Origin of the sequence: Plantibacter sp. MPB07 (assembly GCF_046619465.1) — a bacterium.
Taxonomy (GTDB): Bacteria; Actinomycetota; Actinomycetes; order Actinomycetales; family Microbacteriaceae; genus Plantibacter; species Plantibacter auratus.
The window spans coordinates 397,790-454,619 of sequence record NZ_CP177043.1; the positions used below are offsets into that span (position 1 = coordinate 397,790).

The window sequence follows — 56,830 nt, forward strand, 5'->3', positions numbered from 1 at the left end:
GCGGATCACGCCGTCCTCCTGGCGGATGTCGATGAAGCGGGGGAGGTCGTCGAAGTCCCACCTGGTGAACCCGGAGCGCTCGATGGCGTTGGGCACTCTGGCGGCCGCGACCTTGGCGACGCTCGCCCGCGTGCGCTGCTTGAGGCGCTGCTGCAGCTCGACGAGGTCCTTGCCGCTGGCGAGCGTCCGGCCGCGCTCGTCGATGACCCGGAAGGTCACGAGCAGGTGCTCGGGGACGCGTTCCATCTCGAAGTCCGAGGCGGTGATGTCCATGTAGGAGAGCCGCTTGATCGCGTTCGCGAGACGGGTGGCGAACGAGTCCTCGGCGGCCGGACTGCCGGGGGCCACCGCCGGGACGTCGGCGGGGAGCTCGGCGAGCAGCTTCGCCGCCCAGTCGGCCGCAGGCACGATGTTCCGACGCAGGGCTTTCGGGAGCGCTTTGATCATCGCCGTGATGAGGTCCCGACGGAGACCGGGGACCTGCCAGTCGAAGCCCGCGGGCGAGAGCCGGTCGAGCAGGGCGAGCGGGACGATGACCGTCACGCCGTCGTCGTCGCTTCCGGGCTCGAAACGGTAGCTGAGCTTCAACCGCTGGTCGGCCTGCACCCACTCGGCGGGGAAGCGGTCCTCATCCACCGCCGGAGCGTCCTCGGGGAGGAGGTCCTCCTGGCGCATCGTGAGCAGCTCGGGCTGGTCGACGCGCGTCTTGCGCCACCAGGACTCGAAGCCCCGCGTCGTCGAGATCTCGGCAGGGACGCGGGCGTCGTAGAAGTCGAAGACGGCTTCGTCGTCGAAGAGGATGTCGCGGCGTCGCGTCCGCTCTTCGAGCTCACTCAGCTCCTTGCGCAGTCGTCGGTTCGCGCGGTGGAAGTCGAACAGCTTGTCGCGACCGATGTCGTGGGTCCACTCGCCGTCGACGAGCGCGTGCCGCAGGAACAGTTCACGGGCCTGCTCCTGGTCGATGCGACCGAACTGCACCCGGCGGCGCGGCACGATCGGTACGCCGAAGAGGGTCACCTTCTCGAAGGCGACGGCGGAGCCCTGGTTCTTCTCCCAGTGCGGCTCGCTGTACGAGCGTTTGCAGAGGTCGCCGGCGATCTGCTCCGCCCACGCCGGGTCGATCGAGGCGTTGGTCCGGGCGAACAGCCGACTCGTCTCCACGAGCTCCGCGCTCATGACGGCGTTCGGCTGCTTCTTCGCGAGCGCGGACCCTGGGAAGAGGACGAAGCGCGTCTGGCGGGCACCGATGTAGTCGCCCTTCTTCGCGGTCTTCGTCACCGGTGGAGCGTTCCGGCCCTTCAGGACCGGAGCGACGGTCTGGTCCTTCAGCCCGATGTGCGAGAGGAGCCCCGCGAGGAGCGACTTGTGGATGCCGTCGGGGTTCACCGCCGGCTCGTTGATCGTCAGGCCGAGGGGCTTCGCGAGCTGGCGCAGCTGGCGGTAGACGTCGTGCCACTCGCGGACGCGGAGGTAGTTGAGGAACTCGTTCTTGCAGAGCCGACGGAACGCGCTCGACGACAGCTCGTCCTGTTTCTCCTCGAGGTAGTTCCAGAGGTTCAGGAGGGCGAGGAAGTCGCTCGTCGGGTCGACGAACCGGCGGTGCAGTTCGTCGGCCTTCTGCCGGTGCTCGAGCGGTCGTTCGCGTGGGTCCTGGATGGTAAGCGCCGCGACGATCGCGAGCACCTCCCGCGACACCCCGTGCTGCTTCGACTCCACGACCATGCGCGCGAACCGCGGATCGATCGGCAGGCGGCTGAGGTCGCGCCCAACCCGCGTGAGACGTGGACCGCCGCCGCGAGGTGAGCCGTCGGCGAAGGTGCGCGTCTCGATCGCGCCGAGTTCGGACAGCAGATCGACGCCGTCCTTGATGCCGCGGGCGTCCGGCGGTTGGAGGAAGGGGAAGGCGGCGATGTCGCCGAGGCCGAGGGAGATCATCTGGAGGATCACCGCGGCGAGGTTCGTGCGGAGGATCTCCGGTTCGGTGAACTCCGGGCGCTTCGCGAAGTCGTCCTCCGAGTAGAGGCGGATGGCGATGCCGTCGCTCGTGCGGCCGGACCGACCCGAACGCTGGTTCGCCGACGCCTGCGAGATCGCCTCGATGGGGAGTCGCTGCACCTTGGAGCGCACGCTGTAGCGCGAGATGCGGGCGGTTCCGGCGTCGATCACGTACTTGATGCCGGGCACCGTCAGGCTCGTCTCGGCCACGTTCGTCGCGAGGATGATGCGCCGGCGGAGGCCTGCCACGGTCGATGGCTGGAACACGCGGTGCTGGTCGGCGGAGGAGAGCCGGCCGTAGAGCGGCAGCACCTCGGTGCCGGGCAGGTTGCGGCCGCGGATGGCGTCGGCTGCGTCGCGGATCTCCGTCTCACCGGACAGGAAGACGAGGACGTCGCCCATCGACTCGTGCGCCAGCTCGTCGAGGGCGGTGTTGATGCCTTCGAGGTAGTCGCGGTCGGCGGCCTCGGACTCGGGGGCGTCCTCATCGTCGTCCGTGGGCTCGTCGGCCACGAGCGGCCGGTAGCGGATCTCGACCGGGTACGTGCGGCCGGAGACCTCGACGATGGGCGCTCCGTCGAAGTGCTTCGAGAAGCTCTCCGGGTCGATCGTCGCGGACGTGATGATGACCTTGAGGTCAGGGCGCTGGGGGAGGAGCTGCTTGAGGTAGCCGAGCAGGAAGTCGATGTTGAGGCTGCGCTCGTGTGCCTCGTCGATGATGATCGTGTCGTACTTGCGCAGCATCCGGTCGCGGTGGATCTCGTTCAGCAGGATGCCGTCGGTCATCAGCTTGATCTTCGTCGCCTTCGACGCCTGATCGGTGAACCGGACCTGGTAGCCGACGACGCCACCGAGCTCCTGGCCGAGTTCCTCCGAGATGCGTTCGGCGATCGTGCGCGCGGCCAGTCGTCGGGGCTGCGTGTGCCCGATGGATTCGCGACCGAGCTCGAGGCAGATCTTCGGCAGCTGAGTGGTCTTGCCGGAACCCGTCGCTCCCGCGACGATGACGACCTGGTGCTCGCTGATGGCACGCGCGATGTCCGCGCGAGCGGCACTGACCGGCAGCTCGGGCGGGTAGGAGATTCGGAGGTCGGACATCAGCCCTCCATCGTATCGGGCTGGACGCGGTGTGCTGCCGCTCCGGGCCTCCCGATCCGGCGAACCCTTCCTCCGGTCCCTGAGCAACCTCCTTCGGTCCCTGAGCTTGTCGGAGGGCCCACGAGGAACTTCCCCAACCAGCCCAACTCAGCATCTGGAATGTCAGTGGTCCATGGTGGACTTGTTCCATGACCGAGACCACCCGCACCGCGACCCGCGTCGGCGACGAATACGCCGCGCAACTCGCGCAATTCTCGGACGAGTGGACTGAGATCCACCGGCAACAAGCCGTCCTGGACGCACGCAAGGCGCGCCTCCTCGCCCGCTCCGCCGCCTACGCCGACGCCTTCGCGGACGCCACAGTCCCGGCCATCTTCCCGCCGGCCGAGCGTCAGGCCCTCTCCCGACGATCCACCTGCGCGGCCCTCGCGATGGCGACCCGGACGCCCGAGCGGACAGTCCAGCGTGCGACGAACGACGCCGAACGTCTCGTGAACGAGGCACCGGCGGTGCTGGCGTCACTCGAGGCCGGCCGCATCTCGGCCTGGCATGCAAAGGTGATCACCGACCAACTCAGCGACGTCCCGATCGCAGGCCGCGCAGCGTTCCTCGACCAGGTCCTGCCAGAGGCGGAGCGCATGACCGCCGCAGGCCTCAAGAGCCGCGCCCGCGTCCTACGGGAGCGGCTCCACCCGGAATCCATCACCACCCGCGCTGTCCGCTCCGAGGCAGACCGCCGCGTCGAGTTCGAACCTGCGGCTGACGGCATGGCGTGGGTGCACCTGTTCACCACGGCGCCGATCGCCCAGGGGCTCGTCGAGCGCGTCGAAGCAGCCGCGGCGGAGTCGCGCGCTACAGGCGACACCCGCACGTGCGCGCAGCTGCAAGCGGACGCCCTGGCAACCCTCGCCCTCACCGGCGTGACACCGGAAGACGTGATGTCGAGCCCGGTGCTCCCGCATCCGATCGAGGTGCAGGAGCACATCAAGCCCACGGTGCAGATCACGGTGCCGGCGCTCAGCATGGCGGGCGTGAGCGATGCCCCGGCGATGCTCGACGGGTACGGCCCGATCGACCCCGAGACCGCGGCTCGCATCGCGGTGAACGCACCAAGCTTCACCCGGATCCTCGTCCAGCCGGAAACCGGCGCCGTCCTCTCCGTCGGGCGGAATCAATACCGGGTCCCGGCCGACCTGCAACGCGCGGTCCGCTTGCGGGACGGCACCTGTCGCGCACCAGGCTGCGGCAGGCGAGCCCGGGCCTGCGACCTCGATCACTCGGTCGCGTGGGACGACGGCGGGACGACAGATGTCGGCAATCTCGCCTGTCTCTGCCGACATCACCATCGGATGAAGCATCTTCCCGGATCGAACCTCGACCACCAGCCCGGTGGGGTACTCGAGTGGACGACACCCGACGGGAAGCAGTATCGGACTGAACCGGACCCCGCCCCGTTCTGACCACCCGCCCGTCCCTGAGCCTGTCGAAGGGGTTCCTCGTGGGCACTTCGACAAGCTCAGTGACCGGGAGAGGTGTGCTCGGAACGATGAGGTGCCCTCGTGGGCACTTCGACAGGCTCAGTGACCGGGACCGGCGTGCCCGGGACGATGAGGCGTCCTCGTGGGCACTTCGACAAGCTCAGTGACCGGGAGGGGTGTGCCCGGGATGATGAGGCGTCCTCGTGGGCACTTCGACAAGCTCAGTGACCGGGAGAAGTCTGTCCGCACCGCTTCGGTCCCCGAGCTGTGCCGCACTTCGACAGGCTCAGTGACCGGGAGAGGTTCACTGAAGGTGATTCGGTCCCTGAGCTTGTCGAAGGGCGGGTGGGAGAGGGGCGGCCGGATGAACCCGGTCCCTGAGCCAGTCGAAGGGCAGTCGGGCTGTGGCACCTCGGCGTGAAGCGGGCAGGTCTGAACGCTGTATGGCAAACAGGGTTGCTTCGCAGAGTGGTTTGCGTTACAAAGTAGATATGACTTCACCGATGGAACCCACCGACGGCTCGGATGCGCTCGACCCGGCCGCCATGCTCGCTCTGCAGGAGCGACAGGCGAGCCGTGTCGACGACATCTTCACGAGGCCCACCATCGCGATCGTGTACATCTGGGGTGTCGCGTGGACCGTCGGGTTCCTCGCGCTCTGGTCCGCGAGCGACGAGAACCCCTGGTTCACCACCCCGCCGGCGGTCGCCGGGTGGCTCTTCGGGATCCTGATGGTTGGCGGCATCGTCTCGTCGTCGATCATCGGCTCCCGCGTGTCTCGCGGGATCCAGGGAGCACAGCAGGTGCAGGGGACCATGTACGGCATCGCCTGGGCGATCGGGTGCACGGCAGCGGCGGTGTTCGGCGGCGCTCTGTTCGCTGCCGGGATGGCGCCCGCACTCGCCGCCATCTTCTACCCGGCCATCTACAGCCTCGTGGTCGGTCTGCTGTACCTCGCAGGTGGAGCAGTCTGGCGCGACCGCCTCATGTACGGCATGGGCATCTGGATCATCGTGGTCGGCATGGCCGCGCCGTTCTTCGGCTCGCCGGGCAACGCGCTCATCATGGCCATCGCCGGCGGAGGCGGGTTCCTCGTGTACGCGACGTTCCTCGAGGCGACCCGCCGTCGGCGTGCCCACCGATCGGCGGCGTGACCGATGGACGAACTCGACCCCCTCATCCACGCTCAAGCCCGCCTGCGCATCATGTCGACGCTCGCGGCGATCGATGCGGACAGCAGCATGTCGTTCCCCCGCCTGCAGGAGATGCTCGACATGACCGCCGGGAACCTGTCCACACACCTGCGGAAACTCGAGGACGGCGCCTACGTCCTCGTCACGAAGACCCACCGGGGACGCACTCCGGTCACCTACCTGGAACTCACCACGCTCGGGCGCCGCGCGTTCGAGGACTACATGACCGGTCTCCGAGCGATGCTCGGCGGCGCGTCGGGAACGGGGACATCATGACGATCACACCACTGGCCACCCTCGAGGGCGTGACACGACGCTACGGCGAGGTGACCGCGCTGGACGACGTCGACCTCCGGATCGAGCCGGGTTCGCTCGTCGGGCTCCTCGGCCCCAACGGCGCCGGCAAGTCCACCGTGCTGTCCCTGCTGCAGGGCACCCGACGTCCGACGACCGGCACGGTGACGCTCTTCGGCGGCGATCCCGCCCAAGCGGTCAACCGCACGCGGCTTGGATCGACACCGCAGGAGACGGCACTGCCGCCCACGCTCCGGGTGGGAGAGGTCGTCGACTTCGTCGGACGGCACTTCGCGGACCGCGTGCCGACGGCCGCCCTGGCGGAGCAGTTCGGTTTCGGCGATCTCCTCCGACGCCAGACGGGCTCGCTCTCGGGCGGCCAGCAGCGCCGCCTCGCGGTCGCACTCGCGTTCGTCGGCAGACCGCGTCTCGTGCTCCTCGACGAGCCGACGACGGGCCTCGACGTCGACGCCCGCCGGACCCTCTGGGACGCGATCCGCCGGCAACACGAGCTCGGGGCGACGATCGTCCTCACCAGTCACTACCTCGAGGAGATCGAAGCGCTCGCCGAGCGCGTCGTGGTGCTGGGTGGTGGACGGGTCATCACCGATGCCTCACTGCGCGACGTGCTCGGGCTCGTCGGCATCCACCGGGTGCGGCTGCGGAGCACCGACCCCGGAGCGGTGGAGCGGCTCGCCGGGGTCGTCCAGGCGAGTCGGGACGGTGACGCCGTCGAACTGGACGTCCGCGACGCCGACGCGTTCGTGCGCGATCTCATCCGGTCCGAGGTCCCGTTCACCGATCTCGCCGTGCGCGGAGCGACCCTCGAGGAGGCGTTCCTGACCCTCACCGCGGGTGCCCGGGCGGACGTCGAACGGAGCGCCGCCTGATGGCCACCACACTCCAGCTCACCGCCCTGCATGCGCGTTACTCCCTGCTCGAGACAGTACGCGTCCCGATCGCGCTGATCGGCTCGCTCGTCTTCCCCGCGCTCTCGCTGCTGTTCTTCGTCGTCCCGCAGGCGCAGGTCGCCGGCGATCCGGTCATCGCGACCCAGGCGGTCATCTCCCTCATCGTCTTCGCGGTGCTCGCCAACTCCCTGTTCGGCTTCGGGCTGACCATCGCCCAGGCGAGGGAGCAGGCGTGGGATCCGTACCTCCGCACCCTTCCGGTGACGGGTGTCGCCCGTGTCCTCTCGCACCTGTGCTCGGTCGGTCTCCTCGGGTTCGCGGCCGTCATACCGGTCGTCGTGCTCGGTGCGCTCCTGACCGCCGCCACGACGACTCCGACAGGACTGCTCGGTGGCATCGTGGCGCTCCTGGTGGGTGCCCTGCCGTTCATGCTCCTGGGCACCGCGATCGGGTACGCCCTCCCCAGCAAGGCCGCGATCGCTGTGGTGCAGGTGGTCATGTTCTCGCTGGCCTTCGCCGGCGGACTGTTCATCCCACCGTTCCTCTTCGCCCCGTGGCTCGACCGGCTGTCGATGTTCCTCCCGAGCCGCCAGACCCGGGAGCTCGTCGTCTGGGCGGTCCAGGGTGGCGAGTTGCCGTGGTGGTCGTGGGTCGGCGTCCTGGTCTGGACGCTCGTCCTGACCGTCGTGGTCCTCGCTCTTTACCGCCGCGACGAGGGCCGCCGCTACCGCTGAGGTCGACGGACGACTCGCCGAGCACCGGCCGTTCCCGTGTTCTGTCACACGTCGACACACACCGTGCACCGGCCGCCAGGCGCTCGTACGCTGACGTCCATCCCGGCCGGACCACGGCCCATGACGAGCGGATGGAGCGACCCGTGTCCAACAGCGCAGACCAGACGAACGCCGCCGACCGATCGACGGGCGCGCACTGATGGGAGCCCCGGTCGTGTTCGGCATCGGCCCGATCTCGGTCGACGACCTCGTGGCCGTGTCCCGCGACGACGCCATCGTCGTCCTCGACACCCCGGCGCTCGACCGCATCGGCGCCGGCCGGGCCGTCGTCGACCGGCAGACGACGCCGATCGGAGTCGGTGCGCCGGGCCCTCGGTCCCAGGGTCCACGGATCCCTGGTCCCGCCGGGGGACGAGCGGCTCCGCGCACCGCGACGCTCGATGCCTCGGCGGTGGAGGAGCGTGTCGTCCATGACCGCCGTGGCGGCATCGGACTGCCGCTCTCGGTGGACCGTGCTCGGGCGGTGGTCGCCGCCCGGCTCGCCGGATGGACCCGTGGCGCATCCGGGATCCGCCTCGAGACGGCCGTGTTCGTCGCGGAGCTCCTCAACCGTGGGGTGACCCCGGTGATCCCGTCCGTCGGCTCCCTCGGCGACGGCGACGAGACCCACCTGGCGTCCGTCGCGACGCTCGTGATCGGGCAGGGGGAAGCGGTCCTCGCGGGTGAGCGGCTCTCCGCCCAGGTCGCTCTGTCGCGGGTCGGGCTCGCACCGCTCGACCTCGCTGTGCACGAGGGCTTGGCGTTCGTCCACCACAACGCCTACTCCCTCGGCGTCGGTGCGCTCGCACTCCACCGGCTCGGCGCGCTCAGCCGACTGGCGGACACCACGAGCGCGCTCTCGTCGCGGGCCGCTGCGCGGTCCGGGCTCGGCGGGCGAGGACCGGCGTTCGACGCGAGGGTCCTCGCCGGTAGCCCGTCGGCGGGTACCCGGGCCAGCGGCGAGCGGATCTCCGAGTTGTTGGCGACGCCGGTCGGCCCGCGGGGTGCGCGCGGCGGACGGGACCTGGACGGACTGCGGCTCCGCGCGACCCCGCAGATCAACGGTGCCCTCGCGGACGAGGTCACGGCGGCCGTCCAGCTCGTGGAAGCGACGCTCGGAACGGCCTCGGAGGATCCACTCGTCGATCAGGCATCGGGTGTCCTGAGGACCGGCGGGTTGCTGCATGGCGCCCGGCTCGCCCGCGCCTTCGACGGGCTGCGCGCGGCCATCGCGCACACCGCTGCTGCCGCCGAGCGACGGCTCGGACGCATCGCCGGAGGCGGGGTCGACCCGAGGGGGACCGGGCACGGGCTCGTACCGGGTCGGCTCGGTCAGTCGGCGGCGGACCTCGTCGCTGAACTGCGTGTGCTCGCGACCCCGGTCGTCACCGCCGGCGTGCCGGACGAGGACTCGGACGACCCGGCCTCCTTCGCCGGGACCTCGCTGCGACTGCTGGAACGCTCGACCGCCCTCCTCGCGGACGTGCTGGCGGTCGAGGCGGTCGTCGCGGCGGACGCGCTCGGCCCGGCGGAGCACGACGGATGGTCGGTCGGGTTCTCCGTCGCCCACGCCGGCCTCCGGTCGGCGATCGAGCAGGAGCTGCACGGTCAGCAGCTCGTCACGGCGGCGCTCGCCGCGTTGGGCGTCGACCGATCCTGAGCGACGGCGGCCGGCCGGCGAACGTGCGAGGGCGCACCCACGTCGTCGCATGCCATGTATTTCGACACGTGTCGAGGGGGTGGGCGATGTCAGTGCCCTCCGGTAGGTTCGGACCACCGACCGAGAGACGTTCAGCGAGCCACCGACCGCGGCGGCGACGACCCTTGGAAGACGACCTGTCACGAACAGCCGTGCAGAGAAGAGGCATCGGTCCAGCATGATCTCCTTCGAACACGTCTCCAAGCGCTTCGACGACGGCACCCTCGCGGTCGACGACTTCTCCCTCACGATCCCGTCGCGGTCCACCACGGTCTTCGTCGGGTCCTCAGGCTGCGGCAAGACCACGCTCCTGCGGATGATCAACCGCATGGTCGATCCGAGCGAGGGACGCATCGTCATCGACGACGAGGTCGTCTCCGCCGTCGACCCGGTCCGTCTCCGTCGCCGCATCGGCTATGTCATGCAGAACTCCGGTCTCCTCCCGCACCGCACCGTGATCGACAACGTGGCCACGGTGCCCATGCTCACCGGCGTCAACAAGAAGCAGGCCCGGGCGGACGCCCTCACCCTCCTCGACACCGTCGGACTCGACCGCGCGCTCGCCGACCGGTACCCGAGTCAGTTGTCCGGCGGCCAGCAGCAGCGCGTCGGCGTGGCACGAGGCCTCGCGATCGACCCGAACATCCTGCTGATGGACGAGCCGTTCGGCGCCGTCGACCCGCTCGTGCGTGCCGAGCTGCAGCGGGAGCTGCTCCGACTGCAGCGCGACATCGCGAAGACGATCGTGTTCGTCACCCACGACATCGACGAGGCCTTCCTCCTCGGCGACCAGGTCGTCATCCTGCAGAAGGGTGGCCACATCGCCCAGGTCGGCACGCCGGCCGAGATCGTCGCCAACCCTGCCGACGACTTCGTCGCCCAGTTCATCGGCGCCGATCGTGGCCAGCGGACGCTCCACGTCGAGCGCGTCGACGGACGCGACGTGGTCGTCGACGAGTCGGGCCGCCCCGCCGGCGTCCTCGGAGCCGGGCCCGGCGCAGGCGACCGCCCTGGCCTGGACGTCCGGAAGGACGGCGCATCCACATGAGCTGGGTCATCGCGAACTGGGACATGATCTGGGACCTCACCCTCACCCATGTCCAGCTGAGCCTGCCCCCGATCATCCTGGGGTTCCTCATCTCCCTCCCCCTCGGCTGGCTCGCACACCGGTACCGGTGGTCGCGTGGCGTGCTGCTCACACTGAGCGGCATCCTCTACGCGATCCCGTCCTTGCCGCTGTTCGTCCTCATGCCGTCCCTCATCGGCACGAAGATCCTCGATCCGGCGAACGTCGTGATCGCGCTCACCATCTACGCCGTGGCCCTGCTCGTCCGCACGGTCGCCGACGCGCTCGACGCCGTCGACGCCGGGGTGCGGCAGTCGGCACAGGCCGTGGGGTTCTCCACCGGCCAGCGGTTCTGGCGGGTCGAGTTCCCGCTTGCGGGTCCGCTCATGCTCGCCGGCATCCGGGTGGTCTCCGCGAGCACGATCAGCCTGCTGAGCGTCGGCGCCCTCATCGGCGTCACGAACCTCGGCTACCTCTTCACCGACGGCTACAACCGGCAGTTCCCGATCGAGATCCTGACCGGCATCGTCGGGACGGTCGTGATCGCGATCGTGTTCGACGTCCTGCTGGTGCTCCTCGGCCGACTCCTCATGCCGTGGACGCGGATCAGCTCGAAAGGCGCGATCCGTCGTCGTCGCGCGGCCACCGAAGCCCGTGAGCTGGCGACCGCCGGGGGAGGAGCAGCATGATCAACTTCCTCGCCGCCTTCGCCTGGATCTTCGACCCCGCGCACTGGGAGGGCCCAGGCGGCATCCCCGTGCGGGTGCTCCAGCACCTGGCCGTGACCGGCCTGACCGTCCTCATCGCCTGCGTCATCGCGATCCCGCTCGGGCTCCTCATCGGGCACACCGGGAAGGGACGGGAGATCGCGGTCGCGATCACCGGCGCGCTCCGGGCGCTGCCGACCCTCGGTCTGCTCTCACTCCTCGCGCTCATCACGCTCGGGTGGGGCTTCTCAAGCACGAGTCTCGTCCCCGCGATCACCGCACTCGTCGTGCTCGCCGTCCCGCCCGTCCTGGCCGGTGCGTACGGCGGGGTCGAGTCGATCGACCGCCAGACCATCGACGCCGCGCGCGCCGTCGGGATGAACGAGTGGCAGATCCTCGGCAAGGTGGAGATCCCGCTCGCCCTCCCGCTCATGATCGGTGGCGTCCGCTCGGCGGTCCTGCAGACGATCGCGACCGCCACCGTCGTCGCGTTCCTCACCAACGGCCCCGGTCTCGGTCGCTACATCCTCGACGGCCTCCCGGTACGCGACTACGCGCAGATGCTCGCCGGCTCGATCATCATCATCGTGCTCGCCCTCATCCTCGAGGGCGTCTTCTCGCTGCTGCAGCGCGCGGTCGTGCCGCGCGGTGTCCAGGCGACCCACACGCGGGTCGACGAGACCCGGGGTCACGCCACCACCGGCGACGACCGGTCCACCGCACCAGACCCCGTCGTCGCAGAAGCGGAGGCGAACATGCAGACCGCGGCATACCGCAACAACTGACGCGTCCCATCATCCCGGGTGACAGCACCGCCCGGCTCCCAGACCCACAACGGCACCACCGTTCTCGCCCATCACAGATAGGAAACACCATGTTCACAGTTCGACAGGGTCGACGCCTCGCCGTCGGCATCGCCGCGACCGCCGTCGCGGCCCTCGCGCTCAGCGCCTGCTCCGCCGGCGACCCGACCGCCGGGGAGACCGCGGCATCCGACACGATCACGGTCGGCTCCGCCGGATTCCCCGAGTCGGAGATCATCGCCCAGATCTACATCCAGGCGCTCGAGGCCAACGACATCAAGACGGCCGAGTCCCTCAACATCGGCGCGCGCGACGTCTACATCGCAGCGCTCGAAGACGGCTCGATCGACCTCGTCCCCGACTACAGCGGCAACCTGCTGCAGTTCTTCGACGACTCCGCCACGGCCACGTCGAGCGACGAGGTCTACTCCGCCCTCCAGGAGGCCACGCCGAAGGGCTACGAGGTCCTCGACCAGTCCAAGGCGGAGGACAAGGACTCCTACAACGTCACGAAGGAGTTCAGCGAGGCGAACAACGTCACGAGCCTCGCCGACCTCGCGGCCCTCACGATCCCGCTGGCCATCGGCGGCGCACCCGAGTTGGCTGAGCGCCCGTACGGCCCGAAGGGCCTGACCGAGGTGTACGGCGTCCCCGCCGACAAGCTCACCTTCGTCCCGATCAGCGACGGCGGCGGCGCACAGACCACCGCGGCCCTGCTCGACGGCACGGTCCAGCTCGCCGACATCTACACCACGACCCCGTCGATCACCGAGAACGACTTCGTCACGCTCGAGGACCCGGAGAACCTGATCCTCCCGCAGAACGTCCTGCCGCTGATCAACTCGGCCAAGGCCAGCGACAAGGTCAAGGAGGTCTTGAACGCCGTGTCCGCGGAGCTGACCACCGAGGACCTCATCGAGCTCAACGCCCGCAACCAGGGCGACGAGAAGGCCGCTCCGAAGACCCTCGCGGCCGACTGGCTGAAGGACAAGAAACTCTTCAGCTGAGCAGCAGCCACACGTCGATGGCGTCGTCCGGTTCTCCGGGCGGCGCCATCGCGCTGTTCGCGGGGAGCGCATCCGGCTGCAGCCGGATGTCCAGGGGGGTCTCCGACACCTGAGGAGTTGATAGCGTCAGGGTATGAGTTCCGAGACCCCCGCAGAGTTCATCGCGTCCTGGACCGCCTGGCACACCGCTCGCGAGCGTTCCGTCCGAGCACCCCACGGTATTGCCGCCCTCCGGTTCACCCACTGGCTGACCGAGGAGGCGACCGCTCTCGAGGGCGCGCCAGGCACCTGGCGTGCGGACGCGACCGGCATCGTCGGTGAGCGGCTCACGGGCACCGGACTGACCACGCCGAGTGGCGCGCAGATCATGACCGACCGCGTCGAGCTGGTCCACGGTGACGAACTGCACTTCGGCGACGCGCTCCTCCGAGGTATGGAGCGAGACGGCGTCTACGCCCTCCGCGTGCTCGACCCGGAGGCGCCGACGCGGACCTCGCTCGCGGGCATCAGCGCGTTCGCCCCCGACGTCGCCTGGATCCGGCCGGCGCGGTTCGTGCCGTCCCCGGACGTCACGGTCGAGACCGAGTCGATCGACGGCCACGTCACGACCGAGACCCCTGTCGGCCGGGTCGAGTTCGAGCTCGGTGATGAAGCGGTCTCGCTGACGGTCACGGGCGGCCCGAACGGACTCTGGGCGGTCTTCTCCGACGGCACGAGTGGCGACGAGAGCTACCGGTTCCGGTTCATCAGCATGCCGGCCCCGACCGCGGACGGCCACGTCCTCGTCGACTTCAACCGCGCGTACCTGCCGCCGTGCGCGTTCAGCGACCACTACGTGTGCCCGCTGCCTGCGCCGAACAACCGGCTCCGCACGCGGATCACGGCGGGCGAGCGACTGCCGCTCGGCCAGTAGGTCCCGGGCCACGGATCCCGCATGACGAACCGGCTCGCCGAGGCGATGAGCCCGTACCTCCGCTCGCACGCCGAGCAGCCGGTCGACTGGTACCCCTGGGGGCCGGAGGCCTTCGCCGAAGCGGCCCGTCGTGACGTCCCCCTGCTCGTCTCGATCGGCTACTCGACGTGTCACTGGTGTCACGTCATGGCACGCGAGTCGTTCTCGGACGAGCACATCGCCGAGCTCCTCCGCCGCGATTTCGTGGCGGTGAAGGTGGACCGCGAGGAGCATCCCGACGTCGACGCCAGGTACCTCGCCGCCGCCGGCGCGTTCACCCGTGACCTGGGCTGGCCGCTGAACGTGTTCGTGACGCCGCGCGGACACGTCTTCCACGCGGGGACCTACTCGCCTCCCGTCCCGCTCCGCGGGCATCCCTCGTTCCCGCAGGTGCTCGAGGCCGTCCGCGTCGCGTGGACCGAGCGACGGGAGCAGGTCGTCGCGAGCGCCGACGGACTCGCGCGCGCGATCGCCGAGACGATGTCGTCCACGGATGACGCCCCACTGCCGGAACCCGGAGACCTCGACGCGTCGATCGTGGCGGTCGAGGCGCTGGAGGACCAGGAGCTCGGCGGCTTCGGCACGGCTCCGAAGTTCCCGATGGCCCCGCTGTTCGACTTCCTGCTGACGCCGCGCGAGGGGGAGGTCGCCCGCCGCGGTGTCGACCTCGCGCAACGCACCCTCAGGACGATGGGGGCCTCGGCGCTCCGGGATCCGGTCGAAGGCGGGTTCTTCCGATACGCCGTCAATCGGGACTGGACCGAGCCGCACTACGAACGCATGCTGACCGACAATGCGCTCCTGCTCACCGCGTACACGCGGGCCTGGGCCGAGCGCCCGAGCTCGTGGGCGGCCAGTGTCGCCGCCGGGATCGCCGAGTTCCTCATCGGCACGCTGCAGCAGCCGAGCGGCGGCTTCGGGTCGGCGCAGGACTCCGAGAGCGTCGTCGACGGCATCGGATCCGAAGGTGGCTACTATCGACGCGATGCCGACGGCCGGGCGATGCTGACCCCGCCGGCCGTTGACCGCAAGGTGCTCACCGGTTGGAACGGGCTCGCGATCGGTGCGCTGGCGGAGGCCTCGACGGTCTTCGACCGCCCCGAATGGATCGAATCAGCGAGGTGGGCGGCGGACGCGGTGGTCGAGAACCACCTCGCCTCAGACGGCACGCTCGCCCGGGCTTCGCTCGACGAACGGCGGTCGGGTGCGGCTGCGGCCCTCGAGGACTACGGGATGCTCGCGGAGGGGCTCCTGCGCCTCGGCCTCGCGACGGGCGAGGTCCGCTACGCGGAGGTCGCCCGCGACCTCGTCGACCGGTGCTTGCCGGACGAGACCGTGACTGACGAGACCGTGACCGACGCCTCCGCCACGGTGGCCGGCTTCATCCTGCCCGGTGGTGGCGACCCGGTGCTGTCGGCCCAGGGCATGCGGATCGACGGCGACCCGTCGGAGGGCGCGTATCCCTCGGGGATCTCCTCGCTCGGACGCGCGTCGCTGCTGCTGTTCCAGCTGACAGCAGACGGCCGGTTCCGGGACGCCGCCGAGAGCGCGGTCCGGTTCGCCGCGTCGGCTGCGCTGTCGGCACCGACCGCGTTCGGCGCGAGTCTGGCCCTCGCGGCATCGCTCACCGGGCCGGCGTCGCAACTGATCGTCGTCGGGCCGGATCGGGCGGATCCGGATGAGGACGAGGCTCGCGCAACGGCGGACCGGGCGATGCGCGACGCGGTCAGGACGCGCCGGGACGACGTCGTGGCGGTGGTCTCCGAGCGGCAGGCGGTGGCCTGGGCGAGGAGCGGGTTCGACGTCTTCGCCGAGCGGACGAGTCGGGACGGCCGGTTGACCGCCTACCACTGCCGGGACTTCGTCTGCCGCCTCCCCGTGACGGATGTGGCGCAGCTCGACGCCCGCTGAACCAGCGCACCCGTCGACCCGACACCTGGGTGGGTCAGGCCCCGAAGGTGCCGTCCGGTCGGCCGAAGCGCAGCTCGCGGGCTTCGGAGCGCCAGCGCCCGAGGCCGCCGTCGAGGAGCGCGACGCGCTTGTATCCAGCTCCGGTCAGCGCCGCACGAAGGCGCTCGGCGGAGCGCCCGTCCAGCTGGTCGTACAGGACGACCGTGTGCTGCTCCGTGACGCCGATGGCCGCCGCCCCGCGTCGGACCTCGTCCGGTGAGGATGCTCCGAGCCCCTGACGCGCGTCTAACAGCTCGACGAACACGGCGCCGGGTACATGGCCGTCGAAGAGGTACAGGTCGTAGCCGCTCACCAGTCGCACCGGGCCGCCGTCCGGCGCAGGCAGCTCGACGACACTCGCGTCGAGGACGATGAGGCTCTCGCTGCCGAGATGGTCCGCGAGCCACTGGGTGGAGACGAGCGGGTCCACCAGGAACAGCGCGTGCGTGGAGGTCATGCGCCCACCGTAGGAGGCCGCGGCCCGGATGACCACGGTGGTCGGCAACACGCGGTCACACGACGCCGCGGTTCAGCACTCGATGACGTTGACCGCGAGACCGCCCTCGCTCGTCTCCTTGTACTTCGTCGACATGTCGACGCCGGTCTGGCGCATGGTCTCGATCACGGTGTCGAGCGACACCAGGTGCGTCCCGTCGCCGTGCAACGACAGGCGTGCGGCGCTGACGGCCGTCGAGGAGGCGATCGCGTTGCGTTCGATGCACGGGACCTGGACGAGCCCGCCCACCGGGTCGCATGTGAGGCCGAGGTGGTGCTCCATCGCGATCTCCGCGGCGTTCTCGACCTGACGCGGTGTGCCGCCGAGGACGGCGCACAGGGCACCGGCGGCCATGGCGCAGGCCGATCCGACCTCGGCCTGGCAGCCGCCCTCGGCGCCCGAGATGGACGCGTTGGCCTTGAAGAGCGAGCCGATGGCGGTCGCCGTGAGCAGGTACCGGCGGATGCCGTCGAGCGAGGCGCCCGGCACGAACCGCAGGTAGTAGCTCCCGACGGCCGGGATGATCCCCGCGGCCCCGTTCGTGGGTGCGGTCACGACCCGCCCGCCGGAGGCGTTCTGCTCGTTGACCGCCAGGGCGAACGCGTGCAGCCACTCCGTGGGGAGCTCGCGCCCGCTCTCGGCCTCGGCCACGTCGAGGCGCTCACGGACGGCACGCGCCCGGCGCTTGACGCCGAGACCGCCCGGGAGTGTGCCGGTGTCGGCGAGCCCGGCGGTCACGCACTCGTGCATGGCCGTCCAGATGGCGTCGAGGCCGGCGTCGACCTCGACCGCCGACCGCAGGGCCTCCTCGTTGCGTCTCGCGATCGCGTCGATCGGGAGCCCTGTCTCGTCGCAGAGGCCGATGAGCGTCTCAGCGGTCCGGAACGGCATCGGCACGGGTGTCGACGGCAGCACCGTGCTCGGGTCGTCGCCGTCACGACGGATGAAGCCGCCGCCGACCGAGTAGTACGTCTCGGAGCGCACCGGGAGGTCGCTCCGCTGATCCCAGGCGTGCAGCGTCATGGCGTTCGGGTGGCCCGGCAGCCTCGTCCTGGGCACGAACGAGACGTCGTCCTTCGAGAACGCGATGGCCCGCGTCCCGGCGAGCGTGAGCGGGGCGCCGTCGGGGTGGTCGCTCCAGGCCCGTCGGACCTCGGCGGGATCGCACCCTTCGGGAGTGAGCCCCTGGAGTCCCGCGACGACAGCGTCGGGGGTGCCGTGGCCGATGCCGGTCGCGCCGAGCGATCCGTACAACGAGCACGTGACGCGGTCGACCCGGTCGAGCAGGCCGTCGTCAGCGAGCCCGGTGGCGAAGGCCAGGGCCGCCCGCATCGGTCCGACCGTGTGCGAGCTGGACGGCCCGATCCCGATGGAGAAGAGGTCGAACGCGGACACGTATGCGGTCACTGGACGACCCCCTTCGGTGCGACTGGCTCCTCTCACTCTAAGCGTCTTCGGCGCCGGGTGCGGTGTCAGCGGCCGTCAGCGGGTGTCAGCGGCAGGTGAGCGATCCGTGAGTGCCCCCGCCCACACTGTTGTCCGGGTCGCCCACCGGCGGACCACACCTGATTTCGAAAGGCATCCGCATGAGCATCAGCTCCGACTGGGCGATCGAAGCCCACGGCCTCGTGAAGACCTTCGGCGACAACCGGGCGGTCGACGGCGTCGACCTCTCGGTCCGCACCGGCACCGTCTACGGCGTCCTCGGCCCGAACGGCGCCGGCAAGACCACCACCATCAGCATGCTGGCGACGCTCCTGCGTCCTGACGCCGGCACCGCCACCGTCTTCGGACACGACATCCAGCGGGAGTCGCAGGTCGTGCGCCAGCTCATCGGCGTGACCGCGCAGTTCGCGTCCGTCGACGAGAACCTCTCGGCCACCGAGAACCTCGTCATCTTCTCGCGACTGCTCGGACTCGGCCGCGCGGAGGCGAAGCGCAAGAGCGCGGAACTCCTCGAGGAGTTCGGCCTGAGCGACGCGGCGTCACGACCCCTGAAGAAGTTCTCCGGCGGCATGCGTCGTCGTCTCGACCTCGCGGCGAGCCTCATCGCCCAGCCGCCCCTCATCTTCCTCGACGAGCCGACCACGGGCCTCGACCCGCGGACCCGCGCGCAGATGTGGGACACGATCCGCCGCCTGGTCGCGACGGGCTCGACCGTCCTCCTGACCACCCAGTACCTCGACGAGGCGGACCAGCTCGCCGACCGGATCGCCGTCATCGACCGCGGTCTCGTGGTCGCCGAGGGCACCTCCGACGAGCTGAAGGCCTCCGTCGGCGAGTCGTCGCTGCAGCTGCGGCTCGCGGACCCCGCCGACCTGGAGGATGCGCGACGGGTCATCTCGAGCGTCCTCGGCGTCGACACCGTCGTCTCGCCGGAGGCCACCCGCATCACGGCCCCGATGCGCGACCCCGACGCCGTGACCGACTTGTTCATCACGCTCCGGGAAGCCGGGATCCGGCTCGCGGAGATGAGCGTCCAGAAGCCGACGCTCGACGAGGTCTTCCTCACCCTCACCGGGCACGGCGTCGAGGCGGACGACGCCGACGCCACGTCCGACACCGATTCCCTCGACACCGCAGAGCAGGTCCACGCATGAGCACGATCACCATCACCCCGGCCGCAGACCGGTCCCTCCGGAACCATGTCAGCCTCTCGCAGACGGTCCGCAACTCCTTCACCATGGCGTACCGCGGACTGCTCAAGATCAAGCGCACGCCCGAGCAGCTGATCGACGTGACGGTCCAGCCGATCATCTTCACGCTGATGTTCACATACATCTTCGGCGGCGCGATCGCCGGCGACGTCGCGAGCTATCTGCCGATCATCATCCCGGGCATCCTGGTCCAGACCGTCATCACGACCTCGGTCGTGACCGGCATCCAGCTCCGCGAGGACATGGACAAGGGCGTGTTCGACCGCTTCAAGTCGATGCCCATCGCCCGCATCGCACCGTTGGCCGGTGCCCTCCTCGCCGACACGGTGCGCTACACGATCGCCACGACGCTCACCTTCGCGATGGGCTTCGTCATGGGGTACCGGCCGGAGGGCGGCATCGGCTTCGTGGCCCTCGCCGGCCTCCTCGTGATCGTCTGCGCCTGGGCCATCAGCTGGATCTTCGCGTTCTTCGGGGTCATCGCCCGGAGCGCGAGCAGCGTGCAGGGCATCTCGTTCCTCGTCCTGTTCCCGCTGACGTTCCTGTCGAACGCCTTCGTGAACCCGGAGACGATGCCGAGCTTCCTCCAGGGTTTCGTGGACGTGAACCCGGTCTCGCACCTCGTGACCGCGGTCCGCGACCTCGCGAACACGGGTGTCTTCGGCGGCGACGCCTGGCTGGCGCTCCTCGGTGCCGCCGTCATCGTCGCGGTCTTCGCACCGCTCACCGTGCGGGCGTACATGCGCCGCGCCTGACGACGAGACGATCGCAGCGACCGATCAGCGCGCCGCCAGGGCAGGACTGCCGAGCAGTTCGAACGCCCTGGCGGCGCTCTCGTGCGCCTGCAGGGAGAGGGACCGCTCGGCGATGCGGTCGCGCTCGGTCGGCGTGAGTCGCGCCGCCGCTGCTGCCTCGTGTGGTGTGCGGACGAGCGAGGGGATGTCCTGACGGGAGGCGAGCGCACTGGCGAGCGCGATGAGCTCTGCGCCGATCAACCGCACCTCGTCGTCCTCCGAGCGGACGTACCAGGCGCCGAGCGCGATGACGGTGGAACCCAGCACCGGTCGGTCGAACCGGTTCGGGAGGAGGCGTCCCAGCGCGATGGTGCGGGTGCGGACCCGCCGCACGAGACGCTGGACCTCGGTGGCGTCCGGGACACCGTCCAGCACGGCGGCGGCGATCGCGGCGGAGCCGACGAGGGTGAACCACGGCGATCGGCGCGACTCACCCGGAGCGAACGCCACGAGCGCCTTCCCGTAGAGCTCGGCTCCCCGTGCGACGTCGCCCTGTGCCCGCGCGATCTCGGCGAGACCGGCCCAGCCGATCGACCGCCGCTCGGGGAGCGGGGCGAACGCGGAGAACGAGACGTCGTCCGAGAGGAACCGGTCGAGCACGGTGGTGGCGGCGGCGTGGTCACCGCGGGCGATGTCACCGATCGCGATCAGCCACTCGAGTTGACGGAGGTCCGCCTCGGCACCGATCGCGGTCAGCCCCTCGGCAGCGCGGGCCGCCCAGACGAGCGCCTCCTCCGGCTCGTCGTTCTGGCTGTGCAGTTGGGCGAGCATGTGCGCACTCATGGCGGCGCCCCAGACATCCCCGAGCGTGAGCGAGAGGTCGTTCGCGCGCAGGGCGGCCGCTTCGGCGGCGCGGGGGTCGCCGTCGTTCTCCGCCGCCTGGGCCGACATGAGGTTCCCGAGGTTCGCGACGTGCGGGTCGGTCGACCGGGAGTACTCGCGGAGGAGGGCCTCCGCGCGTTCGGGGCGACCCGCGACCAGCAACAGGTTGACCATCGCGCGCACCCGTGGGGCCTGTGTCGTCCGTACCCGTTCGAGTCGGCGGAGCACGCCGATCGCCCGCGCGGACGTCCGGGGATCGGTGGCGAGGAAAGTCACGGTGATGATGGCGACGGCGATGGCCGGGGTGTCGGTCGACACCGACTCCGGGTTCTGATGGCGGAGCACGTCGAGGACGGCCGTTCCGAAGACCAGGACCTCCTGATGCGCGCTGCGGATCGTCCAGAAGAGGGCGAGTCCTGCGAAGACCGGGGCGACGACGTCGGCGCGATCGTCGGCGACGGCCCCGCGGAGCACGTCCACCAGGGTGTCCTGTTCGAGGGCGAGGCGCGCGAACGCCGCCACCTGTCGCGGTCCCTGCATGGCGGGGAGGAGCGTCTCCGCGAGTGCGACCGCCCACGTCCGAGTGCGGTCGAGTACGAGGTCGTCCTCGTGCGCCTCGGCGGACTTGATCGCGCCGAACTCGCGGACCGTCTCGAGCATCCGAAATCGGACGGTCCCGGTGGCCGGGTCGTCCTGCACGGTGAGCAACGACTGGCCGACGAGCGCGTCGAGCGCTTCCACGACCTCGACCTCGGGGGCGAGCGCTGCAGCCGCCTCCAGATCGAAGCCGTCGGGGAACCTGGACATGCGACGGAGGACGACACGTTCGTGCTCGCCCAGGAGGTTCCAACTCCAGTCGATGACGGCGAGCAGGGTGCGGTGGCGCTCAGGAGCACTGCGATCACCGGCGGTCAGCAGGGTGAAGCGGTTCCCGAGTCGTCGCTCCACCTCCTCGACCGACATGGATCTGGTGCGCGCCGCCGCGAGTTCGATCGCCAGCGGCAGGCCGTCGAGTCTCGCGCAGAGACGTGCTGCGACGTCGAGTGGCACATGGAGTCCCGGACGGGCGGCGCGCGCACGCTCGACGAACAGCCGCACCGCAGGGCCCGCGTGTTCGAGGTCGGTGCCGTCCACGGCAGCGTCCAGCGGGTCGAGTTGGTAGACGTGCTCGGCGGCGATCGACAACGGGCTCCGACTCGTCGCGAGGACGCGGAGGTCGCCGGCCCAGGCCAGCGCATCGGCGATCCAGCGTGCCGCCGTATCCACGAGGTGCTCGCAGTTGTCCATCACGAGCAGCGTCGGCCGCTCCGAGAGTCTGTCGATGATTCGCTCGTGCAGCTCGACCGGTTGCACCATGATCGCTTCACTCAGCCGACGCGGGGTCGGGGCCTCGCGGATGCCGAGTGCGGTCGCGACCGCGAGTGGCAGATCCTCCGGGTCCCGCACGCTCGCCAGTTCCACCACGACGACGCCGGGCGTGGTCGTGGTGGCACGCCGGGCGACCTCCTGGGCGAGTCGGGTCTTCCCGAGGCCACCGGGGCCGAGGATCGTGGTCAGGCGGACCTCGGACACGAGCGTGCCGATCGCGTCGAGGTCGGCGTCGCGACCGAGGAGCTCGTTCGGCGCCGTCCGGAGTCCGAGCACCATGCTGGAGACCCGGGCGGCCAGGGGAGTGGCGGCCGGCGGAGACGGCTCGACGGCGTCCTGCAGGAGCGCCGCGTGTGCCGCGACCAGCGCCGACGTCGGGTCGGCACCGAGTTCGTCCCGGAGCCGGTGACGGTGGTCTGCGAAGAGCTGCATCGCGTCGGAGCGACGTCCGCTCTGCGCGTAGGCGTTGAAGAGCATCAGCTGGGTGGCGTCGTCGAGTGGATCGGTGGCGACGAGCGCCTCGAGATCGGTGATGACGGCCGCGCCGTCGCCGAGCTCGAGGCGGCTCTGAGCACGCACCCGGCGCAGGTCGTCGCGGAGCCGCGCCGCGCGGTGCGCCAGCTCGTCGCCGAGCGGGCCGTCCACTTCAGCGCCTGGATCACCGGTCCAGAGGAGGAGTGCGTCCCGGGCGAGCGTGCCCGCGGTGTGCGGGTCGGCGGCGCGGATGGCCGTCGACGCCGCATCGGCCGCCTGCGCGGCGACGTGGAGGTCGACCAGGGACTGGTCGATCGACAGTCGATAGCCGGCGGCCGAGGAGTCGATGAGGTCGGGCGCCGACACGGCGCGCACCCGTGAGACCAGGGTCTGCAGCGCGGCTTTGGCACCTGCGGGCGGTGCGTCGTCCCACAGCTCGTCGATGAGGGCGGCCGTCGACACGGCGCGCCCGTCCGCGAGCACCAGGATCGTCACCAGCGCTTTGGCGAGCCGGCCGCCGGGTTCGACGAGCCGACCGGTGCGTCCCTCGACGAGCACCGGCCCCAGGACGGTCACTCGGAGGTTCGACGCAGGCACGTCACGAGTGTATCCAGGGCTGTATCCCGTACTGTCCCGGTCACTGAGCCTGTCGAAGTGCGACCTGCCGACGAGTGCAGGGAACCGAGGCGTCAGCGCAGGGTCTTGCGGGCGGTGATCTGGCCGGTGTCGAAGCCGAGCAGATGGAGGCCACCGTGGAACCGGGCGTGCTCCACCTTGATGCAGCGGTCCATCACGACGTTCAGACCCTTCGACTCGCCGTACTCGGCCGCCTCCTGGTTCCAGATGCCGAGCTGCACCCACACCGTCGGTGCTCCGATGGCGACGACCTCGTCGATGACCTGGGGGATGTCGCTCGCCTTGCGGAAGACGTCGACGATGTCGGGTACCTCCGGCAGGGAGGCGAGGTCGGGGTAGGCGGGCTGACCGAGGATCTCCGTGGCGTTCGGGTTCACGAAATAGATCCGGAAATCGCTCGACTGCTGCAGGTAGGTGCCCACGAAGTACGAGGAACGCGCCGGGTTCGGGGAGGCGCCGACGATCGCGACGGACTTCGCCTCGCGGAGGAGCTTCAGGCGAGCCTTCGCGTCGGGGCCCGCCCAGGTGCGCTGCGAACGCAGCAGCTTCGCGAGCGGCGAATCGGCGGGCAGCGAGCAGGTGAGACCGTTGGTGAGCCGGACCGTCTCGGTCGCGTCCTGGTCGGTCACGGTCGCGGTCGCATCCACACCGGTCACGGTCGCGTCCACACCGGTCACTGTCGCGTCCACACCGGTCACTGAGCTTGTCGAAGTGCTCATGCCACTACTCCTTCACCGCTGCGGCGAGCGCCTGGTCGAGGTCGTAGATGATGTCGTCAGGGTCCTCGATACCGACGCTCAGCCGGACGATGCCCGGCAGCACACCGGCGTCGACGAGCTGCTGGTCGGAGAGCTGCGCGTGCGTCGTCGATGCGGGGTGGATGATGAGCGTCTTCGCGTCGCCGATGTTCGCCAGGTGGCTCGCGAGGTCGACGGATTCGATGAGCTTCTGGCCGACCTGACGGCCACCCTTCACCTCGAAGCTGAAGACCGAGCCCGGCCCCTTCGGCAGGTACTTGTTCGCGCGCTCGTGGTGCGGGTGGGCCGGGAGTCCGGCCCAGTTGACGGCGGCGATGCGCGGGTCGGCGTCGAGCCACTCGGCGACGATCCGCGCGTTGTCGACGTGGGCCTGGATCCGGAACGGCAGCGTCTCCACCCCCTGGGCGAGGAGGAATGCCGAGTGCGGAGCGAGCGCCGGACCGATGTCGCGGAGCTGCTCGGCGCGCAGCCGGGTGAGGAAGGCGTACTCGCCGAAGTTGCCCGACCACTGCAGGCCGCCGTAGCTCGGGACGGGCTGGCCGAACAGGGGGAACTTGTCGGTGTTCCAGTCGAAGCGCCCGCTCTCGACGACGACACCGCCGAGGGTCGTTCCGTGGCCGCCGAGGAACTTGGTGGCCGAGTGCGTGACGATGTCGGCACCCCACTCGATCGGGCGGTTGAGGTAGGGCGTCGCGATGGTCGAGTCGATGATGAGCGGAATGCCGTGCGCGTGCGCGACGTCGGCGAGGCCCTCGATGTCGGCGATCTCGCCCGAGGGGTTCGCGACCGTCTCGGCGAAGACGAGCTTCGTGTTCTCCTGGATGGCGGCGGCGTAGTCGGCGGCGTCGGAGGACTGCACGAAGGTGGTCTCGATGCCGAACCGGCGGAGGGTGACGTCGAGCTGCGTGATCGAGCCGCCGTAGAGGTTGGCCGAGGCGACGATGTGGTCGCCCTGTCCGGCCAGCGAGGCGAAGGTGATGTACTGCGCGGCGAGGCCGGAAGCGGTCGCGACGGCACCGAGGCCGCCCTCGAGGCTGGCGATGCGCTCCTCGAAGCTCGCGACCGTCGGGTTGGCGAGGCGGGAGTAGATGTTCCCGTACTTCTGCAGGGCGAAGCGCGCGGCGGCGTCGGCGGTGTCGTCGAAGACGAAGGCGCTCGACTGGTAGATGGGCAGCGCCCGTGCGCCGGTCACCTGGTCGGGGATGTTGCCCGCGTGGATCGCACGCGTGCGGAAGCCATACTCACGATCTGCCATGCGTTCACGCTACCGGAGCACCGTCGAGCGCTTCACCGTGCTGCAACATTGCGTCGCATTCGACCGCACTGCACAGGGCCTGCCCAGGGCGTCGGCGTATCGTCTGGGACACAGCCCTCATCGGGCTGCCGGACGAGGGCGCAGTACCCGGAACGCGACAAGACTGACCACTTGGGAGTGATCGTCATGTCTTGGATCGTACTCATCGCGTCCGGGGTCCTGGAAGCCGTCTGGGCCACCGCGCTCGGCAAGTCCGAGGGCTTCACGAAGCTCTGGCCGACCGTGACGTTCGCGGGGGCGCTCGTGCTCAGCATGGCCGGCCTCGCCTGGGCCATGCGCGACATCCCGGTGGGCACCGCCTACGCGGTCTGGGTCGGGATCGGCGCAGCGCTCACCGTCGGATACGCCATGACCTTCGGCGGCGAACAGCTGTCGGTCGTCAAGGTGCTGCTCATCCTCGGGCTCATCGGCTGCGTCATCGGCCTGAAGATCGTGGGCGGCGAGCACTAGCCGCGCTGGTCGGGCACGCACCCCTCCCTCAGGCCAGGTGCACCGCTCCGAGCGCGAGCACCGCGATGAGGAGCCAGGAGACGAGCCCGACGACGAGCGCGCGCCACCCGGTGGTGACGAGCGTGCGGACGCGGATCGCGGCGCCGAGTGCGAAGAGCGCCATCGCCAGCAGTGCGGTCTGCACGCCGTCGGCGACGTCGAGGACGAGCTCGGGCACCGGGAGCAGGGTGCGGACGAGGACCGCGGCGATGAAGCCCGCGACGAACAGCGGGACGATCGGCGGTCGGGCTGCGGTCGCGGTCCCGTCGGCATCGACCTGAGCACCGGCGCCGGCCGACACCGCCAGGAGTCGGCGGCGCTCGATCGTCGCGGCGGCGGCGACCATGGGGGCGAGGAGCACGACGCGGGTCAGCTTGACGACGACGGCGATCGCGAGTGCGCTCGTGCCGGCGATCTGGGCGGTCGCGACGACCTGACCCACGTCGTGCACGCTCGCCCCCACCCAGTGGCCGAACTGCTCGTCACTGAGCCCGAGTGGGCCGCGGAGTGCCGGGAGGATGAAGATCGCGAGGGTCCCGCAGAGGGTGACGAGCGCGACGGGCGTCGCCTGCTCCTCGTCCTTCGCCTTCACGACGCCGCTCATCGCGCCGATGGCGGAGGCGCCGCAGATGGAGAAGCCCGTGGCGATGAGGAGCGGTTCGGGGCCCGCGAGCCCGAGTCTCCGGCCGAGCCAGAGGGTGACGAAGAAGGTGACGACGACGATCGCGACCGTGGTGGCGAGCGTGACCCACCCGAGGCCGGCGATGTCGACGAGGCTCAGCTTCAGCCCCAGCAGGACGACACCGATCCGCATGAACCGTTTCGCGCTCATGCCGAGTCCCGGCTTCAGGACGCCCGCCGCGAGCCGCTGGAACGCGGGGAGCTGGCCCACCACCATGCCGAGCAGGACGCTCGCGGTCAGCAGCGGGACGACCGGCAGGAGGGTGTGGAGGCCCAGGGCGGCGAGCGCTGCTGCACCGGCGACGAGCACCCCTGGGAGCGCCTTCATCGTCGGCCTCCCGTCACACCCATGACGGCAACCAGGCGTGCAGGTGCCAGAACCAGTAGGGCACGGTGATGGCGGTCCAGAGCGGATACCAGAAGATGCTCAACAGCGTCGTGATGGTCACGAACACCCCGATGACGCCGACGCCGGCGAACCGTCGTTCCTCCGGGTCGTCGCGGGACCCGAGGATCTTCCCGATCGCGAAGACGAGCGCCAGGATGAGGTACGGCTCGAAGACGATCGTGTAGAACTGGAACACCGTCCGGTTCAGGTAGAGCAGCCAGGGCAGGTACCCCGCTGCGACCCCGAGGACGATGAGCCCGACCTGCCACTCGCGGTACCGGACGAGCCGGTAGACGCAGTACCCGAGCGCGACGGCGGCGCCCCACCAGATGAGCGGGTTGCCGATCGAGGTGATCGCGGAGGAGCAGGCGTCCCACGCGCAGCCGTCGGTCCCGGTGGCGGGGGACTGGTAGTACATGCTCGTCGGCCGGATCATGAGCAGCCAGCCGAGCGGGTTCGCGGCGTAGGGGTGCGGGGTGCTCAGGCCGACGTGGAAGCTGTAGGCGCTCTGGTGGTAGTGCAGGAGGCTCTGGAACCAGTGGGGGACCCACGCGAAGGTCCCGGTCCAGGCGTTCCCCACCGCGTCCGCCCACTGGCGGTCGTACCCGCCGGACGTCCTGATCCACCCGGTCCAGCTGGCGAGGTACACGACGGCGGCCACCGGGACGAGGGTCACGAAGGACACGGGGCCCTGCTTGAGGACCGCCGCGCTCGCCCACAGGCTGAGGCCCAGTCGGCGTCGGAGCAGGAGATCCGTGACGATCACGTACACGCCGAACGCGGCGAGGAAGTACAGTCCGTTCCACTTGACCGCGGTGGCCGCGCCGAGCGCGACCCCTGCGGCGAGCAGCCATGGCCGCCACCAGAGGACGGGACCCCAGGCCGGATCGGCGCCCCTCGCCCGGGCGGACGCGACCTTCGCCGCCAGGCGTGACGCGTGCCACGACCGGTCCAACAGGATCGCGCCGAATCCCGCGAGCACGAAGAACATCACGAAGTTGTCGAGCAGCGAGACCCGGGCCATGACGATCGCGTGCCCGTCGACCGCGAACAGGAACCCGGCCAGGACGGCGAGGATCGACGAGGTGAACAACCGCTTGGCGATGAGCGTGACGAGCAGGACCGCGAGCGTTCCGGCGATCACGGTGGAGATGCGCCACCCGGTGCTGTCGTCGATGCCGAACACGGCGATGCCGAGCGCGATCAGCCACTTGCCGAGTGGTGGGTGCACGACGTAGGAGGGATTCGTGCTCGGGCTGCCCGCGTCGCCGTTCGCGAAGCCCTCGTCGGCCCCGTCCGGCCAGGTGCTCTCGTAGCCGTTCAGCCACAGCGACCACGAGTCCTTCACGTAGAAGGTCTCGTCGAAGACGAGCGAGTGCGGGTGACCGAGGTTCCAGAACCGCAGCACGAACGCGAGGAGCGTCACCGCGGCCGGGCCGCCCCAGATCCAGAGCTTCCGGCGGCGCTCGGTGCGGAGCATCCGCTCCCACCAGCGGTCGAGGCGGGATCCCGTCACAGGGGCTTCCAGAAGATCGACCGACACCGTCTCATCTAACCACCCCGACCGGATGGGAGACTGGTCCGGTGATCATCCTCGGAGCGACCCCCATCGGCAACCTCGGCGATGCGTCGCCACGACTCCGGGAGGCGCTGGCCGCAGCGGAGGTCATCGTCGCCGAGGACACCCGGACGGCCATCCACCTGCTGCGCGCCCTGGGTGTGGAATCGCGGCCGCGGCTCATCGCCATGCACGACCACAACGAGCGCGAACGCGCGGCCGAGATCGTCGAACTGGCCCGCGAGACCGACGTCCTCGTGCTCAGCGACGCCGGCATGCCGACCGTGTCCGACCCCGGCTTCCACCTCGTCGACGCGGCGGCGGCCGCAGACGTCCAGGTCACCGCGATCCCCGGGCCGTCGGCGGTCGTGACGGCGCTCGCCGTGTCCGGCCTCGCGACCGACCGCTTCACCTTCGAGGGGTTCCTCCCACGGAAGCCGGGGGACCGACGCAGCAGCCTCCGAGCGCTCGCGACCGAGCCGCGGACGATGGTGTTCTTCGAATCGCCCAACCGACTCGCCTCCTCCCTCGAGGACATCGCCTCCGTGCTCGGAGCCGATCGTCGCGTGGCAGTGTGCCGGGAGCTGACCAAGCTGTTCGAGGAGGTCAAGCGGGGGACGGCCGCCGAACTGGCCGAATGGGCGTCCGGCGGTGTGAAGGGCGAGATCTGCATCGTCATCGCCGGTGCTGAGGCCGTCGAGGCCGATCCGGCCACCGCGCTCGAGCAGGTACTCGCGCTCGTGGCCTCGGGCACGCGCCTGAAGGACGCCTCCAACGAGGTCGCCGAGGCCACCGGCCTCTCGAAGCGCGACCTGTACCAGGCGGCCCTCGCAGCCCGGCCTCCGAAGGCGTCGCCGGACGCGCAGGTGCGTCCCGCGCCGTAACAGGCACGGTGGCGACGCCCGCTCGTCCTAGGATTGACCCCATGGCCGACGGCACCTCGTTCTACATCACCACGCCCATCTTCTACGTCAACGACGCCCCGCACATCGGGCACGCCTACACGGAGGTGGCCGCGGACGTCCTCGCGCGCTGGCACCGTCAGGCCGGCGACCGCACCTGGTTCCTGACCGGGACCGACGAGCACGGCCAGAAGATCCTGCGCACGGCGACCGCGAACGGCGTGACGCCGAAGGAGTGGGCCGACAAGCTCGTCAGCGAGTCCTGGTACCCGCTGCTCGACACGATCGACATCTCGAACGACGACTTCATCCGCACGACGGACGTGCGGCACGAACAGAACGTCCAGCTCTTCCTCCAGCGCCTGTACGACGCCGGCTTCATCTACACCGGTGAGTTCGAGGGGTACTACTGCGTCGGCTGTGAGGAGTACAAGCAGGAGAGCGACCTCGTGCAGGGCACCGGCGAGTACGTCGGGCAGCTCGTGTGCGCGATCCACTCGAAGCCGGTCGAACTGCTCCAGGAGAGCAACTACTTCTTCCGCATGAGCGACTTCGCCGAGCGCCTGCTGGCCCTCTACGAGGAACGACCGGAGTTCGTGCAGCCGGAGTCGGCGCGCAACGAGGTCATCCAGTTCGTGCGCCAGGGGCTCAAAGACCTGTCCATCTCGCGCTCGACCTTCGACTGGGGCATCAAGGTCCCGTGGGACGAGAGCCACGTCGTCTACGTGTGGTTCGACGCCCTGCTCAACTACATCACCGCCGCCGGGTACGGCTCCGACGAGGAGGCGTTCGCCGAGCGCTGGCCCGCCACGCAGATCGTCGGCAAGGACATCCTGCGGTTCCACGCGGTCATCTGGCCGGCCATGCTCATGGCCGCCGGGCTCGAGGTCCCGAAGCGGGTCTTCGGTCACGGCTGGCTGCTCGTCGGCGGCGAGAAGATGTCGAAGTCGAAGCTCACCGGTATCGCACCGAGTGAGATCACCGACACCTTCGGCTCCGACGCGTTCCGCTACTACTTCATGCGCGCCATCGCCTTCGGGCAGGACGGTTCGTTCAGCTGGGAGGACCTCTCCGCGCGGTACCAGGCGGAGCTCGCGAACGGCTTCGGCAACCTCGCGTCGCGCGTGCTCGCCATGGTGACGCGGTACTTCGACGGCGTCGTGCCGGCGAGCGGCCCTGCCGAACCGGCCGACGTGGCCATCCAGGAGACGGTCGCCCGGGCGGCTGCGGACGCCGACGCCGCGATCGAGCGCCTAGCCATCCAGGACGCGCTCGCGGCCATCTGGCGGATCGTCGACGAGCTGAACGGCTACATCACCGAGCAGGAGCCGTGGGCACTCGCGAAGGACGAGGCCAAGCGGGAGCGGCTCGGCACCGTGCTCGCCACGGCGGTCGAGGGCCTGCGCGCCCTGTCGGTCCTGCTCCACCCCTTCGTCCCGAAGGCGACCACCAAGCTGTGGTCCGCCCTCGGCGCTGAAGCCGCCCTCGGCGAGCTCGGCGCACAGCGCATCGGCGATGTCGGCACCTGGGGGCAGCTGCCCGCCGGCACCTCGGTGGCAGGGCTCGAGCCCCTGTTCCCGCGGATCGAGGCCGTCGCCGAATGAGCGGGGGCGTCGCGCCGGATCCGGCCGCCACACCGCACCTGCGGCAGCGCGAAGCGGGGGAGCGGAAGCAGCTGAGCTACCCCGAGGTTCCTGAGGCGCTGCCGGTCGCGGTCTACGACAACCACACGCACCTCGAGCATGCCGACGGCGACGCCCCGCTGACCCCGTCGGAGCACTTGGACCGCGCGGCCTCCGTCGGGGTCCGCGGCATCGTGCAGGTCGGCACCGACGTCGAGACCTCCCGTTGGTCGGCGGCGATCGCCGCTCGTGACCCCCGCGTGCTCGCGGCGGTCGCGATCCACCCCAACGACGCACCGGACCTCGACCGCGCGGGCACCCTGGACGAGGCGCTGGCCGAGATCGACCGTCTGGCGGCGGAGCCTCGCGTCCGCGCCGTCGGCGAGACCGGCCTCGACTTCTTCCGCACCGAGGAGGACGGCCGCGCGGCGCAGTTCGCATCGTTCGAAGCGCACATCGCCATCGCGAAGCGCCACGGTGTCGCACTGCAGATCCACGATCGCGACGCCCACGACGAGGTCGTCGAGACGCTCCTCCGAGTGGGCGCTCCGGAACGCACCGTCTTCCACTGTTTCTCGGGCGGCCCGGAGCTCGCCGAGCTGTGCGCCGAGCACGGCTGGTACGCCTCCTTCGCCGGGACGGTCACGTTCAAGAACGCCGCACCGCTGCGTGAGGCGCTCGCGATCATGCCCCGCGAGCTGATCATGGTCGAGACCGACGCGCCCTACCTCACGCCCGCCCCGTTCCGCGGTCGGCCGAACGCGCCGTACCTCCTCCCGTACACGGTGCGCGGCATGGCCGAGCACCTGGGTGAGGACGTCGCCGCGTTCGCGACGCAGCTCGCGACGAACACCGAGCGCGTCTACGGCTCCTGGGCCGGCTGAGACACTGAGCCCGTCACAGAGCCTCGCGCCTGTCGCCCGACGAGGACCGGCTCCCCGATCAGGGATACTGGAGGGATGACCGCCTCCGTCGCCCTGCTCGGCCCCGCCGAGATCCGAGATCTCGCCACCCTGCTGGACGTGACGCCGACGAAGAAGCTCGGTCAGAACTTCGTCATCGACGCGAACACCGTCCGCAAGATCGTGTCGGTCGCGCACGTCGCTCCGGGCGACGTCGTGGTCGAGATCGGCCCCGGCCTCGGCTCGTTGACGCTCGGACTGCTCGAGGCCGACGCGAGCGTCGTCGCCGTCGAGATCGACGGTCGGCTCGCCAAGCAGCTGCCGCTCACCGTGGGGGAGATGGCACCGGGCATGATCGACCGGTTGTCGGTCGTCCACGAGGACGCGATGCGCATCGAGGAACTCCCGGCGCAGCCCAACCGACTCGTCGCCAACCTGCCGTACAACATCTCCGTGCCCGTCCTCCTGCACTTCCTGGAGCACTTCACCTCGCTGACGGCCGGTGTCGTCATGGTGCAGGCCGAGGTCGGCTACCGACTCGCCGCCGGCCCGGGGAGCAAGGTCTACGGCGCACCGAGCGCGAAGGCCGCCTGGTACGGCGCGTGGCGCATCGCCGGCCAGGTGAGCCGCCAGGTGTTCTGGCCCATTCCGAACGTCGACTCCGTGCTCGTCGGATTCGAGCGACGCGCCGACGTCATCGGCACCGAGGAGGAGCGCATCAAAACCTTCGCGCTCATCGACGCGGCGTTCCAGCAGCGTCGCAAGATGCTCCGGCAGGCTCTCGGGAGCGTCCTCGGCAGCTCCCAGGCCGCGACGGAGCAGATGGAGGCCGCCGGAGTGAAACCGACGGCGCGCGGCGAGGAGCTCGCGGTCCACGACTTCCTGTCGATCGTGCGTGCGGGACGATAACGTTGGCGCATGACCGCTGATGCTCGATTCCCGCTGAACGTCCCCGACATCCACCGCCCGTACGCTGCGGCAGACGACCGCTACGCGCGGAACGACTACCGCCAGGTCGGCACCTCGGGGCTCTTCCTCCCGCCGATCTCGCTCGGCCTCTGGTACAACTTCGGCGACAACCGGCCGTTCGACGGGCAGCGCGCGCTCCTGCGCCACGCGTTCGACCACGGCATCACCCACTTCGACCTCGCGAACAACTACGGCCCGCCCTACGGTTCCGCCGAGACGAACTTCGGTCGCATGATGCGCGAGGACTTCGCTCCGTACCGCAACGAGCTCATCATCTCCTCGAAGGCCGGTTACGACTTCTGGCCAGGCCCGTACGGCAACTTCGGTTCGAAGAAGTACCTGACCGCGAGCCTCGACGAGTCGCTCGAACGGATGGGTCTCGACTACGTCGACGTCTTCTACTCGCACCGGGTCGACGAGGTCACGCCCATCGAGGAGACCGTGGCCGCGCTCGACGCGATCGTGCGCTCCGGCAAGGCCCTGTACGTCGGCATCTCGTCGTACTCGGCCGAGCGGACGGCCGCCGCACACGCCGTCGCTCGCGAGCTCGGCACGCCGCTCGTGATCCACCAGCCGTCGTACTCGATCCTCAACCGCTGGGTCGAGGACGGCCTCACCGAGGTGCTGACCGAGACCGGCCTCGGCGCGATCGCGTTCGTGCCGCTCGCGCAGGGCCTGCTCACCGACAAGTACCTCGGCGACGGCCCGGCCGAACGTGCGACGAACCGTCCCTCCCTGCCCGACCACCAGGTGAGCGAGGAGATGGCGACCCGCCTCCGGTCCCTCAACGACATCGCCGTGGAGCGCGGGCAGACCCTCGCGCAGATGTCGCTCGCCTGGGTCCTGAACAACCCCGCGATCACCTCCGCCCTCATCGGTGCCTCCCGCCCCGAGCAGCTCGACGAGAACCTGGCGGCGCTCGACGGCCCCGCGTTCACGACCGAGGAGCTCGAGGAGATCGACCGACTCGCGGAGGGCGCCGACGTCAACATCTGGGCGGACTCCTCCGACAAGTGACGCGGTCTGAGGCGCCTGCTCGATCGACTAACTTGGAACAATGACCACCGAGGCCATCCTCAAGCACGTCCACGTGCGAGCACCGGGGAAGATCAACGTCTTCCTCAAAGTCGGCGAAGTGATGGACGACGGCTACCACGACGTCGCGACCGCGTACCAGGCGATCTCGCTGTACGAGGAGGTGCACGCCTACCCGGCCGACGACTTCAGTGTGTCGTTCTCCGGCTCGGTGGACGTGTCGGGTGTGCCGACCGACACGAGCAACCTCGCCATCCGCGCCGCGAAGGCCCTCGCGAGACGGACCGGGTACCGCGGTGGTGTCCGGCTCGAGATCGAGAAGCACGTCCCGGTCGCCGGCGGGATGGGCGGCGGCTCAGCCGACGCCGCGGCCACGCTGCTCGCCTGTGACGCCCTGTGGGGGACCGAACGCAGCCGCGACGACCTCCTGGCGCTGGCGGCACGCCTCGGCGCCGACGTGCCCTTCGCCCTGCTCGGCGGCACCGCTGTCGGCACCGGCCGCGGCGACCAACTGAGCAGTGCGTTGGCCAAGGGGCAGTTCGAGTGGGTGCTCGCCCTCGCCGACTTCGGCATGTCCACCCCGCAGGTCTACCAGGAACTCGACGCCCACCGGGCGCGGCACATCCTCGACATCTCTCCGTCCGGTCGCCAGCCGACGGTCGACGCCGCGGTGCTCCAGGCGTTGCGGGCGGGCGACGCCCACCTCCTCGGAGAGGTCCTCTACAACGACCTGCAGGCCGCCGCGCTGCAGCTGCGCCCGGTGCTGGGCGAGGTGCTCGAGTTCGGCGACTCCCAGGGCGCCCTCGGCAGCCTCGTCTCCGGCTCCGGGCCGACGATCGCCTTCCTGGCTGCCGACACCGACGACGCCGTCGAACTGCAGGTGACGCTCGCCTCGTCCGGGCTGAAGGTCATCCGTGCCCACGGACCGGTCCACGGCGCCCGTATCGTCTCGCAGAGCTGAGACGCGGCCCGCACGACACGAAGCAGCCCCGGTCGGAGATCCGACCGGGGCTGCTGTGCGAGGTGGCGCGGTTCAGGCCGCGACGCCGCGCACGCGGAGCGAGTTCTCGATGATCGTGAGCCCCTCCATGCCGGGGAGCTTTGCGATGTGCCCGTCGATGCGGCGCACCTCGGCCAGGCCGTCCTCGTCGCCGAAGAGGTGGCCCATGACGTGCGTGACCTCGGAGTCGGGCATGACGCCCGAGCCGACGGGGCCCCACACCTTGCGGAGCAGGAAGCGGGTGAGTCGACGTGCGCTCTTCGACGACTCCAGGCGCGCCTTGGCCTGGCTCGCGTAGAACGCCACGTGACGCGTCTCCTGCTTCGCGATCCGCTTGAGGAGCACCGAGAGCACCGGGTGCCGCTCCAACTGCGCGAGGCGGGTGTACGCGGCGGTCGCGGACCACTCGTTCGCCGCGCCCCAGCTCATGTGCACCGCGATGAAGTCGGTGCCAACGAGGTTGCCGAGGATCGACTGCTTGATGGGGTCGAGGCGGTCCTTCCAGCCGAGCTTCAGGCGCGTCGCCTTGAGCTCGTCGAAGTCGACCGTGATGTCGTGGGCGGCGAGGACGGCGGCGAGCGCCTCCCCGTGCCAGAACTCCTCACGGTTCCACATCGTCATGAACGCGCCGACCTCGTCGTCCTCGTGGGACGGCGTCATGAGCATGTCGCGCAGATAGCAGACCGTGTGGTACTCGATGTCGCACATGTAGCGCAGGCTGCGCAGGGTGGAAGCGGGGAGCGGGTTCGTCTTGAACTCGTCGAAGTCGAGGTCGCTCCAGTTCACCGAGACACTCGTCTCGGTGAACTTGTCGATGTCAAACGCCATGTGCGGTGGGGCGGTCGGGGATCGTGTCCTCGGCCGTCCGCTCTCCTCTCGGCTGTGCGGGGCGCGGTGCGCGGGTCAGTTCGTCTTCGGAGCGGACGCCTCCGGTGGTTCGTGCCCATTCTCGCACCGTCCACCGGCCGGCCTGCGCCAGCTTGTACAGGGTGTGGTCGGGGTTGACGGCGACCGGGTTCCCGACCAGCTGCAGCCAGGCGGCGTCCGCATGGGAGTCGCCGTAGCCGTAGGAATGCGCGAGGTCCATGCCGTGCTGCTCGGCGTACTGCGTGAGCCAGGCGCCGCGCGCTTCGTCGACGAGCGGCGGGCTGTCGAGGTAGCCCGTGAGGCGTCCGTTCTCGGCGTGCATCGCCCCGGCCACGACCTCGTCGAAGAACGGCTCGAGCGGAGCCGTCATGAGGTCGATGGTGCCGGTGACGAGGATCGTCCGGTGACCGGCCGCCCGGTGCGCGGCGATCTGTTCGAGCGCCTGGGGGAGGAGGCGGGACCGGACGGCCTTGCCGAAGCCGCCCCGGACGATCTTCTCGAGCTGCGCCACGTCGACGCCCTCGTAGCGACGCATGAACGTGCGGATGAACTCACCGCGGTCGCGGAGTTCGGCACCGATGTACCCCGGCATGGACGCGCCGAGCGCGGCGATCTCGATGGGCCAGCGCGACCGCGAGGTCGCCGCGAGCCGCAGCCAGAGGTACTGCTCGATGAGGTTCCAAGCGAGCACCGTGCCCTCGAGGTCGAACACCGCGAGGACGTCGTCGCGCACGGGCAGGATCTTCTGCTGCTTCGCGGCGCCCGCCTTGCGGTTGGCGAAGGCGCGGGTCAGGGTCGTGACGGCGGGGAAGTGGATGCGCTGGAAGTAGTCGTCCCAGTCGATCGTGGTGACGTCGAACCCGCGGTCCGCCTGCTGCTCGGGCGTCAGCGAGGCGTGCAGGGCACGGGTGCGCTGGTCGTCGAACACGATCTCGCTCTGCACGTAGGAGCGGTAGAGCCCGGTGAAGTCGCGGAGCGAGCCGAGGTCGCTCGACGCCTTGCGGATCCGGTCCTGCCATCCGCGGGTGGTCGCGTTCGCCGGCAGGTGGGAGACGACCCGGCCGGCCGCCGTCGTCGCCTTCTGCCGCCGGTCGATGGAGCGCTCGATCGCGCGCCCGCCGGGGAAGTTCCAGGTCGGCACGCTGATGTCACCGGCGTCCGCCGGGATCGGGTGCTCCGTGAAGTAGCTGTGCACGTTCGCGTACATCTTGTGGAACGGCAGCGGGTTGCTGGCTCCGGAGCTCACGTGGAAGTAGCGCGCCGCAGCCGGCTCCGGCGGGGTCTGGGCCGCAGCGAGGATCGCGTTGACGACGAAGTCGACGGGGATGATGTCGAGCACGCTGTCGGGGAGCCCCGGGAAGTCGGGCAGCTGTCCGCGCCCGTAGGCGATGATCAGCGGGTCGGCGACCTTGTAGCCGTCGATCCAGCCGGGGAAGGGGTGCGCGAGCGCGCTCTCGATGATCGACGGACGCACGACGGAGAGTCGGTTGCCCTCGCCGGCCCAGCGCTCTTCGGCGACCCGCTCGGCCATGGCCTTCGTGAAGGTGTAGACGTCGGTCCAGCCGAGGCTCTCGGCGCGTGCGCGGCCGTGGGCGACGAGTCGGGCGTCGACCCAGGCGATGCGTGCGGCCTCGGCGGCGTTCGAGACGGCCTGGGGGCCGGCCTTGCCGTGCTCGCGACGGGCGGTCTGCATGAGCTTGCGCAAGACCTCCGGACGACGGGACGACTCCTCGGTGCGGACGCGCGCCGAGCGGGCTGCCTCGGCCTCGACGCGCCAGTCGACGTCGTGCGCGAGGCTGCGTTCCGGCTGGATGCCCTTCCGCGTGCCGCCGACGTAGGCGGTTGAGACGTGGACCACGTGCGGGGTCGCGCCGCTCTTCGCGAGCGCCGCGTACAGGGTGGTGGCGCCGCCGACGTTCGTGGCGAAGGCCTCGTCGATCGGCGGGTCGAAGGAGACGGTCGACGCGCTGTGGATGACGACGTCGAGGTCGGCCGGCAGCGCCATCTCGTCGAGGCCACCCTCGATCACACTGACGCGCTCGGCCACGATCGCCGCAGCGGCTTCGGCGCCGACGCGTTCGCGCCAGGCCTTGAACACCGGCTTGCGGAGCAGGGTCTGGAGACGGTCGCTCCCGCGGACCGACCCCTTCTTCCGGATGAGCAGGCTGACGCGGGTGGTCGGGTGATCGGCGAGCAGGCGCTCGAGCACCGCCTGCCCGAGGAAGCCGGTGCCGCCGGTGACGAGCACGTGCGCGCCGTCGAGGGCATCCGGGGCGGTGGTGGGCTGCTGAGCCTCCGGCTCCTGAGCGTCGGGCTGTTCGGCGTCTGGGGTGGGGTTGTCGGTCATCGGTTCTCCTCGAGGCTGCCGCGGCGTCCGCGGCGGGCAAGTCTGGCGGCGAGATGGAGGCCCGACTGACCGGGCAGCGCGTCGATCGACGCGTCGATGCCGAGGACGGCGGGGTCGCTCCAGGTGGCGGTGCTGCGGAACACGAGCGCGGCGAACCGCGCCGTCTGTCGGGGGCCGTTCGCATCGGAGCCTGTGGGCCACACGGCGTTCCGGATGCGGCGACGGGTGATGCCCTGCGCACGGGGCGATGTGGCGAGGCGGTCACTCGCCTGAGCGGTGAAGAACTCGAGGTGCCTGGCCTTCGTCTCGAGGATCTCGTCGACGAGGCGGTCGAGCACGGGGTGCGGCTCGCGCTCGCGCACCCCACGGTAGGCCGCGTGGGTGATGAGGTCGTCGATCGTCCCGATCGTCATGTGCCAGGCGATGATGTCCTCGCCGAGCACGTTCGCGATGAGGGCCTGGCCGATGGGCGCGAAGCGGTCGCGCACACCGTGGACGGTGCGCCGGAGACCTGTCGAACGCGTCTTGTCGCGCGGGGTCCCGTTCGCCTTGAGGACGGTGTCGAGGGTGTCGGTGATCCAGTATTTCTCGTACGCCCAGGTGATCAGGAACGCGGTGACTCTGGCGTCCTTATGGGTGGGGGTGACGAGCACCCCGCGGAGGTACTGCATGGTCGCGCGCTCGATGTCCGACAGGGCGCGGAGCAGTGCGACCGTCTCAGCACTCAGCGGCGTCTCGGCGAAGGCCGCGGCGTCGATCTCCTTGCGACGACTGCCGACGGCGGACTTCGCGTAGTCGCGGACGCTGAACCCGTGGGCAGGCCGCAGCATAGCGCTCTCCTGCTCCGCGTTCTCGAGGGCCGCGGGTGCTGTTCCGCGCGGCGAATCCCGGTTCACCATGGCGTCTCCGTTCCGTGACGATCCGACCTCATCACTGTAGCTTGCAACGATACGCAACGCGTAGCGTATTCTGATCCCCATGGCTACAGCTCTCGTCACCGGTGGGACGTCCGGCATCGGTGCCGCGTTCGCCACGGCGCTCGCCGGACGGGGCTTCGACCTGGTGCTCGTCGCCCGTGACGTCGGGCGGCTCGAGCGATCGGCCGAGCGGCTGCGCGGGACCGGTCGCACCGTCGAGGTGATCAGTGCCGACCTCTCGGACCGCGCCGACGTCGCGAGACTCGCCGCACGGATCGAGGATCAGGCGTCGCCGATCGAGGTCGTCGTGAACAACGCCGGGTTCGGTGTGCACGCCCGCCTCACCGATCCCGACACGAGCGAGCTCGACACCGCGATCGAGGTCATGTGCCGGAGCGTCGCCACGCTTTCGGGCGCCGCGGCCCGCGCCATGCGGGAACGCGGACGCGGCACCATCATCAACGTCTCGAGCACGGCGGGGTACATCACCACCGGCGGCTACTCGGCGGTGAAGGCGTTCGTCACCACCTACACCGAGGCGCTCGCGGTCGAGCTCGCCGGCTCGGGTGTCCGCGTCACGGCCCTGTGCCCCGGGTGGGTCCGTACCGAGTTCCACGATCGCGCCGGTATCAGCACCCGATCGATCCCGTCGGGTCTGTGGATCGATGTGGACCGGCTGGTCGCCGACGCCCTCCGCGACGCCGGGAGAGGGGTCGTCGTCTCCATCCCGAGCTTCCGCTTCAAGGCCCTCATGGCCCTCGTCAAGTTCGCGCCCCGTGCGTCCATCCGGTGGATCTCCGGCCGGATGTCCTCGAGCCGTCGAGCCGCCAACGCCGCCCAGTCAGGAGCCCACCGATGACCGCAGAGCCGCGGTTCACCTCCTCCCTCCACGCCAACGCGCGGTTCGTCGCCCAGCGTCTGCTGTTGAAGCCGCTCGTCTGGTCGCTGACCCGCGTGACGGTGACGGGTCGCGAACGCCTGTCGGGCGTGACCGGTCCGTACATCGTCGTCGCCAACCACCAGTCGCACCTCGATGCACCGCTCGTCGTCGGGGCGATGCCGCGTCGGCTCTCGCGCTACCTCGCCGCCGGTGTCGCCGCCGACTACTTCTTCGACGTCCCCGCCCGCCGCATCTTCGCCGCCCTCTTCTTCAACGCGTTCCCGGTCGACCGCTCGGGTGACCGCAAGCGTGCAGGCGTGTCACGGGAGCTGCTCGAGGCCGGCGTCCCGATCCTCATCTTCCCCGAGGGCGGCCGATCACGGACGGGTGAGCTCGGCCGGTTCAAGCCCGGTGCCGCGGCACTCGCCACGCGCCAGGGCATCCCCTGCCTCCCGGTGGCCGTCCTCGGCACCCACTCCGCCATGCCGAAGGGTCGCAACTGGCCCGTCCCCGGACGACCGCCGGTGCGCGTCGTCTTCGGGCAACCGATCCACCCGCAGCCGAACGAGACGCCCGTCCAGCTCATGGACCGCGTCGTCGCCGAGATCGTCGCGTTGCGCGCTTCGGTCGAGCCGGGAGCACACGTTTCGATCGACACACCACGAAAGGAAGCCGGATGACGTCTGTGGAGCACATGAAGTGGTGGGGCTGGGGAGTCGAAGGGGTCGCTTTCGAGCACAGCAACAAGCCGGACTTCGCGCCGTTCGTGAAGCAGGCCGTCGGTCTCGACCTGCGGAAGCCGGCGCAGGCACACCTCAGCTTCGACGAGCTCACCGTCCCAGCATCGCGCGCGTCCGACGAGTTCATCGCCGAGCTCTCGACGCTCGTCGGTCAGGGGCACGTGACCACGGACGACCAGGAACGCGTCGTCCACACCTACGGCAAGAGCATCCGCGACCTGCTCCGGATCCGCGCGAACGACCTGCCCCGCACGCCCGACCTCGTCGTCTACCCGGCTGATGAGGCCGAAGTCGCGTCGGTCGTCGCTGCAGCCGTCGCCGCAGACGCCGTGATCATCCCGTTCGGCGGTGGCACCAACATCGCCGGCTCGCTCGACCCGCAGCCGACGGAGGAGCGGGTCATCATCTCGCTCGACCTCGGCCGGCTCGACCGCGTCCTGTCGATCGACGAGGGCTCCGGTCTCGCCACCATCCAGGCCGGCGCGCAGGGCCCCTCGATCGAGGAGCAGCTGGGCGCCAAGGGGTGGACGATGGGCCACTTCCCCGACAGCTTCACGCACTCCACGCTCGGCGGATGGGTCGCGACCCGCTCCTCGGGCATGCAGTCCGACAAGTACGGCGACATCGCCGACATCACCAAGGGCCTGCGGATGGTGCGCCCGAACGGCATCGTGGCGATCCGCCCCGTCCCGAGTGCGTCGACCGGCCCGAGCGTCCGCGAGATGATCATCGGCAGCGAGGGTCGACTCGGCATCATCACCGAGGTCACCGTGCAGGTCCACCGGACGCCCGCCGTCCGCGAGGTCCTCGGCTACTTCTTCCCCACCTGGGAGGCCGGGCTCGCGGCGATGCACGAGATCGCGGAGAGCGACGCCAGCCCCTCGGTCACCCGGGTGTCGAACGCCCGGGAGAGCGGCTTCTCGCTCGCGACCCGCAAGGCCAGCACCGGTGTCTCGGCGCAGGTCACCAAGGGCCTCATGAAGGTGCTCACAGCCAGAGGCTGGGATCTCGAGCAGCTGTGCCTCTCCTTCATCGGCTACGAGGGCAGCGCGTCCCATGTGCGATACGAGAAGGGCCTCGTCGGCTCGATCGTCCGGAAGCACGGCGGCATCGGCGTCGGCAAGGGCCCCGGTGCCCTCTACGACCAGAAGAAGTTCGACACCCCGTACCTGCGCGACTTCCTCCTCGACCGCGGAGCCGCGGCCGACGTCTCGGAGACCGCAGCGCCCTGGTCTCGGCTGCAGGAGGTCTACGACGCCGCGAACGACGCCGCCAACGCCGCGTACGACAAGCTCGGGGTGCACGGGTGGATCATGTGCCACCTCTCGCACTCGTACCACTCCGGCGCGTGCCTGTACTTCACCTTCGCGTTCATCACCGGCGACGACCCGATCGGCGAGTACGAGCAGGTCAAGTCGGCGATCCAGCAGGCCTTCGTCGACCACGGTGGCACCCTCTCGCACCACCACGCGGTCGGTGTCGAGCACTCGCCGTGGATGGAGCAGGACATCTCGACCGAGGGCGTCGCGATCATGCGCGGCCTCTTCGACAGTGCTGACCCCGGCTCGAACTTCAACCCCGGCAAGATCCTCGCGGACTGAGTCGTTCCTCCGGTCCATGTGCGGTCTCCGGTCCCTGAGGCGCTCCTCCGGTCCCTGAGCCGTTCCTCCGGTCCCTGAGCCGTTCCTCCGGTCCCTGAGCCGTTCCTCCGGTCCCTGAGCCTGTCGAAGGGCGGGCTCAGGGCCGGAGCCGACCCGAGCGCGCCGCCGTCGCGGGTAGTCGGACGATGAGCGCACCGGGGTCGACGGTCAGCCTGGCCGCCGAGACCAGGCCGATGCCGTCGCCGTCTGCCTGGAACTCGGCGGGCGGTGAGACCGTCACGTCGATCCGTCGCACGCGCAGGTAGCGGAGCGCACCTCCGGCGGAGCCGGCCGTCTCGACGGCACTCGGCTGCACGCGGCTGCCCCGTGTCCGTCTGCCCTTGGAGAACCGGGCGACGGGATTGTTCGCGCGGTGCAGCCAGCGCGTGACCCGGACCCCGTCCCACCCCTCGAGGGACCGCACCATCAGGACGTCGAGTACACCGTCGTCGAGGAGTGCGTCGGGGAGGACGTCGAGGCCCGCCGAGACCGTGCCGCAGTTCCCGACGAACATCGTGTGCGTCCGTCCGCTCCGGATCGGTCCGCCGTCCTCCTTCCAGGAGACGCGAGGGCGGTCGCGGCGGAAGAGCCCGCGGATGATCGGGACGACGTAGGCGATCCAGCCGAAGCGGCGCTTGAGGACGGGGTCGGCGTAGGCCACCATGTCCGCGTCGACGCCGAAGCCCGACATGACGAGGAACGGGGTGCTGCGCCGGACGCCGTCGGGGTTCCGATATTCGATGACCCCGACGTCGACGCTCCGGTCCTCCCCGGTGAACGCGGCCCGCACCGCGGTGGCCGTGTCGATCGGGATCCCGGCGTTCCGGGCGAAGAGGTTCGCGGTGCCGACGGGGACGACGGCGAACGGCGTCCGGGTGTGACGCATCGCCCCTGCCACCTCGCGGACCGTCCCGTCGCCGCCGGCGGCGATCACGAGCGACGCGCCGTCTCCGAGCGCCTCCGCGACCTGCTCGACCGCGGTCGACCGCTCGCGGGTCGGGATCCAGCTCGTCGGGCCCCAGCCGGCCTCGGCGGCCGCGGCGTCGACGAGCCTCGTCACGCGCTCGAGCTGGATGCGCGTCGGGTTGTAGATCACCGCAGCGTGCGGCGAGGTGCTGCCTCGCGTCATGCGGCCAGTGCCGGCCAGAGGACGGACAGGACCTGGTCCGCCCAGTCGTCGTCCATGTCGGCGCCGCGGACGAGCTGTCCGAGGACCGCGCCGAGGAGGAGGGTCGCGACGAGGCGGCCATCGAGTCCGGGCTTCAGATCGCCGGTGGCGATGCGTTCGTCGACGAGGTTGGACAATGCGCGCGCCCGGTTCCTCGTGAGGTCGCGGAGCAGGGTCGAGAACTCCGGATCGTCCTGGAGCAGGATCGACGCGATCGTTCCGCGCCCTACCACATCCTCGATCATCGTCCGGGCCTCGTGGAGCAGCCAGGTGAAGGTCTCGTAGGTCGGGAGGTCCTCCGGAATCTGGACCGGCGTCTCCATGGCACGAGCCACCGCGGCGGTCAGCAGCTCGGAGCGGTTGCGGTAGCGCCGGTAGATCGTCGTCTTCGCGACACCGGTGGTCTCGGCGACCGCCTCGATGTTGACGGCGACGGAGCCGCGGGATCGCATCAGGTCGAGCGCGGCGTCGAGGATGCGGTCGCTCATCTGTTGAGCGCGGGAGACACGTCGGGAGACGGGCACCGACCAACCTCCTCCGTGCGCGGCAGGATCCGGTCGGGTCGGTCCGTCGCGCTACGCCCACCGTAGCGCAATCGTCGGGGCGCGCAAAGGGAGGACGCTCAGTCCCAGCGGGGGTCGTCCGGGTCGGGGGAGTCCTCGCCGTCGGCGTCGGTCATGATTGTCGCCCCGTCGATCCAGTGCGTGAGTGCGTCGCCGTGCAGCTGCACGGGCGCGGGTGCGCCGAAGAGCTGCGGGTGCGTCACGGCCGCGAGCGGTGCGTCGCTCGCGAAGACGACGACGTTGCCGAGCGGCCCTTCGTCGTCGACCGGATCGAAGTCGAGGACGACGGCGACATGCGCGAACACGGTTCGCAGGGTCGCGGCCTGGCGTCGCGAGTAGTCGAAGGGGCTGCCGTCGAGGAGGTTCACCGCGATCACGCCGTCGGCCGCGGACCGCGCCGCCACCCGGCGGTAGAACTCGAGGCTCGCGACCCGACGATGGATCACCGCGGCGTCCCAGAGGTCGACGACGGTCACCTTCGCGTCCCGCCACGCCGTGACGTCCGCGTCGGTGGTGGTGGCTTCGTCGATCGGCTCGTCCGCGACGGCCCTGGCATCACCGAAGCGGACCTCGACCCGGTGCCCGTCCGGGAGCGGCAGCGCGTCCAGCATCCCGGCGTACAGCTCCGGCTCGAACTCGACGACGAGCTGCGGCGACCCTGGGCGCGTCGCCTGGACATAGCGGGGGAGCGTCAACGCTCCGGCACCGAGGTGGACGACGAAGAGCGCCTCGCCCGCCGGCGCCTCGGCGTCGATCACGCGCGCGATGTGCCGGATGTACGGGTACTCCAGCAAGCGGGGATCCGCGAGGGAGACCACCGACTGCGGGATGTCGTCGACGCTGAGCTCGTAGCGCAGTGTCCGCTTGTCGAGGAGGGTGATCCGGGCGTCGCGACGGCCGAACGGGAGCCGGCGGGAACGGGAGAACAGAGGCACCCGTGCAGCCTACGGTGCACGGGCGGTGGTCGACGCCCAGGCCCGGTATCGTTGACCGGATATGGCACACCTTCTCGGCGCTGAAGCGCTCCACCTCGAGTACCCGACCAAGGTCGTCTTCGACGGCATCACGATCGGGGTGAACGAGGGCGACCGCATCGGCATCGTCGGCCGCAACGGCGACGGCAAGTCCACGCTCCTCGGCCTCCTCGCCGGCCGCAAGGAGCCCGACTCCGGACGCGTGACGGTGCGCAACGGCGTCACGGTCGGCGTGCTCGACCAGTCCGACACCCTCGACCACGACAAGACCGTCGGACAGACCATCGTCGGCGGCTTCGACGAGCACGAGTGGGCGGGCGACCCGAAGGTCCGCGACGTCATCTCCGGCCTCGCCTCCGACATCGCCTGGGACGCCCTCGTCGCCGACCTCAGCGGTGGTCAGCGCCGCCGGGTCGCGCTCGCGGCCCTGCTCGTGGGCGACCACGACATCCTCTTCCTCGACGAGCCGACGAACCACCTCGACGTCGAAGGCATCACCTGGCTCGCGCAGCACCTCAACCGCCGCTGGTCGAAGAACTCCGGCGGCCTGCTCGTCGTGACCCACGACCGGTGGTTCCTCGACGCCATCTGCACGGCCACGTGGGAGGTGCACGACCGCATCGTCGAGCCCTTCGAGGGTGGGTACGCGGCGTACGTCCTGCAGCGCGTCGAGCGCGACCGCTCCGCCGCGGTGTCCGAGGCCAAGCGCCAGAACCTCATGAAGAAAGAGCTCGCCTGGCTGCGCCGTGGCGCTCCCGCCCGCACAGCCAAGCCGAAGTTCCGCATCGAGGCCGCCAACGCGCTCATCGCCGACGAGCCGCCCGTGCGCAACACGGTCGAGCTGGCCGGCATGGCGACCGCCCGCCTGGGCAAGGACGTCGTCGACATCCTCGACGTCACCGTGTCCTACGGCGACCGGACGGTCATCAAGGATGTCGAGTGGCGCATCGCCCCGGGCGAGCGCACCGGCATCCTCGGCGTGAACGGCGCCGGCAAGTCCACCCTCCTCGGGCTGGTCACGGGCGAGGTCGAAGCGACCGAGGGTCGCGTCAAGCGCGGCAAGACCGTGCAGGTCGCGACACTCACGCAGCAGCTCGACGAGCTCGCCGAGTACGAGCAGGACCGCGTGAGCGACGTCATCGGGCGCAAGCGCACGAGCTACGTGGCCGGCGGCAAGGAGATGACCCCGGGGCAACTGCTCGAACGCCTCGGCTTCACGAGTGCGCAGCTGTCGACGCCGGTGAAGGACCTCTCGGGTGGCCAGCGCCGCCGCCTGCAGCTCCTGCTCATCCTGCTCGACGAGCCGAACGTCCTCGTGCTCGACGAACCGACCAACGACCTCGACACCGACATGCTCGCCGCCATGGAGGACCTCCTCGACTCGTGGCCGGGCACCCTGCTCGTCGTCTCGCACGACCGGTACTTCCTCGAGCGGGTGACCGACCAGCAGTACGCGATCATGGACGGCCACTTCCGGCACCTGCCCGGCGGCATCGACCAGTACCTGGAGCTCAACGCCGGGACGGCCGGCAGCCGCTCCCAGGAGCACGACCGCCCGACGGCCTCCGGCGGTGGCCCGACCAAGAAAACGCCGAAGCTGAGCGGTGCGGAGCTCCGGAACGCGCAGCAGGAGATCAAGGCGATCGACCGCAAGCTCCACAAGCTCAACGGTCAGATCGAGCAGGCCCACGAGAAGGTCGCGGTCCACGACCAGAGCGACTTCGCCGGGATCACCGCGCTCGGTGCCAAGATCCAGGCCATGTACGGCGAGATCGCCGACCTCGAGGTCCGCTGGCTGGAGCTCTCCGAGCTCGTCGAGTAGTCCACTCGCGGCGGCCGGATCACCTCGATCGTCGCTCTGTTCCGAAGTGTTACGCACCGGTTCGTCATCCCTGCTAGGCCGACGTACCGTCGAATCAGCGTCCACCGGCGCGCACCACCCGAAAGAGGAATCACAGCAATGACCTTCTCGAAGAAGCTTCTGGCCGGACTGGCCATCATCCCCGCCATCGCGCTCCTCGCCGGATGCGCCGGCGGCTCAGGCGCAGGCGCCGCCGCTGAAGACAAGGGCACCGAGGCGAACCCCGTCAAGATCGGCGTCGTCGGCGCGAGCGACCCCTACTGGGAGACGTACAAGGAGGCCGCCGAGAAGGAGGGCATCTTCGTCGACATCGTCGACTTCGGCGAGTACACGCAGCCGAACCCGGCGCTCACCGAGGGCGAGATCGACCTCAACCAGTTCCAGCACATCGTCTACCTCGCGCAGTACAACGAGGCCTCCGGTGAGGACCTCACGCCCATCGGCTCGACGGCGATCTACCCCCTCGGCCTGTACTCGACCAAGGTCGACAGCGTCAAGGACATCAAGAAGGGCGACACGATCGCCATCCCGAACGACGAGAGCAACCAGGCTCGTGCGCTCCTCGTCCTGCAGTCCGCAGGCCTGCTGGAGCTGAAGGACGGCGGCAACATCTTCTCGACGCCGGACGACATCATCGCCGACAAGTCGAAGGTCACCGTCACCTCGCTGGAGGCTTCGCTGACGCCGACCTCGCTGCCTGACGTCACCGGCGCGATCATCAACAACGACTTCATGAACGACTCCGGCCTGAAGGCGTCCGACGCGATCGCCGAGGACGACCCGTCCGACCCGAACGCGCTGCCGTACGTGAACATCTTCGCCGCGAAGGCCGCCGACGCCGACAACGAGACGTACGCGAAGCTCGTGAAGATCTACCAGGACACGAAGTCCGTCGTCGACGGCGTCGTGGAGAACTCCGGTGGAACCGCGGTTCCGCTGAAGACCCCGGTCAAGGACCTCGTGAAGTCGCTCGAGACCGTCCAGAAGGACATCAAGGCCAAGGGCTGATCCGACGTTCAGAGCGTTCCTGTGGGAGGCTGTCATCCGCTTCCACAGGAACGCTTCGTCGTTTCACCGCCTCCTGATCACCCGACACACCGAGGACACCCCCATGCCACTCGTCAGCCTCCGAGACGTCGCGAAGCGGTACCCGTCTCCGCAGAAGGGCGCCGCGCCGATCGCCGCGATCGACGGCGTCGACCTCGACATCGAGGCCGGTGACGTCTTCGGGATCATCGGCTACTCGGGAGCCGGCAAGTCGACGCTCGTCCGCCTCATCAACGCGCTCGAGCCCGCGACGTCGGGGAGCATCGTCGTCGACGGCACCGAGGTGACGACGCTCTCGGAGCGAGGTCTCCGCGACCTCCGCCTCGGCATCGGGATGATCTTCCAGCAGTTCAACCTCTTCAACTCCAAGTCGGTGCGGAAGAACATCGCCTACCCGCTCGAGGTCGCCGGACGTCCCCGCGCGGAGATCCGCACCCGGGTCGACGAGCTGCTGAAGTTCGTCGGGCTGTCCGACAAGGCCGACAACTACCCCGACCAGCTCTCCGGCGGCCAGAAGCAGCGCGTCGGCATCGCTCGCGCGCTCGCGACCTCGCCCCGGATCCTGCTCGCGGACGAGGCGACGAGCGCCCTCGACCCCGAGACCACGCAGGAGGTCCTCGCGCTGCTCAAGCAGGTGAACCGCGACCTCGGTGTGACCATCGTCGTGATCACCCACGAGATGGAGGTGATCCAGTCGCTCGCGACGAAGGTCGCCGTCATGGAGCGCGGCAAGGTCATCGAGCAGGGCGACGTCTTCGAGGTGTTCTCCGACCCGCAGCACGCCGCATCCAAGCGCTTCGTGTCGACGGTCATCAAGGGCGTCCCGTCGCCGGCCGAGCTGGCGGTGCTCAAGGAACGACACGTCGGGCGCATCGTCACCCTGTCCTTCCGCGACGGCGACGCGTCGCAGGCGGGCGTCTTCCTCACGCTCGCGCAGGCGGGCGTCGACTTCGAGCTCGTCTACGGCGGGATCAACGACATCCAGGGTCGCGCGTTCGGCCACCTGACCCTCGCCCTCCGCGGCGACGACCAGACGATCGACGGGGCGCTGACCGCCATCGGATCCCAGGCAACCGTGACGGAGGTGCGCTGACATGGATGCACTGATCGATCTGCTCCCGAAGCTCGGCGACGCGACCGTCGAGACCCTCTACCTCGTCTCCTTCAGCCTGCTCTTCGGTGGGATCGCTGGACTCGTCGTCGGCACCGGCCTCTACGTGACGCGGCCCGGCAACCTGTACTCGCACCCGATGCTCTACGGTGTGCTCAACGTGATCGTGAACATCTTCCGGCCGATCCCGTTCATCATCTTCCTGGCCGCCGCCCAGCCGCTCTCACGACTCGTGATCGGCACCGGCATCGGTGCGAACGCGTTCATCTTCATCATCTCCCTGGCGGCGACCTTCGGCATCAGCCGGATCGTCGAGCAGAACCTGCTGACGGTGTCGCCCGGCGTCATCGAGGCCTCGCGTGCCGCGGGTGCGAGCCGGCTCAGGACGTTGCTGAGCATCGTCCTCCCGGAGGCGCTCGGTCCGCTGATCCTCGGCTACACCTTCGTGTTCGTGGTCATCGTCGACATGTCGGCGGTCGCGGGCTTCATCGGCGGCGGTGGGCTCGGTGCCTTCGCGATCCAGTACGGCTTCCGGCAGTTCGAGCCGGTCGTCACGTGGGCCGCGGTGATCATCATCATCCTGCTCGTGCAGCTCATCCAGTTCTTCGGCAACTGGCTGGCCCGGAAGATCCTCCGCCGCTGACCGGTCCCTGAGCCCCCCCGGTCCGGTCCCTGAGCCACCCCACCCGGTCCCTGAGCCACCCCACCCGGTCCCTGAGCCACCCCACCCGGTCCCTGAGCTTGTCGAAGGGCGCACTTCGACAGGCTCAGTGACCGAGCGTGCTCCGCTAGTCGAAGTCGAGGCTGAGCTTCCGCAGCAGGACGGTCAACCTGGCCTGTTCGGTCGAGCTCAGGCCGTCGAGCAGGTCCGCCTCGGCGTCGACGAGGCGCGTGATGGCCGCGTCGACCGTGTTGAGTCCCGCGTTCGTCATCTGCACGAGGATGCCGCGGCCGTCGTTGGGGTCGCCTTGGCGTTCGACGAGTCCGCGCTCGACGAGGCGGTCGATGCGGTTCGTCATCGTGCCGCTCGAGACGAGCGTCTGGAGCAGCAGGGCCTTCGGACTCAGCCGGAAGGGGGAGCCGGCGCGCCGGAGTGCGGCGAGGACGTCGAACTCCCACGGCTCGAGGTTCGACCGGGTGAAGGCCGCCCGACGCGCCCGGTCGAGGTGGCGTGACAGCCGGGCGACACGGGAGAGGATCTGGAGGGGCGAGAAGTCGAGGTCCGGGCGCTCGCGGTTCCAGGCGTCGACGATCCGGTCGACCTCATCGGTGCTAGCTGGCATCCCACCATTATCGAGGCACGCGGGCGTTGGGGCTCGATCGGCCGCCGCGAGCTGATTCCGAGGCGGCACATCCATGGCAGAATTGACCACGCTCCGCCGTCAGGCTGAGTGGTCCGCCATAGTGTAACGGCAGCACGGCAGCCTTTGGAGCTGTTCGGTCCAGGTTCGAATCCTGGTGGCGGAGCGACCGATCACCGACCGGGCGAGTGCCCGGACCGAGGGGGAGCACACGTGACCGACGACCGTCTGGCCATCATCATCCTGGCTGCTGGCCAGGGAACCCGCATGAAGTCGGCGCTGCCGAAACTCCTGCACCCGCTCGGCGGCGTGCCGATCGTCGGCCACGTGCTGGCGACCGCCCGCTCGCTCGACGCCGGGCACGTCATCGCCGTGGTCCGCCACGAGCGCGACCGCCTCGTCGAGGCCATCGAGTCGGAGCTCCCGGGTGCGACCATCGTCGACCAGGACGAGGTGCCCGGCACCGGTCGCGCGGTGGAGCAGGCGCTCCTGGCGCTGCCCGACGACTTCGACGGCGACGTCCTCGTGGTCAACGGCGACGTCCCGTTGCTGAACGCCGCCACGCTCACCACGCTCATCGAACGCCATCGCAACCACGACGTCGCGGCGACGATCCTCTCGGCCATGCCCGACGACGCGACCGGCTACGGACGCATCATCCGCACCGAGGCCGGGGCACTCGACTACATCGTCGAGCAGAAGGACGCGACCGACGCCGAGCGGGCCGTCAACGAGATCAACGCCGGGGTCTACCTCTTCGGCGTGAGCCAGCTCCGCGACGCGCTCGCCGAGGTCACCACCGACAACGCCCAGGGGGAGAAGTACCTCACGGACGTCATCGGCCTCCTGCGACGCGCGGGCTCCGAGGTCTCTGCGCTCCCCGTGAGCGACTCCTGGCTGGTCGAGGGCATCAACGACCGCGCCCAGCTGAGCGCCGCCGCGGCCAAACTGAACGCCCTCCTCGTGCGCGCCTGGCAGCTCGCCGGCGTGACCGTCCAGGACCCGGCCACGACGTGGATCGACATCAAGGCGCGGCTGCACGCCGACGTCACCCTGCTTCCCGGGACGCAGATCCTCGGCGCGACGGTCGTCGAGTCCGGTGCGACGATCGGTCCGGACACCACGCTCCTCGACACCGAGGTCGGCGCGGGTGCGCGCGTCCGCCGCACGGACGCGACGCTGTCGGTCATCGGTGCCGGTGCCGAGGTCGGGCCGTTCGCCTACCTGCGGCCAGGCACGGTGCTCGGCGAGCGCGGCAAGATCGGCACCTTCGTGGAGACGAAGAACGCACAGATCGGTGAGGGCAGCAAGGTCCCGCACCTCAGCTACATCGGCGACACCGAGATCGGCGTCGAGTCGAACGTCGGTGCCGGAACGATCACCTCGAACTACGACGGTGTACACAAGCACCGCACGACCATCGGATCGCACGTCCGCACCGGCGCGCACAACACGCTCGTCGCCCCGGTCAGCGTCGGCGACGGCGCCTACTCCGGTGCCGGCACCGTCATCCGCAAGGACGTCCCGGCAGGGGCGCTGGCGTTGACGGTCGCGCAGCAGCGCAACGTCGAGGGCTGGGTCGAGCAGAAGCGCCCGGGTACGGCGGCTGCGACGGCTGCCGGCGCTGCCTCGGCGGCACCGACCGTGGATGCCGTGTCGGACGACACGGCTGCGGCTGGTAACGTCGACTCCTGAGTGAGGCCGGAGGATTCCGGCAGAAGGCAGGGTCTGTGTCAGGCATCACGGCGGACAACAAGAAGCAGCTGGTTCTCGTCTCCGGACGAGCCCACCCGGAACTCGCCGAGGCGATCGCGGCGGAGCTCGACTCCGAGCTCCTCCCCACCGATGCCAGGACCTTCGCCAACGGCGAGATCTACGCCCGGTACGACGAGAGCATCCGCGGCACCGACGTCTTCGTCATCCAATCGCACACCGCTCCGATCAACGAGTGGCTCATGGAGCAGCTCATCATGGTCGACGCGGCCAAGCGGGCGAGCGCCAAGCGCATCACCGTGGTCGCCCCGTTCTACCCGTACGCGCGCCAGGACAAGAAGGGTCGCGGACGCGAGCCGATCTCGGCCCGCCTCGTCGCCGACCTCTTCAAGGCCGCCGGTGCCGACCGCATCATGTCGGTCGACCTCCACGCCGCGCAGATCCAGGGCTTCTTCGACGGTCCCGTCGACCACCTCTTCGCGATGCCGGTCCTCCTCGAGCACTTCCGTGCCAAGCTCGACGCGTCGACGCTGACGGTCGTCTCGCCCGACATGGGCCGCGTCCGTGTGGCCGACATCTGGAGCGACAAGCTCGGTGCGCCGCTCGCCATCATCCACAAGCGCCGCGACCCGCTGGTCCCCAACCAGGTCAGCGTCCACGAGATCGTCGGCCAGGTCGAGGGCCGGGTCTGCCTGCTCGTCGACGACCTGATCGACACCGGACGCACGATCGTCAAGGCGGCCGAGGCGCTCAAGAACGCCGGCGCCATCGGCGTCGTCGTCGCGGCCACCCACGCGGTGTTCTCCGACCCGGCGGTCGAGCTCCTGCAGAGCGACGCCATCGACTCCGTCGTCGTCACCGACACGCTGCCGGTCGACGAGGCCAAGCGTTTCGACAAGCTGACCGTCCTCTCGATCGCGCCGCTCATCGCCCGCGCGATCCACGAGGTCTTCGACGACGGCTCCGTGACGAGCATGTTCGACGGCGCCGCGTAATCCCGTCACCCTCCGCTGGTACGCAGAACGCCCGGTCCGAACTCGGACCGGGCGTTCTGCGTCTGCAGGACGTGGGCTAGTGGCTCGAGCCCGCCTGCTCGACCTCGCTGCGGTCGCCCGACCAGAGGGTGTGGAACGTGCCGTCGAGGTCGACGCGCTTGTAGGTGTGCGCGCCGAAGAAGTCGCGCTGGCCCTGGACGAGCGCTGCGGGCAGACGCTCGGCGCGGAGGCCGTCGTAGTACGACAGCGACGACGAGAACGCCGGCGAGGGGATGCCCGCCTGAGCGGCTGCGACGACCACGCGGCGCCAGCTGTCCTGCGCCTCAGCGACGGCGTCGCTGAAGTAGGGCGCCGTCACGAGGGCGACCAGCTCGGGGTTCTCCTCGTAGGCCTCGGTGATGCGGTTGAGGAACTGTGCACGGATGATGCAGCCGCCGCGCCAGATCTTCGCGATCTCGCCCTTCTTGATGTCCCAGCCGTATTGCTCGGCACCGGCGACGATCTCGTCGAAGCCCTGCGAGTAGGCGATGATCTTCGACGCGTAGAGCGCCTGGCGCACGTCCTCGACGAACTGGTCGGGGTCGGCGACGGTCCACTCCTCGGACGGGCCCGCGAGCTCGCGGGCCGCTGCGCGCTGCGCCGGCTTCGACGACAGCGAACGGGCGAACACGGCCTCCGCGATGCCCGACACCGGGATGCCGAGGTCGAGTGCCGTCTGCACGGTCCACGCGCCGGTGCCCTTGGCGCCGGCCTGGTCGAGGATGACGTCGACGAGCGGCTGCCCCGTCTTCGCGTCGACCTGCTTGAGGACCTCGGCGGTGATCTCGATCAGGTAGCTCTCGAGCGTGCCGCGGTTCCACTCGGCGAAGATCTCCGCGATCTCGGCCGGCGACTTGCCGGTGCCGCGACGGATGAGGTCGTAGGCCTCGGCGATGAGCTGCATGTCCGCGTACTCGATGCCGTTGTGGATCATCTTGACGAAGTGGCCGGCGCCGTCGGTGCCGACGTGGGTGACGCAGGGTTCGCCTTCGGCGATCGCAGCGATCGACTTGAGGATGGGGCCGAGGGTCTCCCACGCTTCGGCGGAGCCGCCCGGCATGATCGACGGTCCCTTGAGGGCGCCCTCCTCGCCGCCGGAGATACCGGCGCCGACGAAGTTGATGCCGGTCTCGCGGACGGCCTTCTCGCGGCGGATGGTGTCGGTGAAGAGTGCGTTGCCGCCGTCGACGATGATGTCGCCGGGCTCGAAGACCTCGGTGAGCTGCTGGATGACGGCGTCGGTGCCCTTACCCGCCTGCACCATGATGATCGCGGTACGTGGCTTCGAGAGCGACGCGGCGAACTCCTCGATGGTCTTCGACGCGACGAAGCCGGCCTCGGGGTGCTCGCTCACGAGCAGGTCGGTGCGTTCGGGGGAGCGGTTGTACACGGCGACCGTGTTGCCCTCGCGGCTCGCCAGGTTGCGTGCGAGGTTGCTGCCCATGACGGCCAGACCGACGACGCCGATGTTGGCGCGAGCTTCGGCGGTGTTCACCATGTGGTTCTCCTTCAGAGTGGGTGATGCGGGAAGCGTTCCGAGTGCTCAGGAGTCGACGGGGCGGCTGCAGGACAGCGGCGACACCCTCGTCGATCCGGGCACGGCCCGTCCTGCAACCGTAGCAAAGGGAGGTCTCGCTCCACCTCTCAATGACCCCGCGTGCAGGTGAGGTCCGAGCGGACCGTGCGGAGGTGTCCGGTATCGTGCTGTGCGGGTCGGGCGAGCCGGCCGCCCGGCCATCGGCCGGAGACCACAGGGGGTTCCGTGTGAATGCACCGCTCGTCGTCGTCATGGGCGTGTCCGGGTCCGGGAAGAGCACGACCGGAGTGCTGATCGCCGACCGGCTCGGGGTGCCCTTCGTCGACGCCGACGCCCTGCACCCGCTCGAGAACGTGCGGAAGATGGCCGCCGGAACGCCGCTCGAGGACCCCGACCGCTGGCCCTGGCTGGCCCTCGTGGGCAAAGCCCTCGCCGACGCCTCGGACACGGGCCTCGTGATGGCCTGCTCCGCACTCCGACGGGCCTACCGGGAGGCGATCCTCGCGGAGGCGCCAGGGGTGCGGTTCGTGCTCCTGCACGGCTCGCGCGAGGTGCTCGGACGCCGGATGGAGGGCAGGAGCGGTCACTTCATGCCGCCGTCGCTCCTCGACTCGCAGTTCGCACTCCTCGAAGACCTGGACGCCGACGAACCGGGCTTCGTGGTGGACGTCGACGCCACCGTCGACGAGATCGTGGACGAGGCGGTCGCGGGCCTCAGTGCGGTGCGATAGACTCTCCCACTGAACTTCGGCGAGGGAAGCGGCCCGTGGCAGCTTCCGTGATCGACGCGGTGGTCTGGCTTCCGGCTTTTCCTCACGCAGATACGCGTTCGAGTTGACTCATCCATTCCGCCGCGCATCGTCGCGGCACGACCAACCGGGTGCAAGACCCGTGAGGAGAACATCATGTCCGATGACCTGAAGGTCACCGCGGAACTCCGCGAATCGTTCGGCAAGGGCGCAGCCCGCAAGCTCCGTGCCCTCGGCAAGATCCCGGCCGTGCTCTACGGCCACGGCACCGAGCCCGTGCACGTCTCGCTGCCCGGCCACCAGATGCTGCTCATCCTCCGCAAGTCCAACGCGGTGCTCGAGCTCGACATCGCCGGCAAGGGCCAGCTCGCGCTGGTCAAGGACGTCCAGAAGGACCCCGTGCGCCAGATCATCGAGCACCTCGACCTCATCGTGGTCAAGAAGGGCGAGAAGGTCCAGGTCGACATCCCCGTGACCATCGAGGGCGAGTCCGCCGCCGGCACCATCCTCAACCAGGACGCCACCACGGTGAGCCTCGAGGTCGAGGCGACCCACATCCCCGAGCGCGTCACCGTCAGCGTCGAGGGCCTCGAAGAGGGCGCCCAGATCCTGGCCGGCGACCTCGAGCTCCCGAAGGGCGCTTCGCTCATCACCGAGGCCGACGTCCTCATCGTGGCGATCACCGTCCCGGCCGCTCCGGCGGACGAGGAGACGGAGGCCGCTGAGGCCGCCGCCGAGGAGACCGCAGCCGAGGCCGCGGAGTAGTCACCACTCCAGCAGACGAACCTGTCGCCCGCCCGCCCCGATAGTCTCGGTGCATGGCAGGCGGCAGGTTCGCTCGGTTTTTGGCCGGTCTCACCGGTCGAGCCGAGGCGTTCGATCAGGAAGGCAGCATGGCTGCAGACACGTGGCTCATCGTCGGGCTCGGGAACCCGGGCGAGCAGTATGCCCGCAACCGGCACAACGTCGGGCAGATGGTCCTCGACGAGCTCGCGAAGCGCATCGGCGGAACCTTCAAGACCCACAAGGGCAACGCGCGCGTGGCCGAGGGGCGGCTCGTGCCGGGCGGCCCGAAGCTCGTCCTCGGCAAGCCCAACAGCTACATGAACCTCTCCGGCGGCCCCACCGCAGCGCTCGCCCAGTTCTTCTCCGTCGATCCCGACCACGTCATCGCCGTCCACGACGAGCTCGACATCCCGTTCGACTCGATCAAGCTCAAGCAGGGCGGCGGGCACGGTGGGCACAACGGCATCCGCGACATCGCCTCAGCGCTGAAGACCCCAGAGTTCCCGCGCGTCCGCGTCGGTATCGGGAGGCCGCCGGGTCGTCAGGACGCCGCCGACTTCGTCCTCAAGGACTTCGCGGGAACCGAGCGGGAGCAGCTTCCCCTGCTGGTCTCCGACGCGGCCGATGCGGTCGAGCTCCTCGTGAACGAGGGCCTGCTGGCTGCACAGACCAGGTTCCACGGCGCCTGACGCCCGCTCAGCCGAGCGGTGAGCGGACGCGTCGGCGCTGGCGCGTGCCGGCGCCGACGAGCACCGCGCCCACCAGGAGCAGTCCGCTGATGAGCAGTGTGGTGGAGAGCGGGA

At 69.8% G+C, this 56,830-nt stretch carries 50 protein-coding genes, 1 tRNA gene and 1 riboswitch (2 of these 52 cut by a window edge); of the genes, 34 read left to right on the top strand and 17 right to left on the bottom strand.

Annotation, left to right across the window (positions count from 1 at the left end; genetic code table 11):
- On the bottom strand, positions 1 to 3,093 hold the 5' portion of the coding sequence (gene hrpA, locus ACLIME_RS01905; protein WP_411558075.1) for an ATP-dependent RNA helicase HrpA. 783 nt of this gene lie to the left of the window's left edge; the window shows 3,093 of its 3,876 coding nt (coding positions 1–3,093); its start codon is at positions 3,091 to 3,093; the stop codon falls past the left edge of the window.
- A 188-nt stretch (positions 3,094 to 3,281) separates the two neighbouring features.
- On the opposite strand from hrpA, the gene ACLIME_RS01910 reads away from it, so the two are divergent.
- From ACLIME_RS01910 to ACLIME_RS01965, 12 genes are all read left to right on the top strand, one after another.
- Positions 3,282 to 4,553: a DUF222 domain-containing protein gene (locus ACLIME_RS01910; RefSeq protein ID WP_411558076.1), complete on the top strand. Its 1,272-nt coding sequence runs from the start codon at positions 3,282 to 3,284 to the stop codon at positions 4,551 to 4,553.
- A gap of 509 nt (positions 4,554 to 5,062) precedes the next feature.
- Entirely contained in the window at positions 5,063 to 5,725 is a 663-nt protein-coding gene (locus ACLIME_RS01915; RefSeq protein WP_124768930.1) for a hypothetical protein, read from the top strand.
- A gap of 3 nt (positions 5,726 to 5,728) precedes the next feature.
- Positions 5,729 to 6,040, top strand: a complete 312-nt coding sequence (locus ACLIME_RS01920) for a transcriptional regulator (protein WP_064296516.1) — start codon at positions 5,729 to 5,731, stop codon at positions 6,038 to 6,040.
- Positions 6,037 to 6,948 (top strand): ABC transporter ATP-binding protein, encoded by a 912-nt coding sequence (locus ACLIME_RS01925; protein WP_411558077.1) that lies wholly within the window; start codon positions 6,037 to 6,039, stop codon positions 6,946 to 6,948. The genes ACLIME_RS01920 and ACLIME_RS01925 overlap by 4 nt, the downstream gene beginning before the upstream one ends.
- Entirely contained in the window at positions 6,948 to 7,703 is a 756-nt protein-coding gene (locus ACLIME_RS01930; RefSeq protein ID WP_411558078.1) for an ABC transporter permease, read from the top strand. The genes ACLIME_RS01925 and ACLIME_RS01930 overlap by 1 nt, the downstream gene beginning before the upstream one ends.
- A 199-nt stretch (positions 7,704 to 7,902) precedes the next feature.
- Positions 7,903 to 9,402, top strand: coding sequence for an aromatic amino acid lyase (locus ACLIME_RS01935; protein WP_159878117.1), 1,500 nt, complete (start codon positions 7,903 to 7,905; stop codon positions 9,400 to 9,402).
- A 217-nt stretch (positions 9,403 to 9,619) separates the two neighbouring features.
- Positions 9,620 to 10,489 (top strand): ABC transporter ATP-binding protein, encoded by an 870-nt coding sequence (locus ACLIME_RS01940; RefSeq protein WP_137242033.1) that lies wholly within the window; start codon positions 9,620 to 9,622, stop codon positions 10,487 to 10,489.
- Positions 10,486 to 11,196, top strand: coding sequence for an ABC transporter permease (locus ACLIME_RS01945; RefSeq protein ID WP_079705429.1), 711 nt, complete (start codon positions 10,486 to 10,488; stop codon positions 11,194 to 11,196). Before ACLIME_RS01940 ends, ACLIME_RS01945 begins: the two co-directional genes overlap by 4 nt.
- Complete coding sequence (locus ACLIME_RS01950; protein ID WP_079705430.1) at positions 11,193 to 11,999, top strand: ABC transporter permease; 807 nt, start codon at positions 11,193 to 11,195, stop codon at positions 11,997 to 11,999. The genes ACLIME_RS01945 and ACLIME_RS01950 overlap by 4 nt, the downstream gene beginning before the upstream one ends.
- Positions 12,000 to 12,088: 89 nt before the next feature.
- Positions 12,089 to 13,024 (top strand): ABC transporter substrate-binding protein, encoded by a 936-nt coding sequence (locus ACLIME_RS01955; protein WP_079705431.1) that lies wholly within the window; start codon positions 12,089 to 12,091, stop codon positions 13,022 to 13,024.
- Between the two features lie 133 nt (positions 13,025 to 13,157).
- Positions 13,158 to 13,937, top strand: a complete 780-nt coding sequence (locus ACLIME_RS01960) for a DUF1684 domain-containing protein (protein WP_079705432.1) — start codon at positions 13,158 to 13,160, stop codon at positions 13,935 to 13,937.
- 21 nt (positions 13,938 to 13,958) lie between these two features.
- Positions 13,959 to 15,887, top strand: a complete 1,929-nt coding sequence (locus tag ACLIME_RS01965; protein ID WP_411558079.1) for a thioredoxin domain-containing protein — start codon at positions 13,959 to 13,961, stop codon at positions 15,885 to 15,887.
- 34 nt (positions 15,888 to 15,921) lie between these two features.
- Here the strand turns inward: ACLIME_RS01965 and ACLIME_RS01970 are convergent, their stop codons facing one another.
- Positions 15,922 to 16,383, bottom strand: a complete 462-nt coding sequence (locus ACLIME_RS01970; RefSeq protein WP_411558080.1) for a rhodanese-like domain-containing protein — start codon at positions 16,381 to 16,383, stop codon at positions 15,922 to 15,924.
- Between the two features lie 72 nt (positions 16,384 to 16,455).
- A complete protein-coding gene (locus tag ACLIME_RS01975; protein WP_194601942.1) occupies positions 16,456 to 17,829 on the bottom strand; it encodes an L-serine ammonia-lyase in 1,374 nt (457 codons plus the stop codon).
- Between the two features lie 179 nt (positions 17,830 to 18,008).
- On the opposite strand from ACLIME_RS01975, the gene ACLIME_RS01980 reads away from it, so the two are divergent.
- Positions 18,009 to 19,022 (top strand): ATP-binding cassette domain-containing protein, encoded by a 1,014-nt coding sequence (locus ACLIME_RS01980; protein ID WP_085510429.1) that lies wholly within the window; start codon positions 18,009 to 18,011, stop codon positions 19,020 to 19,022.
- Entirely contained in the window at positions 19,019 to 19,834 is an 816-nt protein-coding gene (locus ACLIME_RS01985) for an ABC transporter permease (RefSeq protein ID WP_064296503.1), read from the top strand. The genes ACLIME_RS01980 and ACLIME_RS01985 overlap by 4 nt, the downstream gene beginning before the upstream one ends.
- Positions 19,835 to 19,858: 24 nt before the next feature.
- Here the strand turns inward: ACLIME_RS01985 and ACLIME_RS01990 are convergent, their stop codons facing one another.
- The 3 genes from ACLIME_RS01990 to ACLIME_RS02000 form a co-directional block, all read right to left on the bottom strand.
- A complete protein-coding gene (locus ACLIME_RS01990) occupies positions 19,859 to 23,134 on the bottom strand; it encodes a BTAD domain-containing putative transcriptional regulator (RefSeq protein ID WP_411558081.1) in 3,276 nt (1,091 codons plus the stop codon).
- Between the two features lie 92 nt (positions 23,135 to 23,226).
- On the bottom strand, positions 23,227 to 23,718 hold the full coding sequence (locus ACLIME_RS01995) for a CoA-binding protein (RefSeq protein ID WP_234993988.1): 492 nt from the start codon (positions 23,716 to 23,718) through the stop codon (positions 23,227 to 23,229).
- 178 nt (positions 23,719 to 23,896) lie between these two features.
- Complete coding sequence (locus ACLIME_RS02000) at positions 23,897 to 25,186, bottom strand: O-acetylhomoserine aminocarboxypropyltransferase/cysteine synthase family protein (protein ID WP_079705440.1); 1,290 nt, start codon at positions 25,184 to 25,186, stop codon at positions 23,897 to 23,899.
- Between the two features lie 108 nt (positions 25,187 to 25,294).
- Positions 25,295 to 25,358, top strand: a riboswitch (guanidine-III (ykkC-III) riboswitch).
- A 14-nt stretch (positions 25,359 to 25,372) separates the two neighbouring features.
- Between ACLIME_RS02000 and ACLIME_RS02005 the strand changes: the two genes are divergently transcribed.
- Positions 25,373 to 25,696 (top strand): DMT family transporter, encoded by a 324-nt coding sequence (locus tag ACLIME_RS02005; RefSeq protein ID WP_079003866.1) that lies wholly within the window; start codon positions 25,373 to 25,375, stop codon positions 25,694 to 25,696.
- Between the two features lie 28 nt (positions 25,697 to 25,724).
- On the opposite strand, the gene ACLIME_RS02010 is transcribed toward ACLIME_RS02005, so the two are convergent.
- Positions 25,725 to 26,744, bottom strand: a complete 1,020-nt coding sequence (locus tag ACLIME_RS02010) for a YeiH family protein (RefSeq protein ID WP_411558082.1) — start codon at positions 26,742 to 26,744, stop codon at positions 25,725 to 25,727.
- Between the two features lie 13 nt (positions 26,745 to 26,757).
- Positions 26,758 to 28,320, bottom strand: coding sequence for a dolichyl-phosphate-mannose--protein mannosyltransferase (locus ACLIME_RS02015; protein ID WP_411558083.1), 1,563 nt, complete (start codon positions 28,318 to 28,320; stop codon positions 26,758 to 26,760).
- Between the two features lie 68 nt (positions 28,321 to 28,388).
- On the opposite strand from ACLIME_RS02015, the gene rsmI reads away from it, so the two are divergent.
- The 6 genes from rsmI to ACLIME_RS02045 all read left to right on the top strand — a co-directional run bounded on the left by rsmI (position 28,389) and on the right by ACLIME_RS02045 (position 34,753).
- A complete protein-coding gene (gene rsmI, locus ACLIME_RS02020; protein WP_124768941.1) occupies positions 28,389 to 29,246 on the top strand; it encodes a 16S rRNA (cytidine(1402)-2'-O)-methyltransferase in 858 nt (285 codons plus the stop codon).
- Positions 29,247 to 29,287: 41 nt separating this feature from the next.
- Entirely contained in the window at positions 29,288 to 30,868 is a 1,581-nt protein-coding gene (gene metG / locus ACLIME_RS02025) for a methionine--tRNA ligase (RefSeq protein WP_079001972.1), read from the top strand.
- The gene (locus ACLIME_RS02030) at positions 30,865 to 31,770 is read left to right on the top strand and encodes a TatD family hydrolase (RefSeq protein ID WP_124768942.1); all 906 of its coding nucleotides are present in this window, start codon (positions 30,865 to 30,867) and stop codon (positions 31,768 to 31,770) included. Before metG ends, ACLIME_RS02030 begins: the two co-directional genes overlap by 4 nt.
- Positions 31,771 to 31,845: 75 nt before the next feature.
- Entirely contained in the window at positions 31,846 to 32,697 is an 852-nt protein-coding gene (rsmA, locus tag ACLIME_RS02035) for a 16S rRNA (adenine(1518)-N(6)/adenine(1519)-N(6))-dimethyltransferase RsmA (protein ID WP_411558084.1), read from the top strand.
- Between the two features lie 9 nt (positions 32,698 to 32,706).
- A complete protein-coding gene (gene mgrA / locus ACLIME_RS02040) occupies positions 32,707 to 33,774 on the top strand; it encodes an L-glyceraldehyde 3-phosphate reductase (protein WP_411558085.1) in 1,068 nt (355 codons plus the stop codon).
- Positions 33,775 to 33,814: 40 nt separating this feature from the next.
- Positions 33,815 to 34,753: a 4-(cytidine 5'-diphospho)-2-C-methyl-D-erythritol kinase gene (locus tag ACLIME_RS02045; RefSeq protein WP_411558086.1), complete on the top strand. Its 939-nt coding sequence runs from the start codon at positions 33,815 to 33,817 to the stop codon at positions 34,751 to 34,753.
- A 72-nt stretch (positions 34,754 to 34,825) separates the two neighbouring features.
- Here ACLIME_RS02045 and ACLIME_RS02050 read toward each other — a convergent pair whose 3' ends face one another.
- Genes ACLIME_RS02050 through ACLIME_RS02060 form a run of 3 tightly spaced genes read right to left on the bottom strand, consistent with a single transcriptional unit; the run spans position 34,826 to position 38,836 of the window.
- On the bottom strand, positions 34,826 to 35,620 hold the full coding sequence (locus ACLIME_RS02050; protein WP_079705450.1) for a hypothetical protein: 795 nt from the start codon (positions 35,618 to 35,620) through the stop codon (positions 34,826 to 34,828).
- A complete protein-coding gene (locus ACLIME_RS02055) occupies positions 35,610 to 38,006 on the bottom strand; it encodes an SDR family oxidoreductase (protein WP_411558087.1) in 2,397 nt (798 codons plus the stop codon). Before ACLIME_RS02055 ends, ACLIME_RS02050 begins: the two co-directional genes overlap by 11 nt.
- Positions 38,003 to 38,836, bottom strand: coding sequence for a hypothetical protein (locus ACLIME_RS02060; protein ID WP_411558088.1), 834 nt, complete (start codon positions 38,834 to 38,836; stop codon positions 38,003 to 38,005). Before ACLIME_RS02060 ends, ACLIME_RS02055 begins: the two co-directional genes overlap by 4 nt.
- A gap of 148 nt (positions 38,837 to 38,984) precedes the next feature.
- Here ACLIME_RS02060 and ACLIME_RS02065 point away from each other — a divergent pair, with 148 nt between their 5' ends.
- From ACLIME_RS02065 to ACLIME_RS02075, 3 genes are read left to right on the top strand one after another with little or no spacing between them, the layout of a single operon-like run.
- Positions 38,985 to 39,782, top strand: a complete 798-nt coding sequence (locus tag ACLIME_RS02065; protein ID WP_411558089.1) for an SDR family NAD(P)-dependent oxidoreductase — start codon at positions 38,985 to 38,987, stop codon at positions 39,780 to 39,782.
- Complete coding sequence (locus ACLIME_RS02070; protein ID WP_192005289.1) at positions 39,779 to 40,483, top strand: lysophospholipid acyltransferase family protein; 705 nt, start codon at positions 39,779 to 39,781, stop codon at positions 40,481 to 40,483. Before ACLIME_RS02065 ends, ACLIME_RS02070 begins: the two co-directional genes overlap by 4 nt.
- The gene (locus ACLIME_RS02075) at positions 40,480 to 42,144 is read left to right on the top strand and encodes an FAD-binding oxidoreductase (RefSeq protein ID WP_079705455.1); all 1,665 of its coding nucleotides are present in this window, start codon (positions 40,480 to 40,482) and stop codon (positions 42,142 to 42,144) included. The genes ACLIME_RS02070 and ACLIME_RS02075 overlap by 4 nt, the downstream gene beginning before the upstream one ends.
- A gap of 136 nt (positions 42,145 to 42,280) precedes the next feature.
- Here the strand turns inward: ACLIME_RS02075 and ACLIME_RS02080 are convergent, their stop codons facing one another.
- The 3 genes from ACLIME_RS02080 to ACLIME_RS02090 all read right to left on the bottom strand — a co-directional run bounded on the left by ACLIME_RS02080 (position 42,281) and on the right by ACLIME_RS02090 (position 44,849).
- Positions 42,281 to 43,312 (bottom strand): diacylglycerol/lipid kinase family protein, encoded by a 1,032-nt coding sequence (locus tag ACLIME_RS02080; protein WP_411558090.1) that lies wholly within the window; start codon positions 43,310 to 43,312, stop codon positions 42,281 to 42,283.
- Positions 43,309 to 43,839, bottom strand: coding sequence for a TetR/AcrR family transcriptional regulator (locus ACLIME_RS02085; protein ID WP_124768951.1), 531 nt, complete (start codon positions 43,837 to 43,839; stop codon positions 43,309 to 43,311). The genes ACLIME_RS02080 and ACLIME_RS02085 overlap by 4 nt, the downstream gene beginning before the upstream one ends.
- 134 nt (positions 43,840 to 43,973) lie before the next feature.
- The gene (locus tag ACLIME_RS02090) at positions 43,974 to 44,849 is read right to left on the bottom strand and encodes a spermidine synthase (RefSeq protein ID WP_411558091.1); all 876 of its coding nucleotides are present in this window, start codon (positions 44,847 to 44,849) and stop codon (positions 43,974 to 43,976) included.
- A gap of 61 nt (positions 44,850 to 44,910) precedes the next feature.
- Between ACLIME_RS02090 and ACLIME_RS02095 the strand changes: the two genes are divergently transcribed.
- From ACLIME_RS02095 to ACLIME_RS02110, 4 genes are all read left to right on the top strand, one after another.
- The gene (locus ACLIME_RS02095; protein WP_137242013.1) at positions 44,911 to 46,710 is read left to right on the top strand and encodes an ABC-F family ATP-binding cassette domain-containing protein; all 1,800 of its coding nucleotides are present in this window, start codon (positions 44,911 to 44,913) and stop codon (positions 46,708 to 46,710) included.
- 138 nt (positions 46,711 to 46,848) lie between these two features.
- Entirely contained in the window at positions 46,849 to 47,757 is a 909-nt protein-coding gene (locus ACLIME_RS02100) for a MetQ/NlpA family ABC transporter substrate-binding protein (RefSeq protein WP_411558092.1), read from the top strand.
- A gap of 103 nt (positions 47,758 to 47,860) precedes the next feature.
- Positions 47,861 to 48,889 (top strand): methionine ABC transporter ATP-binding protein, encoded by a 1,029-nt coding sequence (locus tag ACLIME_RS02105; protein ID WP_079705461.1) that lies wholly within the window; start codon positions 47,861 to 47,863, stop codon positions 48,887 to 48,889.
- Position 48,890: 1 nt separating this feature from the next.
- The gene (locus tag ACLIME_RS02110; protein ID WP_411558093.1) at positions 48,891 to 49,550 is read left to right on the top strand and encodes a methionine ABC transporter permease; all 660 of its coding nucleotides are present in this window, start codon (positions 48,891 to 48,893) and stop codon (positions 49,548 to 49,550) included.
- A gap of 145 nt (positions 49,551 to 49,695) precedes the next feature.
- Here ACLIME_RS02110 and ACLIME_RS02115 read toward each other — a convergent pair whose 3' ends face one another.
- On the bottom strand, positions 49,696 to 50,190 hold the full coding sequence (locus ACLIME_RS02115; protein ID WP_079705462.1) for a MarR family winged helix-turn-helix transcriptional regulator: 495 nt from the start codon (positions 50,188 to 50,190) through the stop codon (positions 49,696 to 49,698).
- Between the two features lie 112 nt (positions 50,191 to 50,302).
- On the opposite strand from ACLIME_RS02115, the gene ACLIME_RS02120 reads away from it, so the two are divergent.
- The 3 genes from ACLIME_RS02120 (at position 50,303) to ACLIME_RS02130 (ending at position 52,916) form a co-directional block, all read left to right on the top strand.
- A tRNA-Gln gene (locus ACLIME_RS02120) sits at positions 50,303 to 50,374 on the top strand.
- Between the two features lie 47 nt (positions 50,375 to 50,421).
- Positions 50,422 to 51,903, top strand: a complete 1,482-nt coding sequence (gene glmU / locus ACLIME_RS02125; RefSeq protein ID WP_411558094.1) for a bifunctional UDP-N-acetylglucosamine diphosphorylase/glucosamine-1-phosphate N-acetyltransferase GlmU — start codon at positions 50,422 to 50,424, stop codon at positions 51,901 to 51,903.
- A gap of 35 nt (positions 51,904 to 51,938) precedes the next feature.
- Entirely contained in the window at positions 51,939 to 52,916 is a 978-nt protein-coding gene (locus ACLIME_RS02130; protein ID WP_079705464.1) for a ribose-phosphate diphosphokinase, read from the top strand.
- A gap of 76 nt (positions 52,917 to 52,992) precedes the next feature.
- On the opposite strand, the gene gndA is transcribed toward ACLIME_RS02130, so the two are convergent.
- Entirely contained in the window at positions 52,993 to 54,453 is a 1,461-nt protein-coding gene (gene gndA, locus ACLIME_RS02135) for an NADP-dependent phosphogluconate dehydrogenase (protein ID WP_079001993.1), read from the bottom strand.
- 266 nt (positions 54,454 to 54,719) lie between these two features.
- Between gndA and ACLIME_RS02140 the strand changes: the two genes are divergently transcribed.
- From ACLIME_RS02140 to pth, 3 genes are all read left to right on the top strand, one after another.
- Positions 54,720 to 55,223 carry a gluconokinase gene (locus ACLIME_RS02140; protein WP_229938709.1) on the top strand — a complete coding sequence of 168 codons (504 nt, stop codon included), beginning with the start codon at positions 54,720 to 54,722 and terminating at the stop codon, positions 55,221 to 55,223.
- A 174-nt stretch (positions 55,224 to 55,397) separates the two neighbouring features.
- Complete coding sequence (locus tag ACLIME_RS02145) at positions 55,398 to 56,006, top strand: 50S ribosomal protein L25/general stress protein Ctc (protein ID WP_079705465.1); 609 nt, start codon at positions 55,398 to 55,400, stop codon at positions 56,004 to 56,006.
- A 128-nt stretch (positions 56,007 to 56,134) separates the two neighbouring features.
- A complete protein-coding gene (gene pth, locus ACLIME_RS02150) occupies positions 56,135 to 56,716 on the top strand; it encodes an aminoacyl-tRNA hydrolase (RefSeq protein ID WP_411558095.1) in 582 nt (193 codons plus the stop codon).
- Between the two features lie 7 nt (positions 56,717 to 56,723).
- Here the strand turns inward: pth and ACLIME_RS02155 are convergent, their stop codons facing one another.
- A protein-coding gene (locus ACLIME_RS02155) for a hypothetical protein (RefSeq protein ID WP_411558096.1) crosses the window boundary here: on the bottom strand, positions 56,724 to 56,830 show its final stretch. It continues 1,957 nt past the right edge of the window; 107 of the gene's 2,064 nt are visible here — the last part of the coding sequence; the start codon falls outside the window, past its right edge; its stop codon occupies positions 56,724 to 56,726.

Bases quoted from the DNA above. Each gene is read 5' to 3' on its own strand.
- ACLIME_RS01910 (WP_411558076.1), top strand. From the start codon at position 3,282: ATGACCGAGACCACCCGCACCGCGACCCGCGTCGGCGACGAATACGCC.
- ACLIME_RS01915 (WP_124768930.1), top strand. From the start codon at position 5,063: ATGACTTCACCGATGGAACCCACCGACGGCTCGGATGCGCTCGACCCG.
- ACLIME_RS01920 (WP_064296516.1), top strand. From the start codon at position 5,729: ATGGACGAACTCGACCCCCTCATCCACGCTCAAGCCCGCCTGCGCATC.
- ACLIME_RS01925 (WP_411558077.1), top strand. From the start codon at position 6,037: ATGACGATCACACCACTGGCCACCCTCGAGGGCGTGACACGACGCTAC.
- ACLIME_RS01930 (WP_411558078.1), top strand. From the start codon at position 6,948: ATGGCCACCACACTCCAGCTCACCGCCCTGCATGCGCGTTACTCCCTG.
- ACLIME_RS01935 (WP_159878117.1), top strand. From the start codon at position 7,903: ATGGGAGCCCCGGTCGTGTTCGGCATCGGCCCGATCTCGGTCGACGAC.
- ACLIME_RS01940 (WP_137242033.1), top strand. From the start codon at position 9,620: ATGATCTCCTTCGAACACGTCTCCAAGCGCTTCGACGACGGCACCCTC.
- ACLIME_RS01945 (WP_079705429.1), top strand. From the start codon at position 10,486: ATGAGCTGGGTCATCGCGAACTGGGACATGATCTGGGACCTCACCCTC.
- ACLIME_RS01950 (WP_079705430.1), top strand. From the start codon at position 11,193: ATGATCAACTTCCTCGCCGCCTTCGCCTGGATCTTCGACCCCGCGCAC.
- ACLIME_RS01955 (WP_079705431.1), top strand. From the start codon at position 12,089: ATGTTCACAGTTCGACAGGGTCGACGCCTCGCCGTCGGCATCGCCGCG.
- ACLIME_RS01960 (WP_079705432.1), top strand. From the start codon at position 13,158: ATGAGTTCCGAGACCCCCGCAGAGTTCATCGCGTCCTGGACCGCCTGG.
- ACLIME_RS01965 (WP_411558079.1), top strand. From the start codon at position 13,959: ATGACGAACCGGCTCGCCGAGGCGATGAGCCCGTACCTCCGCTCGCAC.
- ACLIME_RS01970 (WP_411558080.1), bottom strand. From the start codon at position 16,383: ATGACCTCCACGCACGCGCTGTTCCTGGTGGACCCGCTCGTCTCCACC.
- ACLIME_RS01980 (WP_085510429.1), top strand. From the start codon at position 18,009: ATGAGCATCAGCTCCGACTGGGCGATCGAAGCCCACGGCCTCGTGAAG.
- ACLIME_RS01985 (WP_064296503.1), top strand. From the start codon at position 19,019: ATGAGCACGATCACCATCACCCCGGCCGCAGACCGGTCCCTCCGGAAC.
- ACLIME_RS02000 (WP_079705440.1), bottom strand. From the start codon at position 25,186: ATGGCAGATCGTGAGTATGGCTTCCGCACGCGTGCGATCCACGCGGGC.
- ACLIME_RS02005 (WP_079003866.1), top strand. From the start codon at position 25,373: ATGTCTTGGATCGTACTCATCGCGTCCGGGGTCCTGGAAGCCGTCTGG.
- ACLIME_RS02010 (WP_411558082.1), bottom strand. From the start codon at position 26,744: ATGAAGGCGCTCCCAGGGGTGCTCGTCGCCGGTGCAGCAGCGCTCGCC.
- metG (WP_079001972.1), top strand. From the start codon at position 29,288: ATGGCCGACGGCACCTCGTTCTACATCACCACGCCCATCTTCTACGTC.
- ACLIME_RS02030 (WP_124768942.1), top strand. From the start codon at position 30,865: ATGAGCGGGGGCGTCGCGCCGGATCCGGCCGCCACACCGCACCTGCGG.
- rsmA (WP_411558084.1), top strand. From the start codon at position 31,846: ATGACCGCCTCCGTCGCCCTGCTCGGCCCCGCCGAGATCCGAGATCTC.
- mgrA (WP_411558085.1), top strand. From the start codon at position 32,707: ATGACCGCTGATGCTCGATTCCCGCTGAACGTCCCCGACATCCACCGC.
- ACLIME_RS02045 (WP_411558086.1), top strand. From the start codon at position 33,815: ATGACCACCGAGGCCATCCTCAAGCACGTCCACGTGCGAGCACCGGGG.
- ACLIME_RS02050 (WP_079705450.1), bottom strand. From the start codon at position 35,620: ATGGCGTTTGACATCGACAAGTTCACCGAGACGAGTGTCTCGGTGAAC.
- ACLIME_RS02055 (WP_411558087.1), bottom strand. From the start codon at position 38,006: ATGACCGACAACCCCACCCCAGACGCCGAACAGCCCGACGCTCAGGAG.
- ACLIME_RS02060 (WP_411558088.1), bottom strand. From the start codon at position 38,836: ATGCTGCGGCCTGCCCACGGGTTCAGCGTCCGCGACTACGCGAAGTCC.
- ACLIME_RS02065 (WP_411558089.1), top strand. From the start codon at position 38,985: ATGGCTACAGCTCTCGTCACCGGTGGGACGTCCGGCATCGGTGCCGCG.
- ACLIME_RS02070 (WP_192005289.1), top strand. From the start codon at position 39,779: ATGACCGCAGAGCCGCGGTTCACCTCCTCCCTCCACGCCAACGCGCGG.
- ACLIME_RS02075 (WP_079705455.1), top strand. From the start codon at position 40,480: ATGACGTCTGTGGAGCACATGAAGTGGTGGGGCTGGGGAGTCGAAGGG.
- ACLIME_RS02080 (WP_411558090.1), bottom strand. From the start codon at position 43,312: ATGACGCGAGGCAGCACCTCGCCGCACGCTGCGGTGATCTACAACCCG.
- ACLIME_RS02085 (WP_124768951.1), bottom strand. From the start codon at position 43,839: ATGAGCGACCGCATCCTCGACGCCGCGCTCGACCTGATGCGATCCCGC.
- ACLIME_RS02095 (WP_137242013.1), top strand. From the start codon at position 44,911: ATGGCACACCTTCTCGGCGCTGAAGCGCTCCACCTCGAGTACCCGACC.
- ACLIME_RS02100 (WP_411558092.1), top strand. From the start codon at position 46,849: ATGACCTTCTCGAAGAAGCTTCTGGCCGGACTGGCCATCATCCCCGCC.
- ACLIME_RS02105 (WP_079705461.1), top strand. From the start codon at position 47,861: ATGCCACTCGTCAGCCTCCGAGACGTCGCGAAGCGGTACCCGTCTCCG.
- ACLIME_RS02110 (WP_411558093.1), top strand. From the start codon at position 48,891: ATGGATGCACTGATCGATCTGCTCCCGAAGCTCGGCGACGCGACCGTC.
- ACLIME_RS02115 (WP_079705462.1), bottom strand. From the start codon at position 50,190: ATGCCAGCTAGCACCGATGAGGTCGACCGGATCGTCGACGCCTGGAAC.
- gndA (WP_079001993.1), bottom strand. From the start codon at position 54,453: ATGGTGAACACCGCCGAAGCTCGCGCCAACATCGGCGTCGTCGGTCTG.
- ACLIME_RS02145 (WP_079705465.1), top strand. From the start codon at position 55,398: ATGTCCGATGACCTGAAGGTCACCGCGGAACTCCGCGAATCGTTCGGC.
- pth (WP_411558095.1), top strand. From the start codon at position 56,135: ATGGCTGCAGACACGTGGCTCATCGTCGGGCTCGGGAACCCGGGCGAG.